Below are 56989 nucleotides of genomic sequence, written 5' to 3'. Positions count from 1 at the left end.
GTCGGCCATGCCCACCTTCTCGAGCATCTCCAGGGCCAGGTCGCGCGCCTCGGCCTTCTGCTGCCCGAGCACGGTCACCGGCCCTTCCATCACGTTGCCCAGCACCGTCATGTGCGCGAAAAGGTTGAACTGCTGGAAGACCATGCCGATCTGGGTCCGCAGGGCGCAGAGGTTCTTCTGGTTGTCCAGCACGAGCTTGCCGTTCACGGTGCGGTAGCCCGCGGGCTTGCCCTCGAAGAGGATCTCGCCGGAGTCGATGGTCTCTAGGAAGTTCATGGAGCGCAGCAGCGTGGACTTGCCCGAGCCCGAAGGCCCGATGATGACCACCTTGTCGCCCCGGTCCACGGTGATGCTCACGTCGTCCAGGGCGGCGTGCTCGCCGAAGTGCTTGCGGATGTTGCGGCACTCGATCAGCGGGGTTGCGTCAGCGTTTTTCATAGACTCCCACCCGCTCCTCGATGCGCTCGAAAATGAACGTGAACACCGTGGTGAAGAAGAGGTAGATCACGCCCGCCAGGATGATGGCCGTGACGTTGAAATAGGTGTTGAACATCTGGTCGGCCGCGCGCATCAGCTCCACCATGGCGATGGTGGAGACCAGGGCCGTGTCCTTGATGAGCGCGGTGAACTCGTTGGCCACCGGCGGTATCAGGCGCTTGTAGGTCTGCGGGATGATGACCCGGCGCATGGCCTGGCCGTAGGTCATGCCCAGGGCCTTGGCCGCCTCCATCTGCCCTGCGGGGATGGACTCGATGCCCGCGCGGATGATCTCCGCCAGGTAGGCCGAGTAGTTCACGCCCAGGCCGATGAGCGCCGCCGTGAGGGGCTTCAGCGTTATGCCCAGCGACGGCAGGCCGTAGTAGATGAAAAAGAGCTGCAGCAGAAGCGGCGTGCCCCGGAAGAGCCAGATGATGAACCAGCAGGGCATGCGCAGCACCCTGAAGGAGCTCAGGCGGCCCAGGGCGATGATGAGCCCGCCCACGGGCGAAATGATGATGGTGCAGAACACCAGCAGCAGCGTCATGGCCGCGCCGGAGAGCAGCGAGGGCAGGAAGCGCTGGCAGTCCTTGAGGAAGCGCTCCCAGGTCGGCATGCGGTCGCGCTCGATGGAGGCGATGAGGTTCTTGGCCTCGGCATGGCCGGAGAAGTGGGCCAGCACGTCGCGGGCGGCCTGCACCGCGCCGTCGTAGTCCTCCCGGGCCAGGCGCAGCCGCGCCACCTGCATGCGCGCGGAGGCGTACTCGCCCTCGTCCTCCTGGTCGCCGGCGCCGGGTGCGGGCACGGCCAGGTAGGCGGCCTCGGCGTCCTCCAGGCGGCCTTCGGCCATGGCGTCGCGGCCCTGGCGCATGAGTTCGTCCACGTCGGCCGCGTGGGCCTGGAATGGTCCGTGGAGGAGGCCCGCGCACAGCACGCAGAGCAAGGCCAGGATCATGGCCGGGCGTGACGGGTTGGAAGAGCTCAGGGCGGGGTTTCTCACTGCACGGTGCCTGCGGGGATTCATTTTGGGCCGCCCGGATGCGCGGGAGGCCTGTTGCGCGTCAAAGGGGGCCCGGCGCGCCGGGCCCCCGCAATCGTCAAGGAAGCCGAAGCGTTACCACTTCTTGGGGTTGGCGATGTCCTCGCCGAACCACTTCTTGCTGATCTTGGCCATGGTGCCGTCGGCGACCATCTGGTCCAGGGTCTTCTGCACCTGGGCCTCCAGGTCCTTGTCGGCCTTGCGGAAGGCGATGCCGAAGGGCTCCTTGGTGATGAAGCCGGGCACGACCTTGTACTTGCCGGGGTTGGTGGAGACGAAGTAGCGGCCGGAAACGTTGTCGATCACCACGGCGGCCAGGCGGCCGGCGTCCAGATCGAGGAAGGCCTTGGGGTTGGCGTCGTATTCCTTCACCTCGGAGGGGGCCTTGGGCAGCTTCTTCACTGCCTCGACCGCGGAGGAGCCCTTCTGCACGCCGATGACCTTGCCGCCCAGCTCGGCGAAGCCCTTCACCTTGCTGTCGGCCTTCACCACGGCGATCTGGCCGTCCATGATGTAGGGCTTGGTGAACAGCACCTTCTCGGCGCGCTCAGGGGTGATGGTCATGCCGTTCCAGATGCAGTCGAACTTCTTGGAGTCGAGCGAGAGGATCACGCCGTCCCAGGCGGTGGGCTGCCACTCGATCTTGATGCCCAGGCGCTTGCCCAGCTCTTCGGCGGCGTCGATGTCGAAGCCCACCAGCTTGCCGTCATCCTGCTTGAAGCCCATGGGGGGGAAGGAGTCGTCCAGGCCGATGACGAGCTTGCCGGCCTTTTTCACGGCGTCCCAGGAGCCGTCGGCCGCCTGCGCCATTCCGGTGAAACCGATCAGAAGAAGCGCCAGAGCCAGAATCCAGATGCGTTTCATGTCAGCCTCCAGTTGAGATTGCGTGCCTTGCCAGAGACACCGCCCGGCTTCGCGGGCAAACCCGCACCACCTATAGGATGCGGGGCTTTGTGGCAAGGGGGTGACGGACCCGCCCCGCCCCTTGCGTCCTGGGTGTCGCAAACAAAAAGACCCCGGCCGGGGCCGGGGTCTCGTGCGTTCGCTCGCCGCGATCAGGACTGGGCCTGGGGGCCCAGGAAGCGGATGGAGACGATTTCGTACTGGATCTTGCCGCGCGGGGCGTCCACGATGAACTCGTCGCCCTCCTCCTTGCCGATCATGGCCTGGGCCACGGGGGAAAGGATGGAGATGCTGCCCTTGGAGGGCTCGGACTCGTCCGGGCCAAGCAGGGTGTAGGTCTTGCTCTCGCCGGTGTTGACGTCCTCGATTTCAACGGTGGCCCCGAAGATGGCCTTTTCGCCGTCCAGGGTGGCCAGGTCGATGACGCGGCAGGTGCCCAGGCGGCCCTCCAGGTAGCGGATGCGGGCTTCCAGCATGCCCTGGCGCTCGCGCGCGGCGTCGTAGCCGGCGTTCTCCTTCAGGTCGCCTTCCTCGCGGGCCTCCTTGATGGCCTCGATGACGGCGGGACGTTCCTTCTTCAGGTTGTCCAGTTCCTTTTCCAAACGCCTGTAGCCTTCGACGGAAATGGGGATGTTCTGCATGTTCGGCACCTCGAATCGTCCTGGGGACGCGGAATAAAAAAATGACTGGCCCGGAACCTTGCGGTCCCGGGCTCAATCCGGTTGGTCATTCTTAAGGCAGCTCCCGGCCGCGGTCAAGGGGGCAGGGCCTGCGCGCCGCGATGGCCGGCCGGGGTCCGTTCCCGGTCGCCGTGGCCCGCTCGGCGCGGGGGTGATCTTGCGCTGGCGCCTGCGCCAGAGGGGCGTCCGCCCCGGCAGCTTGATCAGCCCCGGGCCCGAGCGGGCCACGGCGACCGGGAACGGGCCCGGAGAATCGGACCACCGTCCTAATGCACTGTGCGGCCCTTGTTGGCGGCGTAGAGCCTGGCCTTCTCCTCGCGCTCCTTGAGCACCTCGGCCTCCAGGCCGTCCAGCCGGGCGCAGAGGGTTGCGGCCACCTCGGCCACGCCCGCCCCGCCCAGGCTCTCCACGTGCTCCAGGTCGGCGGCCATCTGCTTCTCCATGCGCTCCGACTCCAGGAACATCACGTAGGCCAGGGCCAGGGCGGCGTTGTTGTCCTCCGAGCCGTCGCAGAGCACCACGATCTGCTCCATGCCGGCAGTGGCGAAGAGCGTCTCCACGAACATGCCGATCCACTTGCGGTGCAGCTCGGGCAGGAGCGCGGGCACGGTCTCGGCCACGCAGGCCGCCGCCTCGGGCGAGAGGTCCGGCCGGGTGGCCCCGAGCAGGTCCTTGATGTCGTCCTGGCGGGTCTTGCGGGCCTCCAGGGCGCGCAGGTAGAGCACCTTGTTGATGTGCAGCCTGCAGGCCGCCTCGCGCGGGTCCGGGCCGGAATGCTCCGCGCTCATGCTTCCGCCCTGTCTTGAGGCAAGAGGAGGTTCAGCACCACGCCCGCCACGCCGGCCAGGCCGATGCCCTCCAGGTGGATGCCCCAGAAGTTGAAGCTCATCTTGCCCATGCCGAGCACCACGATGAGCGCCACGATGACCATGTTGCGGGGCTTCATGAGGTCCTGCCCGTCCTGCACCAGGGAGTTCAGGCCCACCACCATGATCGCGCCGAAGAGCAGCAGCATGATGCCGCCCATGACCGGCGCGGGGATGGTCTGCAGAAGCGCCCCAAGCTTGCCCACGAAGGCCAGGGCGATGCCGGTGATGGCGGCCCAGGTCATCAGGGCGGGGTTGTAGATCTTGATGAGCGACACCGCGCCCGTGACCTCGGCGTAGGTGGTCAGCGGGGGGCCGCCCAGGAAGCCCGCCAGGGTGGTGGCCACGCCGTCGCCCATGAGGGAGCGGTGCACGCCGGGCTTGTCGATGTAGTTCTTGCCGGTCACCGAGCCGATGGCCAGGATGGAGCCGATGTGCTCGATGATGGGCGCGATGGCCACGGGCAGGATGATGACGATGGCGTCGAAGTTGAACTCCGGGGCCACGAAGTTGGGCATCTTGAACCAGGGCGCGGCGGCCACGGGGGCGAAGTCCACGATGCCCATGACGAGGCTCACCACGTAGCCCGCCACGATGCCGCAGACGATGGGGATCAGCTTGAGCATGCCGCGGCCCTTGATGGCCACGAGCACCGTGACGGCCAGCGAGATCATGGAGATGATCATGGCCTGGTTCTCGGGGTAGAGCACCTTGGCCCCGTCGCCGGTCTTGCCCATGGCCATGTACACGCCCACCGGGGCCAGGATCAGGCCGATGACCATGATGACCGGGCCGGTGACCACGTGCGGCAGGATGCGCAGCAGGAAGCTGGTGCCCTTGGCCTTGATGAGCAGCGCGAACAGCACGTACATGATGCCCACCGAGGCCAGGCCGCCCAGGGTGGCGGCCGTGCCGTGGCGCTGCACCGAGAGCATCACCGGGGCGATGAAGGCGAAGGAGGAGCCCAGGAAGATGGGAATCTGGAACTTGGTCAGCACCTGGTAGATGAGCGTGCCCAGGCCCGCGGTGAACAGGGCCACGTTGGGGTCCAGCCCGGTGAGCAGCGGCACCAGCACGAGGGCGCCGAAGGCCACGAACAGCATCTGGGCCCCCACGGGCACGTCCCGCAGGCGCAGCTGGTAATCGCCGTTGTTAACCAAAGCCATGGCTCCCCCCTTATTTCGTGCCGAAGATTTTGTCGCCAGCGTCGCCCAGGCCGGGCAGGATGTAGCCCACTTCGTTCAGGCGCTCGTCGATGGCCGCCACGTAGACGTGCACGTCCGGGTGGGCGGCCTCAAGGCGCGCCAGGCCCTCGGGGGCGGCCACCAGGAACAGGCCCTTTATCTTCTTGCAGCCCGCCTCCTTGAGGAGGTCGATGGTGGCGATGAGCGTGCCGCCCGTGGCCAGCATGGGGTCCAGGATGAGGGCGGTGCGCTTGTGGATCTCCTTGGCGAGCTTCACGTAGTAGCGCACGGGGGAGAGGGTCTCCTCGTTGCGGTACATGCCCACCACGCTGACCTTGGCCCCGGGGATCATGTCCAGCACGCCGTCCATCATGCCCAGGCCCGCGCGCAGGATGGGCACCACGGTGATCTTCTTGCCCTTGATCTGCTCCACCTCGACGGGGCCGGCCCAGCCCTTGACGGTTTTCTTTTCGGTCTTGAGGTCCTTGGTGGCTTCGTAGGTGAGCAGCCTGGCCACCTCTCCGGCGAGATCGCGGAAGACGTTGGTGCTGATGCCGTCCTGGCGCAGAATGCCCAGCTTGTGCCTCACCAGGGGGTGGTCGACCACTGTGACAGGCATGGACCTCTCCTTGTTTTTGTACGTTTTCACATGTGCAGCAAACCTCCAGGTTCTTGCAGAAATGGCGCAGGCCGGTCAAGACCGTTGTTGACACCGCCGCCAAAAGGCTTATTGGTGTTCCCGGCGCGCACAGCGCCACGGCATGCCTGCCTGCGTGGCGGGGGCCCGCTGCAGCCCCGCCCATCCCGCCAGACTGTTCCTGCCGAAACCACCGACATTACCCCCGATGACGCTTCCCTGACGGGTCGGCAGCACGCCAAGTCACGCTCGCTCATCGCCTCACAACCAGAACACGAGGTTCTTTTTTTGCAATTCGATTCTTTCGGCTTTCATCCCACCATTTCCGCCAACATCAAATCCCTGGGCTACGAAGCCCCGACCCCCATACAGGCCGAAGCCATGCCCCACGTGCTCGAGGGGCGCGACGTCATGGGCCTGGCCCAGACCGGCACCGGCAAGACCGCGGCCTTCCTGCTGCCCATCATCGACAAGTTCATGAAGGATCCCAAGCCCCTGCGCGGCACCGTGCGGGCCCTGGTGATCGCCCCCACCCGCGAGCTGGCCGAGCAGATCAGCGAGAGCGCCCGCGACTACACCAAGGGCGCGCGCATCCGCACCGTCACCGTGTACGGCGGCGTGGGCCTCGGCCCCCAGGCCAACCGCCTGCGCCAGGGCGCGGACATCCTGGTGGCCTGCCCCGGCCGCCTGCTGGACCACCTGAACCAGGGCAACGCGAATCTTTCCGGCGTTGAGACGCTGGTTCTGGACGAAGCCGACCACATGTTCGACATGGGCTTTCTGCCGGACATCCGCCGCATCCTCTCCACCCTGCCCAAGGAGCGCCAGACCCTGCTGTTCTCCGCCACCATGCCCGACTCCATCCGCGGCCTGGCAAACGAGACGCTGAAGAACCCGGCCCTGGTGCGCATCGGCCGCACGGCTCCGGCCTCCACCGTGGAGCAGTGCCTCTTCCCCGTGCCCCAGCACCTGAAGACCAAGCTGCTGCTCAACCTGCTGGAGCAGAACCCCGAGGGCTCCGTGCTGGTGTTCACCCGCACCAAGCACCGCGCCAAGCGCCTGGCCGAACAGCTGGAGCGCTCCAGCCACACCTCGGCCTGCCTGCAGGGCAACCTCTCCCAGACGCAGCGCCAGAAGGCCATGGACGGGTTCCGCACCGGACGCTACCGCGTGCTGGTGGCCACCGACATCGCCGCGCGCGGCATCGACGTCTCCCGCGTGGCCCACGTGGTCAACTTCGACCTGCCCGACACCCCGGAGACCTACACGCACCGCGTGGGCCGCACCGGCCGCGCCGAGCGCGAGGGTCAGGCCTACTCCCTGGTGACCCACGAGGACAACTCCATGGTCCGGGCCATCGAGCGCCTGCTGGGCAAGACCATCGAGCGCAAGAAGATGGACGGCTTCGACTACGCCGTGCCCGCCCCCGAGCGCCACAGCGACTTCGACCGGCCCATCATGCGCCCCGGCGGACGCGGCGGCTTCGGCGGCGGCAACAACAACCGCCGCTCCGAGGGCGGCCAGGGCCAGGGTCAGCGCCGTCCCGCCCGTGAAGGCTACTCCGCGGACACCCGCCGTCAGCCCTTCTCCGGCGACGGGGTGAGCCAGCCCGCCAGCCAGCCCGCCGCCGGGCACCACCCGAACCACCACTCCGGCCAGAAGCGCCAGGGCCAGGAGCGTCAGGGCCAGGAGCGCCAGGGCCAGGGCCAGTACGGCGACCGCCGCCGCGCCCAGGGCCAGGGCGGCCAGGGCGCCTTCGGCAACAACCGCCGCCAGGAGTCCGGCCAGGGCGACAACCGCCGCCAGGGCGGAGAGCGCAAGCCCTCCTTCTACGGCAGCAGCATGGGCCAGGAATACGGCCAGGGCTACGCCCGCCGCGAGGAAGCCGAAGCCAACCGCGCCCCCAGGCAGAACGGCAACCGCCGCCGCGATGACGCCGACGGCAACCGCGCCGCCTAAACAGCGCCCGCATCATTGAATCGAAAAGCCCCCGTCCAACGACGGGGGCTTTTTCATTCGCGGGCACTCCGCTCCAGGCGGGCGCGCGGCTTGAAACATCCGGGGCTTTGCACGGGCGGTCGAGGCGGAGGCCGGGGGCCGCCCGCATCGTGACCTGCCCGTGCCAGGCGTCAGCGCATGTCCTCCGTCATCGCATCCTTGTTGATGGCGCTCTCCCCGCCGTAATACTTGGCCATGACCCTGAGGTATGTCCCGTTTTTCTTGATGATGGCCAGCCCAGCCCTGAACATGGCGTCGTATTCTTCATCCTTGTCGCGCGATTTCGAGAACACCACGGAGACATCCCCGAGATTGAAGGACTTCGTGAGTTTGTAGTTCTTGTAGTCAGCCGGGAACAGCTTCTTCATGTACATGAGGCCCGTGAGGTCGACTATGCCCCATACGTCCACCCGTCCGGCATGCAGTTGCCGGGCGGACCCCTCATGCGTGACGTTTGGCACCAGGCTCAACAGCTTGTTGTGCTCCAGCACCTTCATGATGCCGCTGCCGCTCAGCACACCGATCATGTAATCGCTCATGTCGTCCAGGTCGATGAAATCGATGCCCTCTGGATAGACTTTCGAGCTGTACATGAACACCTGGGAGACGAACTGCACCGGCTCGGATATGCTGACCTTGTCCGCCACCTCCGGCGCGGCGAACAGGATGTTGCCGCCGATGCCGCAGACGACCTCCCCGGAGCTCACGCTCTCCACCATCCGCTTCACAGGGTAGAAGCGAAGCTCCACGTCAATGCCCACGGCCTTGAAGGCCTCGATCACCAGCTCGCAGGCCAGGCCTTTGTCAGCCGCGTTCTGGTAGATCGGGGGATACTCGAAGGCGGCGACGGCGATGGTCTTCTCCACCGCCGAGGCCGGGCCCGCCAACAAGGCGGCCAGGCACGCCGCGAGCAGGATGCGCCTCATCCGGCCCCTCCGCGCGGGACCGGGCTCCCTGGAGGACGCACGCAGGGAACCGCAGCCCCGCGACGGATGCCCCGCCCCGAGGGCAGGTAGCGCCCCCGCGCACGGCGGTGACAGGTCACGGCGTGCACGTGGCCGTCCCCTGCCCGTCGTAGGTGCAGTAATGGATGATCCCGCCATCCGGATCGTACTCGGTCATGGTCAGGATCAGGCCGTGGGCGTAGGTGCGGACGAAGTGGATGTTCCCGGCCTCGTAGAACTCCTTCCATATCCCGTGCTCCTTGCCCTCCGTATCGTAGTGCTGGATGTCGTAGACCGTGGTGCCGTCCAGGCGGAATCTCACACCGGTCTTGAACGCCGCCACGTTCGGCCAGCTGCAGTAGAACGACCACAGTTTCGTCCACTGCGTGTCCTGATAGTGCTCCTGGGCCAGCGTAATCATGTACGACTCGTCCACCCACCAGCGGGAGAGCCCGTCCTCCGAGATCAGCATGGGCGCGTCGGCCGGCACCTCCGGGCAGAAGCGGCACTTGGCCTTGTCGCCAAGCAGGAGGTCCGCCCCGGAAACAGTGGTGTAGGGGCTCTTGGATTCCCCGTTGACGGCCGCGATCACGTACATGTCGCCGGGAGCGGTCGCGAGCATCTGTGGGTTGAACATCTTGAGCGTGGCCACGTAGCTGAACGGGCCGTTGGGGTTCGTTCCCTTGTAGATCACGTAGGTCAGGTCCGGCGTTTCGGAGATGGGGCTGAACATGTACTGCGCGCCGGTGGGAACCGAGTCGATGATGACCGTCCACTTCTGGGCAGAGAACGGGGCCAGACTGGCGCTCAGGCGGCCCAGCGGCGCGCCGGAGCTGAGCCAGAACGCGTCGCTTGCGGGCACCGGCCAGCCAGCGTAGCCCGTGTTGCCGCTGAAGAGCCTGCCCATGTAGTCCGCCCAGTTCAGCGCCGCGACGCCGCCCGGCCCGGCGGCCTCGACGAGCGCGCGCAGGTCGGAGTAGCCCGGGGTCGGGCTGGTCTGGTTGCGCACGTTCTGCCAGACCCCGAGGACGAGCTGGCCTTGCAGCTGATCCACCAGGCTGCGAACGAAACCCGAGGCCCAGTAACCCAGGTTGCGGGCCTGGGCCTGAGCCTGGGGCATGCCCTGCCAGGTCTCCAGGCCCATGCCCTTCAGGCCCATGTTGGCGAGGAAATACGGGGAGACGTAGCTTCCGCCGAGTATCGCGCGCTCGAACCAGGTGGAGCTTGCCTCCCTGAGCATGGCGAAGTGCGGGTCGCTGGCGGCGTGGCGCTGGGCCAGGGTGGAGCGCGGGTCGTAGGCGGCCTGCACTGCGTGGAACAGCCCGTGCCCCACGGCGGCGCGCATGGCGTCGGAGGAGGCGGCGGCGCAGAGGCCCGCGTTCAGCACCAGGTAGCCCTTGCCCTTGCCCGCAAGGGGCAGGCCCGCCGGGCAGGGTTCGTCGAGCGTGGCGTAGCCCACGGAGATGGGCACGGGCCAGGCGAGCGAGCCCGCCAGATCGAAATTCAGGTTGGCAAGCTTCTGGTAGGCGTCCTCGGCGGCGGCCAGGATGCGGTCCGGGGAGTCGGCGCTTACCGAGAGCACGGCCGTAGGGTATTCCACCGTGAAGTGCTGGCTGCTCTTGCGGGCGTACCCGGCCAGGGTCCACCACCTGGAGGCGTGGCCCTCGCCGCTGGCCGTGGGCAGGACTCCCTGGGTGAGGTCGTGCGCCGACAGCTTGAAGCGCAGCACGCCGGACGTCACGCTGCCCCAGACCACCCTGGCGGGCGCGGTGTCAGCCTGCCCGCCCATGGTGGAGGAGTCCCCCAGGGCCACGGCGGCCTGCCGGTCGGGCGCGCCCAGGCCGAACAGCGCCACGTCGATGTCCTGCCCGGATTGCAGCAGCGGGATCTCCAGCGCATAGGACCAGAGGGCGGACTGGTTGCCGAAGTCCGCCCCCGGCGCGGCGCGCCTGAGCGTCACCGGCACCGGTGAAGCCAGGGCTCCGGGCGGGATGGTCACGACCACCCTGCCCGCCCGCAGCACGCCGCCGGAGGGGCCGACGGTCCTGGTCACCACGGCGGGGCCGCCCGCGGCGCGCGCCCCGCTGGTCAACAGCAGCAGGTCGTCGTCCACCGCCTCGGCGACCGGGTCGGGGATGCAGGCAAACACCAGCATAGCCAGCACGTACCGCAGCATGCGTGCGGACAGCGGGACGGCGCGGCGGAAAGCGCGCAGCCTGAGGGGGAATGACGGCGGGCGGCCGTCTGGTATGGATAACCACGTCACCATGCGATCCTCCTGGGTAGAGTTCCTGAGGATTCGCCCTGGCACGACGGGCGATGGCCCGGCCCGGGAAGGCCTGCCCGGATGCTGTTCCGGCGCTCGAGGCCGGGACGGGTTTGGTCGTAAAATACCCCTCCTGCCGGAATGGAGCAACACCATTGTGGAGGGGCAACCGAATCTGAAATGGAAGGCCCCTCCCCTACATCGCCTCCCCCAGCAACTGCTTCCCGGCCTTCTCCTTCACGGCCCAGCCGGCCTTTTCCAGATTCCCGCGCACCGTGCGGCTCACCGTCCCGGTGACCCACAGCTCCACCGGACAGCCGCCCCTCTCCTGGGAGGCCTTGGCCGCCCGGGCCGACAGGCGGGCCACATCCTCCGTCCAGCAGAGGTGGTCCAGCGGGTAGCACAGCACCAGCGCGCCTTTGGCGTTCCTGGCGGCCACCAGGTCCCCCAGGGGGAGGAAGCCCTCCACCTGACCCACGGCGCGGTTGTAGCCCGCGTACATCTGGGCCATGCGCTGGCGGAAGAGGGCCTGGTCCTGGTTATGGGTGCGCGCGGCCAGCCGCACGTAGGCCGTGAGCCCGTTCTTGCGGCCCAGGTCCCCCAGGGCCTTGACCAGCAGGCTCTGCTGCGTGGGCGTGAACTCGGCGTTGTCCATGAAGGCCCCGATGGCGGATTCCTCCACGCCCATCTCGGCCAGCTTGCGGCGGTTGCGCACGCGCAGCTCCAGCGGGGGTTGGGTCAGGTCCACGGCGCCCAGCCAGTGCACGCCGCTAACGGAGGAGACCGCGATGCCGATGCCGCCGGGGATGAGCGCCTTGAGCCCCATGGAGGTCAGCCCCCCGGCGTAGCCCGCCTTGGTCACGGAATCGAGCTTCTCCTGCATGCGCTTGTTGGTGGAATAGGGGTCAACCCCGAACTCCTTGGCGTATTCGCGCCGGGTGGAAGCGTAGCCCGTGAGCTTGGCCCCGGTGGAGTCCTCGTATTTGCTGGCCGCGTCGGAGGAGGACATGCTGTCCCCGGCGCGGTTGAAGAGCGTGCCCACGCCCGAGGCCGCGTTCTCCACGCTGTCCACGGGGTGCAGCACCAGGTTCTTCACGCCCTCCACCAGGCTGACCCCGCCGTCCCAGACGCCGCGCCCGAACTCCGAGGCCCCCTGCACCTTGTCCATGGCGGCCATGGCAGCGAACTCGTCCACCCGCACGGCAAGCAACGCCGTGGAGCTGACGCGGTAGTCCCCGTAGCGGGAGCGCACGGTGTAGATGTTCATGTAGCCGTCGTTCTCCACGGCCTCCTCCACCCGGTGGTGGGGGCCGGAGAGCAGCTTTTTGGGCAGCACGTCGGCGGCCCGCAGCCCCAGGGGGCGCTCATAGGGCGGGCCGGGCAGTTTGGGCGCGGCCCCGCCCTGGGCCTGCTGGGCTGGGGGCGGCGAGGCGGGCTGGTCCGGCGCTTCCGGCTTGGCCGTGCGCGCCACTTTCCGGTTTTGGCCGCCACCAGGGGCGCAGCCTTCTCCGTCGGGTTCCTGGAGCGGCTGCTCCAGCGGGATGGGCTTGGGGTTGAAGGCGGGTTTGGATGGAGCCTGGCCCTGCTTGGTCTGCGCAGGGTTTCCGTGGGTCTGTGCGGGCTTTCCGGCGGCCTGCGCCGCCTGCGGAGGCTTTGCGGCGGTTTGGGGCGTCTGTCCGGGCTTTCCGGCGGCCTGCGCCGCCTGTGTGGGCGTTCCGGCGGCAGGCGCGGGCTGCTGGCTCTCGGTCTTGGGGGCGGCATGAACCGGATGAACGGGCGACATCGCGCACAGCAGCGCGAGGCAGCAGGCAGCGAGCAGCCTGGCCGCCGTGAGCCCCCGGGGCCACATCACAGCCCGGCGTCCTCCGCTCCCGGCGGATAGGCCTGCACGGGCAGCTCGCCCTTGAGGGCCAGCAGCGCGCCCCGGCACATGGAGGACATCTCCTCCACGCCGGTGACCACCTCCACCCGGGCCAGGCCGCCCAGCAGTTCCCTGAGCGACTCCATGAGCCGCTTGCTGCGGGCCATGCCCCCGGTGAACACGATGGCGTCCGCCGGGCCGCGCAGGGCCGGAAGCATGGAGGCCGCGTGCTTGGCGATGTTGTAGCCCAGGGCCTCGAACACGCTCGCGGCCTTGGCGTCGCCTGCCTCGATCATGTCCTCAACCTTGCGCAGGTCGCTCACGCCAAGGTGGGCCGTGAGGCCCGCGCGGGTGGTCAGGGCCCGGCGCAGGGAGCAGATGGAATGCGCGCCGCTGTCCAGCAGGTCCAGCAGCGGCAGCAGGGGCAGCGTGCCGGAACGCTCCGGGCTGAAGGGGCCCTCCCCGTCCATGGCGTTGGTCACATCCACCACGCGCCCCAGGCGGTGCGCGCCCACGGAGATGCCCCCGCCCAGGTGGGCCACCACGAAACGGCCCGCCTCGTACTTGAGGCCCAGGCGGGCGGCGGCCTCGCGCGCGGCCCCGCGCTGGCCCAGGGCGTGGAAGATGGTGCAGCGGGAGATTTCCGGCAGGCCGGTCAGGCGGGAGACGTCGTCGAGTTCGTCGGTGGCCACCGGGTCCACCACGAAGGCCGGGCAGCCCGCGCGCCGGGCGAACTCCACGGCCAGGAAGGCGCCCAGGTTGCTGGCGTGCTCGCCGCGCCGGGCCTGGGCCAGCTCGTCCAGCATGGCCTGGGACACGGCGTAGACCCCGCCGGGGATGGGCCGCAGGAACCCGCCCCGCCCGGCCACGGCGTCCAGCCGGCCCACGTCGCCCAGGCCCGCCGCGAGGGCCGCCAGCCGGTAGCCGAGCTGCTCCATGACGCCGGGGAAAGCGGCCAGCTCCGCCTGGGGGTGGGCGATCTCCACGTCGCGCAGGCAGGCCTCGCCCTCGAAGAGCGTGGCCCGCGTGCTGGTGGAGCCGGGGTTGATGGTCAGGATGCGCGGAATCATAGGGAATGTGTTGTGTGCCGCACAAACGCCGGGCAGGTCAACCGCCGTCTGGCGGAATGCTCAGCTCCCTTTGGCCCCCGACGGGCCGCTCCCCGGGCGGATGTGGGCCAGCACCAGGGCCTCGGCGGCCCGGGCCTCGGGGGTGTCCAGCGCGGCCAGCTCGGAAGCGTCCGCGTGGGAGATGGCCCCGCAGGGGCACATGTCCACGCAGGCCGGGCCCATGCCGCGCCCGCGCCGCTCGGCGCAGAGGTCGCACTTGGTGAGCATCACGCCCTTGTCCGTCTCCAGCATGGCCGCGAAGGGGCAGGCCAGCATGCAGGCGCGGCTGACGCAGCCCCGGCACTTGAGCGGTTCGAGCACCATGGCCCCGTGGGCGTCGCGCGTGATGGCCCCCTGCTTGCACACGCGGGCGCAGTTGGGGTCCTCGCAGTGGCGGCAGTACAGGGGCATCATCAGCCCGTCGGTGGTGCGCGTCATCATGATGCGCGGCGTGGAGTGCACGAAGCGGCAGACGAACTCGCAGGTTTCGCAGCCGATGCACTTTGAGTAATCGATATGTAAAGTCTTCATGGCGGTCATTTCCTGAAGCGTTCGTCCTTGGCCACCAGGTCGTCGTAGGCGTACTCGGCCAGGCGGTTCTGGGCCTTGAGGTCAAGCCAGTTGGCCAGGGAGCGCGCGGCCTTGAGCCCGGAGTAGATGGCTTTGCCGATCTTGCTGGGGCCGGTGAGGGCGTCGCCCGCAACGAACACGTTCTCGATGGCGGTCATGTGCAGCCAGTGCACCTCGCCCTTGCGGACCTCCTCCAGCCCCAGCTCCTTGGCGAAGGGCGGCGTGGCGATCTCGCCGATGGCCGCGATCACGGCCTGCGCGGGCAATGTCTCCACCTCGCCGCCGATGCGCGCCTCCAGGCTCTCGGCCGACTCGGAGCCCAGCACCTTGAGCGGGGTGGCCAGCTCGCGCCAGACCACGCCCATCTCCTTGAGGCGCTCGATTTCGTAGCTGCCGCAGGGGGCCTCGCGCGCGGTACGCCGGTAGAGCATGGTCACGCTGGCCGCGCCCAGGCCCACGGCCCCGTGGGCCGCGTCCACGGCGGAGTGGCCCGCGCCCACCACGATCACGTCCTTGCCCTTGACCTCGGGCGTCTTGACCTTGGCGGAGGCGTAGCGCGCAGCCCGGATGGGGAAGAGGAACTCCAGCCCCGAATAGACCCCGGCCAGGCCCTCGCCCTCGATGCCCATGCGCCGGGACTTCCAGGAGCCCGTGCAGATGATGCTGGCGTCGTGGCGCATGACCAGGTCCTTGAGGCCCAGCACCTCGCGGCAGAAGTGGTCGCCCTCCTCCTCGAACATGGGGGCCGAGCAGCAGATCTTGGTTTGCGGATGGAACACCACCCCGTGCTCGCGCTCCATGCGCCTGGTGGCGTCGGCGATGCGCTGGCGGGGGATGCGGTGGCCTGGGATGCCGAAGAGCATCAGCCCGCCGGGCTTGGGCAGCTTGTCGTAGACCTCCACCTGGTAGCCCAGGCAGGAGAGGTGTCCGGCGGCGGCAAGGCCCGAAGGCCCCGCGCCGATGATGCCCACGCTGCGGCCGGCGGGCGCGGCGGGGCCGGGGCAGAGGAAATTGAAGTTCATGGCAGGCACGGGAGGCTCCTGGGAGGAGAAATGCGTTGCCCGTGGCATACGGGCATGAGGCCCCGGACGCAAGGGGGGTGAAACAAATCACGTGGATGCACCGGCGACATTCGCGGGGTTTTCTGCTAGAATCAACCATCTCGCCTCAACTTCTACAGGAGCACTCATGATGGACCCACGTGTGACTGTATCCTCGCTCAACATTTCCAAACCTCTCCACGACGTCGTGCAGGAAGCCGCCGCCGGGGCCGGGTTCGATCCCGCGCGCTTCTGGGAGGCTCTGGCCGGGGTGCTGGCTCGCTTCACGCCCCGCAACCGCGAGCTGCTGGCCATCCGCGACGCAATGCAGGCCAAAATCGACGCCTGGCACCGCGAGCGCAAGGGACAGCCCCACGATGCCGCCGCCTACCGCGCCTTCCTGGAGGAGATCGGCTACCTCGTGCCCGAAGGCCCGGACTTCTCCATCGAGACCGCCAACGTGGACCCCGAGATCGCCTCCGTGGCAGGCCCGCAGCTGGTGGTGCCCGTGACCATCCCCCGCTACGCGCTCAACGCGGCCAACGCCCGCTGGGGCAGCCTCTACGACGCCCTCTACGGCACGGACGTCATCCCCGACAGCGGGGCCACGGCCAAGGGCGCGGCCTACAACCCCGCGCGCGGCGCGCACGTGGTGGCCTACGCCGCCTCCTTCCTGGACAAGGCATTCCCCCTGGCCCAAGGCACCCACGCCGAGGTTGCGGCCTACGCCGTGGACAAGGGCGCGCTGGCCGTCATGCTGGCCTCCGGGGCCAGGACCGGTTTGAAGGACCCCGCCCAGTTCACCGGCTACGTGGGCGCGCCCGAGCCCTCGGCCGTGCTGCTGGCCAACCGGGGCCTGCACTGCGAGATACAGATCGACCGTTCCCACCCCATCGGCAAGGCCAGCCAGGCCGGCGTGAAGGACGTGGTGCTCGAAGCCGCCCTGACCACTATCCTCGACTGCGAGGACTCCGTGGCCACCGTGGACGGCCCGGACAAGGCCAAGGCCTACGGCACCATGCTGGGCCTGTTCCGGGGCGACCTGGTGGAGACCTTCCTGAAAGGCGGCAAAACGGTTAAGCGCCGCCTCAACCCCGACAAGGCCTGGTTCGGCCCCGACGGCAAGACCTTCAGCCTGCCCGGGCGCAGCCTGCTGCTGGTGCGCAACGTGGGCCACCTGATGACCACCAACGCCGTGCTCACCGCTGACGGCCAGGAGATCCCCGAGGGCATCCTGGACGCCATGGTCACCGGCCTGCTGGCCCTCTCAGACCTCAAGGCCACGGGCGGCAACCGCAACAGCCGCGCTGGCTCCGTCTACATCGTCAAGCCGAAGATGCACGGCCCGGACGAGGTGGCCTTCACCAATGAGCTCTTCGCCGCCGTGGAGGACGCCCTGGGCATGCCGCGCTTCACCATGAAGATGGGCATCATGGACGAGGAGCGCCGCACCACCGCCAACCTCAAGGAGTGCATCCGCCAGGCCAAAGACCGCCTGATCTTCATCAACACCGGCTTCCTGGACCGCACCGGCGACGAGATCCACACCAGCATGGAGGCCGGGCCGGTGATGGGCCGCGCGGACATGCGCTCCGCCCGCTGGATCACCGCCTACGAGGACTGGAACGTGGACGTGGGCCTGGCCTGCGGCCTGGCCGGAAAGGCGCAGATCGGCAAGGGCATGTGGGCCAAGCCCGACATGATGGCCGAGATGGTCGAGACCAAGATCGCCCACCCCAGGAGCGGCGCCAACACCGCCTGGGTGCCCTCCCCCACCGCCGCCACCCTGCACGCCATGCACTACCACATGGCGGACGTGCAGGCGCGCCAGCGGGAGCTCACGGGCAAGCGCCGCGCCACCCTGGACGACATCCTGACCATCCCGCTCATGCCCGCCCCGGGCCTGACGCCCGAACAGGTGCAGCAGGAGCTGGACAACAGCGCCCAGGGCATCCTGGGCTACGTGGTGCGCTGGGTGGACCAGGGCGTGGGCTGCTCCAAGGTGCCCGACATCCACGACGTGGGCCTGATGGAAGACCGCGCCACCCTGCGCATCTCCAGCCAGTACTTCGCCAACTGGCTGCTGCAGGGCGTGTGCACGCAGGATCAGGCGCTGGAGACCATGAAGCGCATGGCCGCCGTGGTGGATAGACAGAACGAGGGCGACCCCGCCTACCGCCCCATGAGCAAGGACTTCGACGCCAGCGTGGCCTTCCAGGCGGCGCTGGACCTGGTGTTCAAGGGCCGCGTGCAGCCCAATGGCTATACGGAGCCCATCCTGCACGCCAGACGGCGGGAGGCGAAGGAGAAGTTCGGGCTGCTGTAGACGGGAATTGGACCGAGAATGAAAAAGGCCGCCGGGCGTGAGTCCGGCGGCCTTTTTTCGCCGAGCGCCTCTTGTCAGGACAATATCCGTACATTATAGGTTCTTCATCCAAGGAGACTCCTCATGCCAGCCGCCGCCAAGAACGAACGAATCGACATACGCACCTCGCCGCTCGCCAAACGCACCCTGCAGGACGCTGCCACCGCCCGGAGCAAGACCGTGTCCGAGTTCGTGCTGGACGCCGCCTTGAAGGAAGCCGACGCCGTCCTGGCCGAGCAGGGCCGCTTCATCCTCACCGGCGAGCAGTGGTCTGGCTTCGTGCAGGCCCTGGACGAGCCCGCCAGGCCGAAGCCCCGGTTGGAGAAGCTGCTGCAGGAAAAGAGCGTCTTCGAATGACGGGCCGATCCGGCTTGAGGATCGAGAAGCTCCACCCCGGCCTGGACTGCCGCGCCTTCGACTGCGGGAAGCCCGAGCTGAACCGCTATCTCCAGCCCTTCGCGCTGATGAACCAGAAGGCCAACAGCGCCCAGACCTACGCCGCGCACCGCGACGGGGTAGTGGTCGGCTACTACAGCCTGGCCGTCGGCTCCGTGGAGCACCAGGAGGCCCCGGCGCGCGTGGGCAAGGGGCTCGCCCGGCATCCTATCCCGGTCATGATCCTGGCCCGCCTGGCCGTCCACCTCGGGGAGCAGCGCGCGGGCATCGGCTCCGGCCTGCTCAAAGACGCCCTGCTTCGCACGGCGGCAGCGGCGAAAATTGCGGGCATCCGGGCCGTGCTGGTCCACGCCAAGGACGCCTCGGCCGCTGGTTTCTACAGGCACTACGACTTTGAACCCTGCCCCTTCGCTCCCAACAAGCTGATGCTGCTCATGAAGGACCTCGAACGGCTCGTAGAGTAGCTGCCCAGCGCCATCCTGAGAAATCACGAAGGCCGCCGGATCGCTCCGGCGGCCTTCTTCGATTCGCCTCAATCGCCCGCTACTCGGGCACCACCTCCAGCACCGCCTCGCCGTAGGGGTCCTGCACGGACTTGTGGATCTTCATCAGGTGCATGCAGCGCCGCACCGCGCCCACGATCACGAAGGCCATGAGCACCATGACGATGATCGCCAGGGTGGCCAGCAGATAGAGGTTCTTGGGCAGGAAGTTGCTGACCACGTTCAGGTAGCCCGCCCACATGGTCATGCAGACCAGGGCGAAGCCCGGCACCACGGTCATCCACACGTACTTGGCCTTGCCCATGCGGATGATCATCACCGAGCCGATGATGAGCCCCACCGCCGCCAGCAACTGGTTGGACATGCCGAACAGCGGCCAGATGGTGGAGATGTCGCCCGTGTAGACCAGATACCCCCAGGAGAAGGTGAACAGGGCGCTGGTGATGACGATGCCGGGAATCCAGCGCTTTTCCTGGAACTTGGGCACGAAGGTGCCGATCATCTCCTGCAGGAAGAAGCGGCCCACGCGGGTGCCGGTGTCCACGGCCGTCAGGATGAACACGGCCTCGAACATGATTGCGAAGTGGTACCAGTAGCCCATGAGCCCCTTCATGAAGGGGATGGAGGAGAAGATGTAGGCCATGCCCACCGCCAGGGAGACCGCGCCGCCGGGACGCCCGGCCAGGGTCTCGCCCACGGCGGTGGAGAGCTCGGGCAGGTGGGTGGTGGTCATGCCCAGCTTGGCGAAGGCGGCCGGGGCCGTGTTGATGGCGAAGTAGTCGCCCGGGATCATCACGCAGGCCGCTATGAGCGCCATGATGGCCACGAAGCCCTCGGTGAGCATGGCGCCGTAGCCCACGAAGAGGATGTTGCGCTCGTTGTCGAGCATCTTGGGCGTGGTGCCCGAGCCGATGATGGCGTGGAAGCCGGAGATGGCCCCGCAGGCGATGGTGATGAACAGGAAGGGGAACACCGCGCCGGGGATGATCGGCCCGCCCCCGCCGGTGAACTTGGTGAAGGCCTCCATCTGCAGGTCCGGGCGCACCCAGAATATGCCGATGGCCAGCATGGCGATGGTGCCGATCTTCAAATAGGTGGAAAGGTAGTCGCGCGGGCACAGCAGCAGCCACACCGGCAGCACCGAGGCCACGAACCCGTAGATGGGGATGCTCACGGCGATGCTGTTCTTGCTCATGGTGAACCAGCCCGAGAGCGTGGGGCTCGCCACCACGTAGGGCCCGGCCAGGATGGCCAGCACCAAGAGCACCAGGCCCATGAGCGAGGCCCCGGCCACGTCGCCGTGACGCCAGACGTGCAGGTACACGCCCATGAGCAGCGCGATGGGGATGGTGGCGAACACCGTGAAGGTGCCCCAGGGGCTGTGGAACATGGCGTTGACCACGGCGATGGAGAGCCCCGCCAGGGTAAGCACCAGGATGAAGAGCACCGCCACGGAGGCCACGCCGCCGGTGAGCTTGTCCACCTCCTGGGTGGCGATGTAGGCCAGGCTCTGGCCCTTGTGCCGCACCGAGGCGAAGAGCACCACCGTGTCGTGCACGGCCCCGGCCACCACGCAGCCGATGAGGATCCACAGCGCGCCCGGCGCGTAGCCGAACTGGGCCGCCAGCACCGGCCCGAGCAGCGGCCCGGCCGCCGCGATGGCCGCGAAATGGTGCCCGAACAACACGAATTTGTTGGTTTCCACGTAATCCACCCCGTCGGCCTGCTTGATGGCCGGGGTGAGCCTCGTCTCATTCACGCCCAAAACCGTCTTGGTGAGAAAAAGGCCATAAAAACGATAGGCAATGGCGAAAAGGCAAAGTGCCGCGAACACCAGCGTCAACGCATTCATGTGGTCCCCTCCTCCTAGGTTGGCGATGCTTCCTCCTGCCATAACCGCTCGGAAGAACACAACACCTTTCGTCGGTGGACGGCCCTGAAAACAGGAAGGCCGCCGGAGCGGTCCGGCGGCCTTCGATCGAGGAGGAGCCCCTGCTTCGCAGGGACGATGGAGCTTCGCCTACTCGGGCACGACTTCCAGCACGGCCTCGCCGTAGGGGTCGCTGACGGTCTTGTTGATCTTGGAGAGCGCGATCCAGCGGCGCACCGCGCCGATGATGACCACGGTCATCATCACCAGGACGACCAGGGCCAGGGTGGTCAGCAGGTACAGGCCCTTGGGCAGGTAGGTGTTCACGATCTGCAGGTAGCCCGCCCAGACCGTCACGCCAACCAGGCCCAGGCCGGGCACTGCGGTGATGAGCGCCAGCTTGCCCTTGTTCATGCGGATGATCATGGTGGTGCCGATGATGAGGCCCACGGCCGCCAGCAACTGGTTGGACATGCCGAACAGCGGCCAGATGGTGGCGATGTCGCCGGTGTAGAGCAGGTAGCCCCAGGTGCTGGTGAACAGCACGGAGGTGATGCACACGCCGGGCCACCAGCGCTTGTCGTTGAACTTGGGGGCGAAGTTGCCGATCATCTCCTGCAGGAAGAAGCGGCCAACGCGGGTGCCCGCGTCGATGGCGGTGAGGATGAACACGGCCTCGAACATGATGGCGAAGTGGTACCAGTAGCCCATCATGGTATCCATGAAGGGGATGCGGCGGAAGATCTCGGCCATGCCCACGGCCAGGGACACCGCGCCGCCGGTGCGGCCCACCAGCTCCTCGCTCACGGCGTGGGAGAGGAAGGGCAGGTCCACCACCTGCATGTTCAGCTTGGCGAAGGCCGCCGGGGCGGAGTTGATGGCGAAGTAGTCGGCCGGGAACATGACGCAGGCGGCCACCAGGGCCATCATGGCCACGAAGCCCTCGGTCAGCATGGCCCCGTAGCCCACGAAGAGCAGGTTGCGCTCGGAGTCCAGCATCTTGGGGGTGGTGCCGGTGGCGATGATGGCGTGGAAGCCGGAGATTGCGCCGCAGGCGATGGTGATGAACAGGAAGGGGAAGGCCGCGCCGGGGATGATGGGGCCGCCGCCGCCCATGAACTGGGTCATGGCGGGCATCTTGAGGTCGGGCATGACCCAGAAGATGCCGATGGCCAGCATGGCGATGGTGCCGATCTTCAAATAGGTGGAGAGGTAGTCGCGCGGGCACAGCAGCAGCCACACCGGCAGGATGGAGGCCGCGATGCCGTAGATGGGCACCGCCAGGGAGAGCGCGGGCTTGGAGAGGTTGAAGATGTGCTTCAGGCTCTCGTGCTCGGCGACCCAGTGGCCGCCCACGACCGCCGCCACCAGCAGGGCCACGCCCATGATGGAGGCGCCGGTGACGTCGCCGGGGCGCCAGAACTGCAGGTACAGGCCCATCAGGATGGCGATGGGGATGGTGGCGAACACGGTGAAGGTGGCCCAGGGGCTGTGGAACATCGCGTTGACGCAGGCGATGGACAGGCCGGCCAGGGTCAGGATCAGGATGAAGAGCACCGCGAAGGAGGCCACGCCGCCGGTGAACTTGTCCACTTCCTGGGTGGCGATGTAGGCCAGGCTCTGGCCCTTGTGGCGCACGGAGGCGAAGAGCACCACCAGGTCGTGCACGGCGCCGGCCAGCACGCAGCCGATGAGGATCCAGAGCGCGCCCGGCGCGAAGCCGAACTGGGCGGCCAGCACGGGCCCGAGCAGCGGCCCGGCAGCGGCGATGGCCGCGAAGTGGTGGCCGAACAGGATGTATTTGTTGGTTTCCACATAGTCCACGCCGTCGGCCATCTTGATGGCGGGCGTCAGCCTGGCCTCGTTCACGCCCAGCACCTTCCTGGCTATGAACAAGCCATAGAAGCGGTAGGCGATGGCGAAGACGCACAGCGCTGCGAATACGAGAGTCAACGCGTTCATTACTTTCCTCCTCCGGGATGTTGGCCCCGGCTTACGCCCCTTCCATGAAAGAAAACAACGCACCCGGCGCGAAAGGCAGGTTTTGGGGGCTGAAATGGAGGATGGAGGGTCTGAAAGGGGCCTCTCCGGGTGGCCCGGAAAAGCCCCCGATGGCTACTGCTGCGGGATGCGCAGCGAGATGGAGGTGCCCCTGTCCGGGGCGCTGTCCACGAGCAGGCCGTAGTCCGGCCCGTAGAGCTGCATGAGGCGCTGGTTGGAGTTGCGCGCCCCGATGCCCTCGGTGAGCGACTCGGAGGAACCGCTGCGCACGATGGCCTGCACGGCCACGCGGTCCATGCCCGCGCCGTCGTCGTGCACCTCCACCAGCAGGTGCCCGTTCTCGCGCCAGGCGGTCAGGCGCACCAGCCCGCCCTCGGGCTTGGCCAGCACGCCGTGGCGCACGGCGTTCTCCACCAGCGGCTGTATGAGCAGCGGCGGCACCAGGCACTCGGCGGCCCCGGGGCCCAGGTCGATCTCGGTCTTCACGCGGGTGCCGAAGCGGGCCTGCTCGATGGCCAGGTAGGCGCGGGTCTGCTCGATCTCGTCAGAGAGGGGGATCAGCCCGCGGCTGGAGTCCAGGTTGCGGCGCATGTAGCGGGAGAGGTCAAGCAGCAGCTCGCGGGCCTGGGAGGGCGCGGTGCGGCAGAAGCTGGCGATGGTGTTCAGCGAGTTGAACAGGAAGTGCGGGTTGATCTGCGCCTGGAGCCGCCTGATCTCGGCGTGGGCCAGGAGCTGGTTCTTGATGCCGATGTCCTCCAGCTCAAGCTGGGTGGAGAACAGGTCCGCCAGGCCCTTGGCCAGCTCGAAGAGGGTCTCGTCCAGGGGGGAGCGGCGCGTGCCGTAGAGCTTGAGGCAGCCCATGATGCGGCTGCCCTTGCGCAGGGGGACGATGATGGCCTCGGTGAGCGGGCAGCCGTCGCTCGAGCAGGCGATGCTCTGGCGGTCGTGCACGAAGAGGGGCTCGCCGGTATCCACCACGCGCTGGGTGGCCCGCGTGAGCACTTCGCCCCCGCTGACGTGGTGGTCCTCGCCTTCCCCCACATGGGCCAGGATGGTGTTGTTGGAGGTCAGCGCCACCGCCGCCACCTGGGCCTCGTTCATGATGATGGCCGCCGTGGCCTGGGCCGAGGCCGGGTTGAGGCCGCCGCGCAGGTGGCCCACGGTCTGGTTGGCGATGGAGAGGATCTGCCGGGCCAGGTCGCGGTCGCGGGCCTGCTTGAAGCGCATCTGCAGGTCCAGGGCCTTCACGAACAGACCCGCCCCCAGGGAGTTGAACACGATCATCGGCAGCGCGATCACCTGCACCAAGGCCACGGCCTCCACGAAGGGCTGGGAGAACAGCAGCACCAGGCCCATGTGCAGGGTCTCGCCCGCCAGGCAGATGCCCATAGCCATCTGCCAGTCCAGGCTGTTGCCGGGGTTGCGCCGGGCGATGAACCCGGCCGCCGTGCCCTCCAGCAGGGTGGCCAGGCCGCAGGGCAGCGCGGAGAAGCCCCCGATGTCGATGAGGTAGCGGTGCGCACCGGCGATCAGGCCCACGCCGAAGCCAACGCCGGGCCCGCCGAACAGCCCCGCCGTGACCACAACCATGGCCCGCAGGTTCGCGAAGGACTTGAAAACCGAGTTGCCCGTGTAGGTGCCAAGCACCCCGAACAGGCCGAAGAGCACCACCAGGAGCACGGTGGCCCACAGGGGCCTGTCTCGCCGGGGGCCGAGCTTGTCCAGGGAGGTGACGGTCATGATGGCGAACCCGCCCGCCAGCAGCAGGCCGAAGCGCTGGGACAGGTTCAGGAACAGTTCGGGCACCTGGGGGTTGAGCAGATCGGTCATATCCCGAGCCTCGTCTTGAATTCGCGGACCCTGTTGCGGCTGACCACGATCTCCGTGCGCTCGCCGTCGGCCATGACCACATGATACTTGCCCCCGAACCAGGGGGAGAACTCGGCCACGTGCTCCAGGTTGATGAGCTGGGCGCGGTTGGCCTGGAAGAAGCTCAGGCCAGCCAAGCGCTCGCAGGCCTTGGCCAGGGTGGACATGCCGTGGCAGGGCAGCTTGCCGTGGGCCGTGGCGGCCACCAGATGCTTCTCCTCCGCCTCGATGAAGGCCACCTGCGTCAGCGCGATGAGCCTGATGCGTCCGCCCTGCTCCACGGCCAGCTTGGGCAGCGGCTTGCCCGGCCCCACGCAGGAGAGCAGGCGCTCCACGGCCTGGTGCAGGGGCTTTGCGTCCTTGGCCTGCAGGGCGGCTCGAACGCGGTCCAGGCTTTTGGCCAGCCGATCGGGCGAGACGGGCTTGAGCAGGTAGTCGGTGGCGTTCTCCTCGAAGGCCCGGATGGCGTGCTGGTCGTAGGCGGTGACGAACACGAACAGCGGCGGGGAGTCGAACTCCTTGGCGTTGGAGAGCACGTGGAAGCCGTCCTGCCCGGGCATGTGGATGTCCTGGAAGACGACGTCCGCCAGGCCCCGCGCGATGACGGAGAGGGCCTCCTCGGCGGAGGCGGCCTGGAGGGCGGCCACGTCGGGGTGCGCCTCCAGCAGGTAGGCCAGTTCGTCGCGGGCCGGGGCCTCGTCGTCCACTATCAGGGCTCGGATGGTCATCATGCGCTCCAGTTGCCCCCCGGTTAATGCCGGGCCCCGCGCTTGTAAAGCCCGCAACAGGGATGCCAGGAACAGGAACCTTGCCGGGAGGTAATAATTTCCTATTGCCAATCTGTAGGTTTCTATTGTCTAAATGCACAACGTTTCCAATCAGTCACGGGGTTTTCAATGCCGACGAGCTTCCCTGGACGCATATCCTGGCCGCGACTTTGCCTGCTGCTCTGCATCCTTGCGCTGTCGACGGCGGGATGCATGAAGGTTGGGCCGGACTTCAAAAAACCCCAGACTGCATCGCCCAAATCCTGGATGGAGTCGGACTACGCCAGGACGAGGCCCGACATCCCCCCCGCCGAAGACTGGTGGAAGACGCTCAACGACCCCGTGCTGGACAAGCTGGTGGCCACCGCCCGCGCCCAGAACCTCACCCTGCACATCGCGGGCGTGCGCATCCTGGAGGCCAGAGCCCAGCTCGGCATCGCGGTGGGCAACATCTACCCGCAGACCCAGCAGGGCACGGGAGCCCTCACCTGGAACCAGCCCAGCCGCCGCGCCCCCGGCTCCACCCAGCCCCCCAACGACGGCAAGGGCCAGTTCAGCTACTGGCAGGATTCCGCCGGGTTCAACGCCGCCTGGGAGCTTGACTTCTGGGGCAAGTTCCGCCGGGCCATCGAATCCGCCGACGCCAGCCTGGCCGCCTCCGTGGCCGACTACGACAACGTGCTGGTCAGCCTCTGCTCCGACGTGGCCAGCACCTACGTGCTGCTGCGCGTCAGCGAGGAGCGCCTGCGCATAGCCCGCGACAACGTCGTCCTGCAGAAGGAAGGCTGGAACATCGCGGACATCCGCTTCCGCCTGGGCGCCACCTCCGAGCGCGACGTGATGCAGGCCCAGACCCTGCTCTCATCCACCGAGGCCACCATCCCGGCGCTGACCTCCTCGGTGCACAAGGCCCGCCACGCCCTGGCCCTGCTCCTGGGCATGACCCCGGAGGAGATCACGCCCCTGCTGGACGGCCCTTCGCGCATCCCCGAGTGCCCGGAGCAGATCGGCGTGGGCATCCCGGCGGACCTCCTGCGCCGCCGCCCGGACGTGCGCCAGGCCGAGTACCTGGCCGCGGCCCAGTGCGCCAGCATCGGCGTGGCCAAGGCGGACCTGTTCCCCTCCTTCTCGCTCACGGGCAACATCGGCTGGCTCTCCTCAAACATGGGGGCCTTCAACCTGGCGGACATCTTCTCCGCCCGCAGCCTCACGGCCGGGTTCGGCCCCTCGGTCACGTGGAACCTTTTCAACTACGGGCGCATCGTGAACAACGTGCGCGTGCAGGACGCCAGGTTCGAGGCGGCGCTGCTGAACTACCGCAACACCGTGCTCACGGCCCTCAAGCAGGTGGAGGACTCCCTGGCGGACTACCAGTTCACCCGCCTCCAGACCGCGGACCTGGCCCGCGCCGCCGACTCCGCCAAGCGCGGGGCGGACCTGGCCTTCATCCAGTACAAGGAAGGCAAGACCGACTACACCACCGTCATCGTGGCCCAACAGAACCAGCTCACCCAGCAGGACGCCCTGGCCAGCGCCCAGGGCAACATCGTGCTGGGCATGGTGGGGGTCTACCGGGGCCTCGGCGGCGGCTGGGAAGAGCGGCCCGAGCCCGTCCCGGCGGAGGTCGCCGGCGAGATGAAGGCCCGCACCTACTGGGGCTCCATGCTTGGAACCTCCCCCGAAAAATACGAAGACCCGGCCAAGGCCCCCGCAAGCCGCCTGGCTCCCGGTTTCTGACACTGAACTCCAGACGAGGACGCACCGCATGCACGCATCAGCCACGCGCCTTCCCCTCCGCCTGACGGGCCTGGCAGCCGCCCTGATCCTCCTGGCCGTCCTGGCGGCCTGCGACAAACGCAACGCCTACGTGCCGCCGCCGCCGCCCAAGGTCACGGTGGCCAAGCCGGTGCGCCAGTCCGTGGTGGACTACCTGGAGTTCACGGGCAACACACAGGCCGTGCAGACGGTGAACCTCAACGCGCGCGTGGAGGGCTTCCTCCAGGGCATCTTCTACGAGGACGGCGCGCGCGTGAAGCAGGGCCAGAAGCTCTTCCTGATCGAGCCCGCGCCCTACAAGGCCAAGGTGGACCGGGCCAAGGCGGACCTCGATTCCCAGAAGGCCCAGCTGGTGCAGGCCGAGACCGAGCTGACCCGCTCCAAGAAGCTCTTCGCCGAGCGCGCCGGGCCGGACACCGAGGTGGTGCGCTGGCAGCGCGAGCGGGACACCGCCGTGGCCAACGTGGAGGCCGCCAAGGCCAACCTCCAGATCGCCGAGATCAACCTGGGCTACACCAGCGTCACCGCGCCCTTCGACGGCCGCGTCAGCCGCCGCCAGGTGGACCTGGGCAACCTGGTGGGCAGCGGGGGCCAGGCCACGCAGCTGGCCACCATCGTCAAGGACGACCCCATCTACGCCTACTTCACCCTCAACGAGCGCGACATGCTGCGCGTGGAGCGCGTCAACCAGGCCAGGCAGCGCCAATCCGCGCCCAAGCGCGTCACGGTGGAGATGGGCCTCTCCGACCAGAGCGGCTACCCGCTCAAGGGCGAATTCGACTACTACGACATCGGCGTGGACCCCCAGACTGGCACCATACTCCTGCGCGGCGTGTTCCCCAACCCCAAGGGCGACATCGTGGCGGGACTGTTCGTCAGGCTGCGCGCCGCGCTTGAAACCCGCGAGGCCCTCACCGTGCCCGAAGCCTGCGTGGGGGTGGACCAGGTGGGCAGCTACGTGCTGGTGGTGGACGACAAGAACCTGGCCCAGCAGCGGCCCGTCACCACGGGCCAGGCCGTCAACGGCCTGCGCGTGATCGACAAGGGGCTGGACGGCACCGAGCGGGTGATCGTCAACGGCATGCAGCGGGCCAGGCCCGGCGCACCCGTGGCCCCCGAAGAAGCCAAACAGTAGGCGGGCCCATGTTCTCAAAGTTCTTCATCGAGCGCCCGGTGCTGGCCAACGTGCTGGCCATCGTGATGATGCTGCTTGGCGGCGTGGCCCTGCTGGAGCTGCCCGTGGCCCAGTACCCGGAGATCACGCCGCCCACGGTGCAGGTCTCCACCTCCTATCCCGGGGCCAGCCCCGAGGTCATCATCGAGACCGTGGCCGCGCCCATCGAGCAGCAGGTCAACGGCGTGGAGCGCATGCTCTACATGTCCTCCAAGTCGGCCTCGGACGGCTCCTACACGTTGACCATCACCTTCGAGGTGGGCACCAACCTGGACACCGCCACCATGCTGGTCCAGAACCGGGTGAACACCGCGCTCTCCAGCCTGCCGCAGGAGGTCCAGCGGCAGGGCATCAACGTCAAGAAGAAGTCCACGGCCATCCTGCTGGTCATCGACCTCGTCTCGCCCGATGGCACCTACGACGACCTATTCCTCTCCAACTACGCCACCCTGCGCATCAAGGACGAGCTCGCCCGCCTGGACGGCGTGGGCGACCTCTCCATCGTGGGCGCGGACGATTACGGCATGCGCGTCTGGCTGGACCCGGACAAGCTCAAGTCCATGAACCTGTCGGCGCAGGACGTGGTCAACGCCCTGTCCCAGCAGAACGTGCAGGTGGCCTCGGGCATGCTGGGCCAGCCCCCCACCCCCAAGGACCAGCAGTTCCAGCTCACCATCCAGACCCAGGGCCGCCTGGTGACCACCGAGCAGTTCGGCGACATCATCGTCAAAAGCTCCTTCAACCAGACCGGCAAGGTGGTGCGCGTGCGCGACGTGGCCCGGGTGGAGCTGGGCGCCAAGACCTACACCCTCTTCGGCCAGCAGAACGGCCAGCCCGCGGCCTGCATACCCATCTACCTGCTGCCCGGGGCCAACGCCCTCAACGTGGCCCAGAAGGTGCGCGCCGAGATCGGCCGTCTCTCCAAGGACTTCCCGCCCGGCCTGCAGTACGCCATCCCCTTCGACACCACCCTCTTCGTCACCCGCGCCATCGACGACGTGTACAGGACCCTCATCGAGGCGGCCGTGCTGGTGCTGGTGGTCATCATGGTCTTCCTGCAGAACTGGCGGGCCATGCTGGTGCCCGCCACAACAGTGCCCGTGACCATATTGGGCGCGTTCGTGGCCATGTCCGCCCTGGGGTTCTCGGTGAACCTCATCACGCTCTTCGGCATCATCCTGGCCATCGGCATCGTGGTGGACGACGCCATCATCGTGGTGGAAGGCGCCATGCACCACATGGAGCAGGGCCAGAAACCCAAGCAGGCGGCCATCACGGCCATGTCCGAGCTGTTCGGGCCGATCATCGGCATCACGCTGGTGCTCTCGGCGGTGTTCCTGCCCGTGGCCTTCCTGCCGGGCATCACCGGGCAGATCTACCGGCAGTTCGCGCTGGTCATCGCCTCCACGGCGCTCATCTCGGCCATCAACGCGGCCACGCTCAAGCCCACGCAGTGCGCGCTGTGGCTCAGGCCCCGCACCACCGAGCCGAACGCCTTCTTCCGGGGCTTCAACGCGGTCTACCAGCGCTTCGAGAACGGCTACACCCGCGCCGTGACCTTCATGGTGGGGCACAGCAAGCTGGCCATGCTCATCTACGCGGGGCTCATCGCGGCCACGCTGTTCTTCTTCTCCAGCCTGCCCACCGGCTTCCTCCCCGACGAGGACCAGGGCTACTGCATCATGAGCGTGCAGCTGCCCCCGGCGGCCTCCCAGGAGCGCACCCGGGAGGTGGCCGCGCAGGTCAACGCCATGCTGCCCAAGGTGCCCGGGGTGGCCAACTGGATCACCTTCGGCGGCATGTCCATCCTGGACAACGCCAACCAGTCCAACATGCTGACCTATTTCGTCATCTACAAGGACTGGAGCGCACGCGGCAAAGACGAAACCCAGGACGCCATCCTGATGAACATCCGCCGCGGCCTGGCCCAGATCCAGGACGCCGCGGCCTTCGCCTTCATCCCGCCCGCCATCCAGGGCCTGGGCCAGGCGGGCGGTTTCGAGATGGTCGTGCAGGACATGGGCAACCTCGGCCCCTCGGCCCTTGAGAACGCCCTGCGCGAGCTCATCATCGCCGGGCACACCCAGAGCGGGCTGGCCGGGCTCAACACCACCTTCTCGGCCAACACCCCGCAGATCTGGGCGGACATAAACCGCACCCAGGCCATCACCTACGGCGTGGCCATCCAGGACCTGTTCTCCACCCTGCAGACCTACCTGGGCTCCACCTACGTCAACGACTTCAACCTCTTCGGCCGCACCTACCAGGTGCGCGCCCAGGCCGACACCAACTACCGCCAGCAGACCCGCGACATCATGAACCTGCAGGTGCGCAACAACCAGGGCAACATGGTGCCGCTGGGCGCGGTGATCTCCGTGCGGGAGATCGTGGGGCCGAGCATCCTGACGCGCTACAACCTCTACACCGGGGCCTCGGTGTTCGGCTCGGCCGCCCCCGGGTTCAGCTCCGGCGAGGCCCTGACCCTGATGGAGCAGCTCGCCCGCGACAAGCTGCCCGCCTCCATGGGCATCTCCTGGACCAACATGGCCTACCAGGAGAAGAAGGTCGGCAACGAGGCCTACTTCATATTCGCCCTTGCCGTGCTGCTGGTCTACCTGGTGCTGGCCGCGCAGTACGAGAGCTGGTTCCTGCCCACCTCGGTCATCATGGTGGTGCCCCTGGCCCTCTTGGGCACGGCCGTAGCCGTGTACGTGCGCAACATGGACAACAACGTCTACACCCAGGTGGGCGTGGTGCTGCTCATCGCGCTGGCCTCGAAAAACGCCATCCTGATCGTGGAGTTCGCCCGCGAACTGCGGGAAAAGGGCATGTCCATCAAGGAGGCCGCCGTGCACTCGGCCCGGCTGCGCTTCCGGCCCATCCTCATGACGTCCTTCGCCTTCATCCTGGGCGTGGTGCCGCTGCTCTCGGCCTCGGGCGCGGGCGGCGCCAGCCAGCGCGCCGTGGGCACGGCGGTGTTCGGCGGCATGCTGGCCTCCACCTTGCTGGCGGTGATGGTGGTGCCGGTGTTCTACGTGGTGGTCCAGGGGATCATCGAGCGCTTCTATCCGCCCGAGGAGCAGGAGTCCGAGCCTGAGCCCGAGGCCGAAGCCAAGGAACTGCCCCCGGGCCACTGAAACTGAGCCCGGGCGGGCGCGCCTGCATCAGCGCCTGCATCAGCGCCTACATCAGCACGGAGACGCGCACCCGCACCAGCGGTGCGCCCTGCTGGTCCGCCTCCGCCAGGACCACCCGGCAGCCCAGGCGCGCGCCCCGCTCCAGCAGTTCCGCCAAACGCGCGGCCCGCTCCGGGGGCACCGTTCCGGCCGTGAGCGCGCCCTTCCTGCCGGGGGCGCGCGCCTCCAGGCGGCCGCCCTCGCCGACGGCCAGCTCCAGCTCCTGGCCCTGGAACAGCTTGCGGGCCAGGCGAGGGTCCACGCCCTCCAGGGCGAAGGTGTCCAGCGCCACCTCGGAGGAAAACCGCTGTTCACGCGACGCGGACTCGCCCCCGCCCGCGCCGAGCAGCCCTCCCACCAACGAACGGATCGACCAGGCCATGCGCCCCGCCCAGACTCCTCCGGCCGCGCGGGCCGGGCTGAAAGTTTGACTTCCCCCGCCGTCTTCCCCTAAGACATCCTACCGTTGGACACCATCCACATAAGGAGATCGACAATGAAACGCCTTCTGGTCCTGTCCCTTTCCTTGCTGGCCCTGTGCGCCGCCGCGGCGCTGGCCTCCGCGCCCGCATCCCTGCTCACCCCGGATCTGGCCCTGGAGCGCCTCCAGCGCGGCAACGAACGCTTCGTCTCTGGCAAGATGATCCATCCCAACCAGGACGCGTTCCGCCGGACCACCACCGCCAAGGAAGGCCAGAAGCCTTTCGCCACCATCCTGGGCTGCGCCGACAGCCGCGTGCCCCTGGAAGTGGTGTTCGACACCGGCGTGGGCGACCTCTTCGTGGTGCGCGTCGCGGGCAACGTCACCTACTTCGACCAGGCCGGCACCATCGAGTACGGCGCGGAGCACCTGGGCGCGAACCTGCTGGTCGTGCTCGGCCACACCCGCTGCGGCGCGGTGACCGCCGTGGTCAAGGGCGACCACGTGGAGGGCAACATCCCGGCGCTGGTGGCCAACATCGTTCCCCCCGTGGAGAAGGTCAAGTCCGAGAACCCGGGCATGGACGCCGCCGCGCTGACCAACAAGGCCATCGAGGCCAACACCTGGCAGTCCATCGAGGATCTGTACAAGCAGAGCCCCATCATGCGCGAGATGGTCAAGGCCGGTAAGGTCAAGGTCGTGGGCGCCATCTACGACGTGGACTCCGGCAAGGTGAACTGGCTGGGCGAGCACCCCAAGCAGCAGGAGCTGCTGGCCCTCACCGGCGGGGCCAAATAGCGCGATACGCAGGGACACTTATCGATAGGGTTCCAAGCATTGCACAAGCATTAATATTCGGCATCGACACATTACACAACGGCAACACAAGGGGCGCTCGGCGCCCCTTTTTCATTCAATCCGCGAAGCACTTTCAACTCGGTAATGCGACGTGAAGGCCGCATGGAGACTGAGTTTCTTCGTTCAGGCCTGCACTTTCCAACTTTCTTGCAAAATTTCATGTAACCGTTCTTTCATTACAGCCCACATACCGTCTGCATGGCAGTGCGGATTGGGTGTGCCTGGTAAGTCGCCTCTCCGCACTATGGTTCGGAAGTATCGCGAAACAAAAGGAGAGAAAGAATGAAGCGCTTTGCATCTATTGCGCTGCTATTCGCCATGGTGTTCGGCTTTGCGGCTATCGCCGCTGCCGCCACCGAAGTCAAAATGACTGGCGACGCACGCATCCACGCCAACTTCTGGAGCGACATCAACTACACCGGCTGGAACGCCAAGGGCACCAACACGGGCGATCCGCTGACCATCTGGGAGCGCTTCCGCCTGCGCTCCGACTTCATCGCCAACGAGGGCCTGAAGTTCCGCTTCGGCATCCGCGTCAACAACAAGGCCTGGGGCAACGACACCTTCACGGTGGACAACCCGGCCACTTCCATCGACGTGTACCAGGCCTACCTGCAGTTCAAGTGGCCCAGCACCAACGTCGAATTCACCGTAGGCCTGCAGGACATCGACCTGCCCATCTCCTCCAGCGCCCTGCTGAACTCCAACCCCGTGTTCGGCGGCACCCGCGCCGCGGCGGCCGTGGTCTCCGTCCCCGTGACCGACCAGTTCAAGGCCGTGGCCGGGTTCACCCGCCTGCTGGACACCAACAAGGACTTCGACACCACCACCCGTCAGGTGGCCGACGAGTTCGACGGCTACTTCCTGGTGCTGCCCATCACCCTGGACGGCTTCAGCGCCACCCCCTGGGGCATGGTCGCAGTGGCCGGCCGCGACGCCGGGTACTCCACCACCGTGGGTTCCTCGCCGCGCTACACCGACCAGTCCCTGGCCACCAACCTGGCCTCCGCCGCCTACATGCTGAGCCCCAGCGGCTTCAAGCAGGCCCAGACCGTGTTCTGGTGGGCCGGCTCCTCCTTCGCCGTGACCGCTCTTGACCCCTTCAAGTTCTACGCCGACGTGATGTACGGCGAGGGCGCTGGCAACCAGGGCAGCAGGCAGCGCAAGGGCATGTTCTTCGACGTGGCCGCCGAATACACCGGCCTGGACCTCCTGACCCCCCAGCTGACCTTCTGGTACTCCACTGGTGAGAACGGCTCCATGCGCGACGGCTCCGAGCGCATGCCCACCGTCGTCGGCTCCTGGGGCCCCTCGACCTCGTTCCTGTTCGACTCCAGCCAGGCCTTCGCCGGCGGCCACATGGGCCTGAACCCCATGGGCTCCATGGGCTTTGCGTTCTCCCTGAACAAGATTTCCTTCATTCAGGATCTGACGCACCGCCTTACCTTCTCCTACGCTCGCGGCACCAACCAGGCCCGCGCCCTGCGTGACGCCAACGCCCTGTGGGGCCTGGGCAACTACGTGCAGATGGGCCGCGACCTGACCGTCAACGAGTACGTGATGGCCGTCAACTTCGACAACCAGTACAACATCTACGAAAACCTGGCCGCCATCGTGGAGGCCGGTTGGGCCCACGGCGACTTCCAGAGCTCCGTCTGGGGCCGCCGCCTGGTGAACCAGTCCAAGGACGGCGACGCCTGGAAGGTCGCCTTCGGCCTGCAGTACAAGTTCTAACACGCATCCGACCGAGCCGAGCCATGCGGGCCGGGACGAAAGTCCCGGCCCTTTTTGTTTTTGGCTGACGGTTTCCCCGCATCCCGAAGGCGCGGCCCAGTCTGGCCGGGCTGGCCGCAAACAGGCGGCGCCGGCGCGGGGCCGGTCAAATGCCCGAGCCCGAACGCAGGGACTAAGGCGCCTGCGCCGGCGCTCCGCCCCCCGGGGGCCTGCTCCCCTCGTTGACTCCGCCCGCCCGGTGCAAGGAGGAATTCAAAAAACTGGACCGTAAAAAAAATTTTACGAAAGTCAAAAAATCATCATTTTTGTCTTGCACCCCCCGCTTGACGGGGATAGAAAGGGCTCATGGCATAGCGGAAGGGTCGTCCCTGGTAAGTCGCCCCTGCCGCAAAATGTTCCGGCAATCCTGAAAGACAAAAGGAGAGAAGAAAATGAAGCGCTTTGCATCCATCGCTCTGCTCTTCGCCATGGTGTTCGGCTTCGCGGCTATCGCCGCCGCCGCCACTGAGGTGAAGATGACTGGTGACGCCCGCATCCACGCCAACTTCTGGACGAAGGAAAACTACACCGGTTGGAACGCCAAGGGCACCAACACCGGCGACCCCCTGACCATCTGGGAACGCTTCCGCCTGCGCTCCGACTTCATCGCCAATGAAGGCCTGAAGTTCCGCTTCGGCATCCGCGTGAACAACAAGGCTTGGGGTAACGACACCTTCACCGTGGACAACCCGGCCGTCTCCATCGACGTGTACCAGGCCTACCTGCAGTTCAAGTGGCCCAACACCAACGTCGAGTTCACCATCGGCCTCCAGGACATGGATCTGCCCATCTCCTCCAGCGCCATGCTGAACGCCAACCCCGTGCTCGGCGGCACCCGTTCCGCCGCCGCCGTCGTGTCCATCCCCGTGGTTGACCAGTTCTCCATCGTGGCTGGCTTCACCCGCTTCCTGGACACCAACAAGGACTTCGACACCACCACCCGTCAGGTGGCTGACGAGTTCGACGGCTACTTCCTGGTGCTGCCCATCACCCTCGACGGCTTCAAGGCGACCCCCTGGGCCACCATCGCCGTTGCTGGTCAGAACGCCGGTTACACCACCGCCGTCGGCTCCTCCCCCCGTTACACCAACCAGTCCCTGGCTACCAACCTGACCTCCGCGGCCTACATGCTGAACCCCGCTGGCTTCAAGCAGGCTCAGACCGTGTTCTGGTGGGTTGGTTCCTCCTTCGCCGTGACCGCGCTTGATCCCTTCAAGTTCTACGCGGACGTGATCTACGGCGAGGGCGCCGGCGGCCAGGGCAGCCGTCAGCGTCACGGCCTGTTCTTCGACGTCGCCGCCGAGTACACCGGCTTCGACATCCTGACCCCGCAGCTGACCTTCTGGTACTCCACCGGTGAAGACAGCTCCATGCGCAACGGCTCCGAGCGTATGCCCGTGGTCGTCGGTTCCTGGGGCCCCTCCACCTCGTTCCTGTTCGACTGCTCCCAGGCTTTCGCGGGCGGCCACATGGGCCTGAACCCCGAAGGCTCCTGGGGCTTTGCCTTCTCCCTGAACAAGATCTCCTTCATTCAGGACCTGACTCACCGCCTGACCTTCACCTACGCTCGCGGCACCAACCAGGCCCGTGCCCTGCGTGACGCCAACGCCCTGTGGGGCCTCGGCAACTACGTGCAGATGGGTCGCGACCTGACCGTCAACGAGTACGTGATGGGCATCAACTTCGACAACCAGTACAACATCTACGAGAACCTGGCTGCCATCGTCGAGGCCGGTTGGGCTCACGGCGACTTCCAGCGCTCCGTTTGGGGCCGTCGCCTCGTGAACGAAGCCAAGGGTGGCGACACCTGGAAGGTCGCCTTCGGCCTGCAGTACAAGTTCTAGAAAGGATTCCGCCGGACATGCGCCATACGGCCGGGACGAAAGTCCCGGCCGTTTTTATTTGCCCGCGGCCCGTCCTCCGTCCGTCCCTCCTGCCCTGCCGCCAAGGCAAGCCGCGCCAGTCCCCCTTCCTTTGAGCCGCAATCCCCGCTCGTATCGCAACCTTGTACCGTCTGTGCGCCGCAAGAATCAAAAATATCTATTATTATAATCGGATTTCTCACTGTATGTTGCCCAGCGTTCCATCAGAGCAGCACAGCCCCGGAGGCGCGCACCGCGTCCCCTGGCCAATGGAGAACGCATGGATTCAACGAAAGACCCCATCGGACGCCGGAACTTCCTCAAGTCGGCCGCGACCGCCACGGCGGGCGCCCTCGGCGGAGCCCTGATTCCCGCGATGCAGGCGCGCGCGGCCTCGAACAAGCTCTTGCAGGTATGGTCCTGCGGGGGGCTGGCCGAGGCCATGATCCCGGCCAACGAAAGCTATGAGGCCCGCACCGGGGTCCGGGTGGCCTACACGGGGGCCTTCGCCGCGGCCTTGGGCAAGTCCCTGCTGGGCAGCGCCGAAACGGACGTGTTCGCCGGGCGGGTGCTGGACCTGGCCAAGAAGCTGCGCCAGACGGGCAAGATGGTGGCCTTCTCGCCGCTGTGCTACACCAGCTACGTGCTGGTGACCCCGAAGGGCAACCCGGCCAAGATCGGCTCCATCGAGGACATGGCCCGCCCCGGCGTGCGCGTGGTGCTGGCCCCCGAAGCCTCGCCCCCGGGCGGCGCGGCGGCCATAGCCATCATCAAGAAGGCCGGCGTGCACGACCAGGCCATGGCCAATGCCGTGAGCCTGGGCAGTTGCGTGCAGCGGACCATGGATGACGTCATCTCCGGCAAGGGGGACGTCTCCATCGTGGAGCTGCGCGTCACCCGCCTGCCCGCCTTCGCCGGGAAGCTCGACGTGCTGCCCATCGACGCGAAGTTCTTCCCGCCCCCGCCGCTGACCTTCACCATCGGGGTGATGAAGAGCGCCAGGGATCGCTCCCTGGCCCAGGACTACGTGGAGCACATGCTCTCCCCCGAGTCCCAGACCACCCTGGAGCGCGCGGGCTTCATCCCCGCCATGTCGGACAAGGGGCGCGAACTCACGGAGAAGCTGGGGGTGAAGGATGCCTGAGGCAGTCGCCCGCACCCTGTCCCCGGCCCGCACCACCCGCTTGCGCGCGATCCGGCGCACCGTGCAGTTCGGAATGCTCGCACTGCTGGGCCAGTGGTCCTTCTACGGCATTTTTCGTTGCCCGTTCATCGTGCCCTACGTCAGCTGCCAGAACTGCCCGGTCATCACCTGCCACGGCAGGCTGCTGACCATGTTCTGGGGCTTCTGGCTGCTTCTGCCGCTCTCGGCCCTGGCCGTTGGCCGCGCCTTCTGCGGCTGGGCCTGCCCCGGCGGGCTGGTCAACCAGCTGCTCGGGCTCGTTGCGCCCCTCAAGGCCCGGGTTCGCAACGCCTGGACCGCGGCTGCCTCCTTCGGCGGGGTGGCGGCGCTGCTGCTGTGCGCCTGGGTCTGGTTCGCCATGGGGCAACCGCGCAGCAACGTGCCCATCCGCGCTGGCGAGTTCCTCGGTTCCGTGGCCCTTACCTTCGAGCACGCTGGCCCGGCCTGGATCGTGCGCACGGCCGTGGTGCTTGGGCTGCTGGCCGCTGGCTTGATCCTTTCCAACTTCTGGTGCCGCTTCGCCTGCCCCACCGGCGCGGGCCTGGGGCTGCTGAACCGCCTGAGCCTGCTGCGCTTCTACAAGACCGAGGCCTGCAACGGCTGCGACAAGTGCCGCAAGGCCTGCGAGATGGCCGCGCGCCCGGACGAACGCGGCTGCACCAACTGCGGCGACTGCCTGGGCAGCTGCCCGGTGGACGCCATCGGCTTCGGCAGGCCCCCGAAGAGCGCCAAGCCCTGAACGCGGACTGACAAAGCGCGAAGCGGAAAGGGATCGCCAAGGCAGGAACTCCCTTGGCCCGCCGGATGCGTCTTTCTTCCCGGTGCGCCCTTGGCGGTGGAAGCCTCCGGCGGCCAAAGGGCTTCGCCCTTTGGAAACCCGCTCCTTGCCGCCTGTGAACGCCAGGCCCAGTACCGTTACAGCAAGGTGAGTCGTGCCGGGTCCGGACCCTAGATGATCGGAGACCTTCGGCCCACTGCGTTCCCCCCGCTTCGCGGGCGACACGAAAAAAACAAGGCCGCCGGAAGCGTCGCTTCCGGCGGCCATTTTCGATGCCGATTCAGGGTGAAGGCTACTTGGCGATGTCGGCCTGCAGGCCCTTCACCAGTTCCTCGATCTTGGCCAGCTTCTCCTGCTGGGCCGCTTCGAGCTGGCCCTTGAGCTGGTTGACCTTCAAAGCCATCTCGTCCAGGTTGTTGGCGGCGATGGCCTTGCGGGCCATCTCCTTGGGGGCGTTCACCGCTTCGGCCACCTTGGCTTCCATGGCGGCCAGACGGGTTTCCGAGGCGCTCAGCTTGCCGGCGTACTTGCCGTCCACCGCGAAATAGACGCCCACCGCGACCACGATGGCCACCAGCGCCAGCATGATGCCCATGGTTGCGGTGCTCTTGGCGGGGCTCTGCGACTCCGTGCCGGAGATACCCTGCATGTCCCTCATGGCGTCAACACGTTTTTCCAATCCGAGCATACTGTCCTCCCACTGGGTGTGATGTTACCCCCCCGCTTGTGCTATGGCACTTTGCCGGGCGCAGATCAACCCATGAATCTGACCAGCTCGAAAAGCTTGCGGGACTGGGTGGATACGATGTGGAAGTAGCGGTCCTGCGGGATGTGGATGTAGGGCACGTCCCCGGTGCGCCGGTACAGGAAGTGGGAGAGGATCATGCGGTTCACGGCCTGATGCCCGACGATGAGGATGTTCTCCGCGTTGCCCGAGAGGTACAGCGCCTTCTTCACGCCCCGCTCCACCCTCTCCTGCAGGGTCACGTAGCCTTCGCCCCCGGGGTAGACGTAGTGGAACTTGTCGCGGGTGCGGGCTTCGTGCACGGAGGGCATGTCCCGCGCGATCTGGTCGTAGGTCATGGATTCGCAGACGCCCGCGTCTATCTCGTCGAACTCGTGCAGAGGGATGGTCCGGCAGTCCTCCCGGCCGTCGCAGAGCACCATGGCCATCTGGCGGGTGCGCTTGCGCGTGCTGGTGAACACGTAGGGCAGGGGCGTGTCCTTGAAGGCCCAGGCCAGGGCCTGCGCCTGGACCATGCCCCGCGCTGTGAGGTCGGAGTCGCCGCCGATGCGCATCTCCAGGTTGTAGGCCGTCTCACCGTGGCGGACCAGGTAGAGGTTGCGCACCCAGTCGGAGACGAGCAGGTCGCGCATGATGCGGTAGTGTGGCAGCACGGCCTGGACGCGCTCGCGGATGATGCGGTTGTCCAGGGTGTCGAGCACAACGAAGTTCTCCTCGTCGGCCAGGGGAGTGTAGATGGTCTCGTAGTAGCCGATGCGCTCGCGGAAGTGCAGCTCGGCCTGCCCCGGCGGAAGGTGCGCGAACTCTGGCAGCTTGGCCTTGCGGGAGATGCTGGCCGAGAGCAGCTCCGGGTCCGGGTTGACGCACTCGATGAAGAACTGTGTGTGCCCGGCCATCATCTGCTTGATGACCCTGCGGCGCTGGGCCGAGACGTTGGTGGCGTCCAGCACGGCCACCTCGCCCCCGCCGCGCAGGTAGTCTGCCGCGCGCTCCAGGTTGATGCGCGCGATCTTCTCCCGCAGGGCCACGCCCTCGCGGTTGGCCGGGGAGTAGAACTCCGGGCTGGAGGAGTCCTGCCCGGCCAGCATCTCGCGGCGCACGTCCCCATTGTTGAACACGCGGACGGCCACGCCCTCCGCCGTCAGGCACTGCGCGATCTTGGAAGCGACCGTGGACTTGCCCGAGGCGGGCAGCCCCACCATGGCGATCACCAGCTTGGCCGCGGACATGCGCTACTCCTTGAGGCTTCTGGCCTGAAGCACCCTGGCCCCCGGCTCCACGTCGGAGGTTACCCACACGTTGGCGCCGATCACCGCGCCCTTGCCCACAGTGATGCGCCCGAGCACCGTGGCCCCGGAATAGATGACCACGTCGTCCTCCACGATGGGGTGACGGGGCAGGCCCTTCACGGGGTTGCCGTGCTCGTCCTTGGGGAAGCTTTTCGCGCCGAGCGTCACGCCCTGGTACAGGCGCACGTTGTTGCCGATGATGGTGGTCTCCCCGATGACCACGCCGGTGCCGTGGTCGATGAACAGGCCGTTGCCGATGGTGGCCCCGGGGTGGATGTCGATGCCGGTGACGGCGTGGGCCATCTCCGTGATGATGCGGGGGATGATGTCCACCCCGAGCACGTGCAGGCTGTGGGCCACGCGCTGGTGGATGAGCGCCGCAACGCTTGGGTAGCTGAAGATGGTTTCGCCGGGGCTCTTGGCCGCCGGGTCGCCTTCGTAGGCGGCCTGCACGTCCAGGATGAGGGCGTCGCGGATAGCGGGCAGGCTCTGCAGGAAGGCCGTGGCCTTCTCCATGGCCTGCTCCTCGCAGCCGGTGCAGGCCTTATTCTCGCCCATGCAGGTGAAGCAGAAGCCGCGCTTGATCTGGTCCGCCAGGCGGCGGAACACGATGTCCAGGTGCGCGCCGGTGTGGTAGGCCAGGGTGTCGGGCGTCACCTCGGAGTCGCCGTAGTATCCCGGAAAGAGCACGGCCTTCAGGCGCTTCATCACTTCGCTCAAGGCCTCGATGGAGGGCATGGGCGCGTCTGTGAGCTTGCGGCTGGCGAAGGCCTGGTAGGAGGTGGGCGCGGTGAGCCTGCCCACCACGTCCTCTATGACGGACTTGTCCGGGGTCATGTTGGCCAGCATGTGGTGTTCGCGCATCATTTCGAGGCCTCCGTGCCCGTGAACAGGGCGGTGCTCAGGTAGCGCTCGCCGGTGTCGCAGACGATGAACACGATCATCTTCCCCTTGTATTCAGGCCGCTTGGCCAGCTCCAGCGCGGCGTGGCAGTTGGCCCCGGAGGAGATGCCGCAGAGGATGCCCTCCTCACGCAGCAGACGCCGGGCCATGGCCAGGGCGTCCTCGTTGGCCACGCGGACCACCTCGTCCAGCAGGGCGGTGTCCAGCACGTCGGGCACGAAGCCCGCGCCGATGCCCTGGATGGCGTGGGGGCCGGGCTGCCCGCCGGAGAGCACCGGGGAGGCGTCCGGCTCCACGGCCACCACCTTGAGGCCGGGCTTGCGCGGCTTGAGCACGCGCCCAACGCCGGTGATGGTGCCGCCCGTGCCAACGCCTGCCACGAAGGCGTCCAGCGCGCCGTCGGTGTCGCTCCAGATCTCCTCGGCGGTGGTCAGGGCGTGGGCCTCGGGGTTGGCCGGGTTGGAGAACTGCATGGGCATGAAGGCCTTGGGCAGCTCCGCCACGAGCTCCCGGGCCTTCTCGATGGCCCCCTTCATGCCCTTGGCCGCCTCCGTGAGCACCAGCTCCGCCCCGAACCCCTTGAGCAGGGTGCGGCGCTCCAGGCTCATGGACTCGGGCATGGTCAGGATCAGCCTGTAGCCGCGCACCGCGCACATGAAGGCCAGCGCGATGCCGGTGTTGCCGCTGGTTGGCTCCACGATCACGGTGTCCTTGTCCAGAACGCCGCGCTTTTCGGCGTCGAGGATCATGTTGCGGCCGATGCGGTCCTTCACGGAAAAGCACGGGTTGGCCGTCTCCAGCTTGGCCACCAGCGTGACGCCAAGGCCCTGGCCTATCCTGTTCAGGCGGACCAGGGGCGTCTTGCCCACCAGCTCCACCATGTTCTCTGCGATTTTCATGGATTATCCTCGCTTCGCGCCGGGCGCGGTTCTGTTGCAAGTGCCGACTATAAACCCATTCGGGGAAGACCGCCAGATACCCGCGAAAGCGCGCGCGGGTTTTCAGGGCCGCCTGAGAACGACATTCTCCGGATTGAAAAGAGTTATTTGACAAATGTGGTAACCCCGTGGATGAATGGGCCCTCCGGTAAACATGGCAGGCAGCATAAGTTGTTCGTGTTGCAGAGTTATTCTCTGCGGATATTCTCTTCAGTATCGGGAGTCGTGATGAAGAATCTCAAACTGTCCCTCAAGATCGGGATCGGTTTCGGCGTGGTCCTGGCGCTGGTCGTCGTGCTCGGGGCCGTGGCCTTCATGGGCATGTCCTCCGTGAGCGAGACCTCGCAGCGCATCAAGAACGAATACGCCCCTGAAGTCGAGCTGGCCAACGAAATCCAGAACCACGCCCAGCGCGCCATGTTCGCCATGCGCGGCTTCGCCCATACGGGCAACAAGGCCGAATACGAGACCATGCGCGCCCAACTGGCCGAGGCCAAGAAGGCCCTGGCCGAGGCGCAGGCCCTGGCGGACCGCTACCCCAGGCTGGTGGCCCTGCGCGAGTCCATCGGCTCCTTGACCGCACAGCTCGCCGACTACGAGAAGCTTTCCTCCCAGGCGTTGGTCATCCAGGAGGCCTTGAACGCCGCCAGGGATGAGCGGGTGGCCTCGGCCGAGCGCTTCTTCAAGGCCGCGCAGGACGTGGCCCGCCTCTATGAAGGCGTGCTGCACAAATCCATCGCCAAGGATTCAGGAAAGAACACCCTGGAGGACGACCTCCAGAACCTGGAGTTGGCCAACGGCATCCTGGAGACGGCCTCCTCCATCCAGTTCCACGTGCTGCGCGCCGACGTCACTGGGGACGTGGCCGAATACAAGCAGGCCAAGGCCCTGTTCCAGCAGGTGCACAGCAACATCGCCACGCTCAAGGCCTTCGCCACGGACGCCGACCAGAAGAAGACCTTCAACACGCTCGTGGAAACCATCACCACCTACTCCGACCGGCTGGACAAGCAGATCGCCGCATCAGCCGACATGCGCGAGCAGAACGCCGCCGGGGGCAAGGCCGCCCAGTCCATCCTGGCCAACGCCACCTCCATCTCCGAGGCGGGCATCAAGCAGTTGACCAAGCTCTCCGAGCAGGCCAACGCGGAGCTGGGCGCGGCCCGCCTGGAGCTGGCCATCGGCCTGGCCGTGGCCCTGGGCCTGGGCGCTGTGATCTCCCTGTTCATCACCAGGGCCATCACCGGCCCGGTGCGCAAGGGCGTGGACTTCGCCCGCAAGGTGGCCGCCGGGGACTACGGCAGCACCCTGGAGCTGGACCAGAAGGACGAGATCGGCGAGCTGGCCGCCAACCTGAACAGCATGGTGGGCAGCCTCAAGGAGAAGATCGAGGAGGCCGACCGGCAGTCCCGCCTGGCGGCGGAGCAGGCCGAGGCCTCGCTGGCCGCAAGGGCCGAGTCCGACGCCGCCCGCGAACAGGCCGACCAGACGCTCACCAGCATGTTGCGCGTGGCCGGGGAGTTGCAGCACGTGACCGAGATCCTGGCCTCCGCCTCTGACCAGCTCTCCGTCCAGGTGGACCACTCCAGCGCCGGAGCCCAGACTCAGGCCCAGCGCGTGGCCGAGACCGCCACCGCCATGGAGCAGATGAACGCCACCGTGCTGGAGGTAGCCCGCAACGCCTCCCAGGCGGCCCAGACCGCCGAGGGGGCCAAGCACAAGGCCGAGGACGGGTCCGCCGTGGTGGCCAAGGTGGTGGAGAGCATCCGCGAGGTGCAGCGCCAGGCCATGAACCTCAAGACGGACATGTCCTCCCTGGGGCATCAGGCCGAGGGCATCGGGCAGATCATGGACGTGATCTCCGACATTGCGGACCAGACCAACCTGCTGGCCCTCAACGCCGCCATCGAGGCCGCGCGCGCCGGGGAGGCCGGACGCGGCTTCGCGGTTGTGGCCGACGAGGTGCGCAAGCTGGCCGAAAAGACCATGACCGCCACCAAGGAGGTGGGGGACTCCATCTCCGGCATCCAGCAGGGCACGCGCACCAACATCGTCACCGTGGAGAAGGCCGTGGGCGCCATCGAGGACGCCACCCGCATGGCCCAGACCTCGGGCGAATCCCTGCGGGAGATCGTCAGCCTCGTGGATTCCGCCGCCGACCAGGTGCGCTCCATCGCGGCGGCCTCGGAGGAGCAGTCCGCGGCCAGCGAGCAGATCAACCGCTCCATCGAGGAGGTCAACGCCATCTCCGGGGAGACCTCCCAGGCCATGATCCAGGCTTCGGATGCCGTGAGCCAGCTCTCGCGCCAGGCCGTGGTGCTCAAACAGCTCATCGAGGACATGCACAACGGCTCCGGGGCCAAAGCCCTGTCCGCCTAGCCCTCCCCGCCTTTCCCCCAATAAAAACGCCGGGTGATCCCTCAGGATCACCCGGCTTTTTACTTTCCAACTCGGCATCCCCGCCGTGAACGCGAAGCGATACGGGATTCCAAAGGGAGGAACTCCCTTTGGCCGCCGGAGGCCTCTTCCGTCTTCTCCGCGCCCTACTCCAGCGGCTGTTTCAGATAGCGGCAATAGCCGTCGTACTGCTGCACGGCCGCCAGGGGGTTGTGGCCAAGCAGCCGGTCCTTCACGGCGAGCACGGTGCAGGGGGCCTTGGCGTACTTGAGGAAGAGCGAATCGTGCCCCACGCAAAGCCCCAGGAGCACGTTGAAATCAGTCCCCGCCGCGTTGAGGGCCTCGGCCTGGAACACGGGGTTGCACATGCTCTCGTGGGCCGCGTTCGGGTCCACCTGGTCGGCGGGGCCGATGCCGAGCTCCGCCTTGGAGACCGCCCCGGCCTTGCAGGAGACGGACGCCACCTCGAAGCCGTTGGTCTGGAAAATCTCGTGAACTATCGCCCCTTCCTTGCGCAGCCCGATGCAGAAGGCCAGGCCCAGGCGGCGGTAGCCCATGCGCCGGGCGAACTCCACGGTCTCCACGATGCGCGGCTTGAGCGGCTTCACTGTTGCATAGCCGTTCTCCCGCCCGCCGTAGCAGAGGGACTCCTGCACGGAGGCCAGGCGGGCGAACTCCCGGTTCTCGGGCGAAACGGTTTCAGCCAGCGCCCCGGCGGCCTGCTCCCGCAGGCGCAGCGAGGGGCAGTTGGCCGGGGCCTTGCCCTTGGCGTTGCGGCAGTAGCGTTCGGACCAGTCGTAGGGGCACAGGGCGCAGGTGGGGTGGGCGTGATGCGGGTCCATGCTCGCTCCGTCAGGCGGGAGTTCCGGGGTGTCGACGCGGCCCCGCGCGGGGCGCGAAGCGAAAAGGGATTCCAAAGGGAGGAACTCCCTTTGGAATCCCTTGTAGTTATTCAGCTACTCTCGGCCGCTCCGGCTAGCAGGTGCAGGCCGGGGCCTCCCCCTCCGCGTGCTTGAAGGGCGATATCTCGCGCAGGCGGGTGATGATGGGGGGCAGCTCCTTGACCACCAGATCCACGTCGGCCTCGGTGTTGAAGCGCGAGAGGCTGAAGCGGATGGAGCCGTGGGCGTAGGTGAAGGGCACGCCCATGGCCCGCAGCACGTGCGAAGGCTCCAGCGACCCGGAGGTGCAGGCCGACCCCGAGCTGGCGCACACGCCGAAGGCGTCGAGCATCAGCAGGATGGACTCGCCCTCGACGTACTGGAAGGCCAGGCTGGTGGTGTTGGGCAGGCGGGCGTCCACCGTGCCGTTGATGCGCGTATCCGGGATGGCGGCGATCAGGGCTTTTTCCAGCTTGTCGCGCAGGGCCTTCACCGCGCTGTTCTCGTGCGCGATGTTCTTCATGGCGATTTCGCAGGCCTTGCCCAGGCCGATGATGCCGGTGGTGTTTTCGGTGCCCGCGCGGCGGCCGCGCTCCTGGTGGCCGCCCAGCATGAAGGGCCTGAACTGCACGCCCTTGCGCACGAAGAGCGCGCCCACGCCCTTGGGGGCGTGCACCTTGTGGCCGGACACGGCCAGGAAGTCCACGGGCAGGGTTTTCAAGTCGAAGGGCACCTTGCCCAGCACCTGCACGGCGTCGGTGTGCACGAGCACGCCGCGCTCCTTGGCGATCTCCGCGATCTCCTGGATGGGGAAGATCACGCCGGTCTCGTTGTTGGCGTACATCACGGAGATGAGGGCCGTGTCGTGACGGATGGAGTCGCGCAGTTCGTCCAGGTCGAGCCTGCCCTGCTCGTCCACGCCCAGGTAGGTGGCCTCGTAGCCCCGGCGCTCCAGGTGCTTGGCCACGTTGAGCACGGCGGGATGCTCCACGCGCGTGGTGATGATGTGGCGCTTCTCCGGCTGGGAGGCCAGGGCCGAACGGATGGCCGTGTTGTCGCCCTCGGTGCCGCAGGCGTTGAACATCACCTCGTCGGGGTTGCAGTTGAAGGCCTCGGCAACGCGCTCGCGCGCCTGGCTGATCTTGCGGCCCACCTGCCCGCCGAAGGTGTGCATGCTGGAGGGGTTGCCGTACAGGTCGGAGAAATACGGCAGCATCTCCTCCAGAACGGCGGGGTCAACGCGGGTGGTGGCGTTGTTGTCCATGTATATGGGGGAAGCGGGGGCCATCAGCGCACCTCCTCGACCACGATGTCGGGTTCGACCGTCTCGCGCAGGCGCTTCTCCACGAACTGCTTGAGCGTCAACTGGCTGGACTTGCAGGAGGAGCAGGCCCCGCGCAGCTGCACCAGCACGCGCTTGCCGTCCACGTCCACCAGTTCGATGTTGCCGCCGTCCTGCTGGAGGCTGGGGCTGATCTCCTCGTCGATGACCTTGTTGACCAGCTTCATGCGCTGCAGGTTGGTCAGCCCTGCGGGCTTGACCGTAAGCGGCGTGAGCACCTTCTTCTGGCCCTTGGCCTCGGCCAGCAGGTCGGCCAGCTTGTCCAGGCACTTGCCGCAGCCGCCGCCCGCCTTGGTGAAGTCGGTGATCTCCTCCACGGTGTTCAGGTTGTTCTCGGCGATGGCCCGGCGGATCTGCTCGTCCGTGACGCCGAAGCACTCGCAGACGATCTCGCCCTCGGCGTGGGGCACGGCCTCTTCGCCGCGCAGGTTCTTCACCGCCGCCTCCAGGGCTTCGCGGCCCATGACGGAGCAGTGCATCTTCTCCTTGGGCAGGCCGCCCAGGAACTCGGCGATGTCCTTGTTGGAGACGTCCAGGGCCTCGTCCACGGTCTTGCCCTTTATCATCTCGGTAAGCGCCGAGGAGGAGGCGATGGCGCTGGCGCAGCCGAAGGTCTGGAACTTGGCGTCCACGATGCGGTCGTTCTCGTCCACCTTGAGGAAGAGCTTGAGCGCGTCGCCGCAGGCGATGGAGCCGACTTCCCCCACGCAGGAGGCGTCCTTGATCTCGCCTACGTTGCGGGGGTTGATGAAGTGCTCGCGCACTTTGTCAGTATATTCCCACATAAGAATTCTCCTGTGTTGGATGCGGACTACTCGTAGCTATGGAGAATAAGACATCCGCCCCGTTTACGGAAGCACCTCGGGCCGGTTTTGTGCGCCCAAACCGCAAATCAGCCTCAAATCGAGGCCTGCACCACTATGCCGATGCCCCCGCGCGGGCGGAAGTTGCCCGTTACGGTCATTTTGCGGGGTTTGCAGGCCCCGGCCAGGTCGTCCAGGATGCGGTTGGTGAGGGTTTCCATGAAGCTGGGCTCGCTGCGGTAGCTGAACAGGTACAGCTTGAGCGACTTGGACTCGATGCACAGCTCGCCGGGCACGTAGCTCACGGTGATGGTGCCGAAGTCGGGCTGGCCGGTCATGGGGCAGAGGCTGGTAAACTCCTCGGACTCGAAGGTCACGGTGTATTCGCGCTCCGGAAAGCGGTTGGGGAAGGTCTCGATGAGCTCGGGGGATACGCGTTCGGGGTAGGTGGTTCCGGCCTGGCCCAGGTGGGTCAGTTTGGAGACGTCGTCTTTCAGGGTCATACTGCTCCCTGCGGCTTTTGACGCCGCGCGGTTCTTGGATTACGATTTCGGCTATCGCAAAGAGGTGCGTGCGCCGATGACGCTGTTGGTAACGGAAATCTTCCACTCCATCCAGGGGGAGTCCACCCATGCGGGCAGGCCGTGCACCTTCGTGCGCCTGTCGGGCTGCAACCTGCGCTGCGCCTGGTGCGACACGCCCTACTCCTGGGAGGGCGGGCGGCCCATGAGCGTGAAGTCCGTGCTGGAGGCCGTGGGGGAGCATGGCTGCAACCTGGTGGAGCTCACCGGGGGCGAGCCCCTGCTCCAGCCCGAGGCGGTCCCGCTGGCGCACGCCCTGGCCCTGGAGGGCTACGAGCTGCTGGTGGAGACCAACGGCACCCTGCCGCCCGACATGCTGCCCCAGGTGGCCACGGCCATCGTGGACGTGAAGTGCCCCTCCAGCGGGATGCACGAGCGCATGCACCCGGCGCTGCTGCAATGCCTGCGCCCCCAGGACGAGCTGAAATTCGTGCTTGCGGGCCGGGAAGACTACGACTATGCCGCCCGGACCGTGCACGCGCTGCCGCGCTCCGGGCGGGCCATCCACTTCTCGCCGATAACGGCCAGCCTGCCCCTGGCCGAGCTGGCGGCCTGGATCCTGGCGGACAGGCTCCCCGTACGCCTGAGCCTGCAACAGCACAAGATCATCTGGGACCCCGACAAACGCGGGGTATAATCATCGGAGACTCATCGTGAAGAACGCCGTGGTTCTTTTTTCCGGAGGGCTCGACTCCTCCACGTGCTTAGCCATCGCCAAATCCCAGGGCTACAACGCCTACGCCCTGAGCTTCCGCTACGGCCAGCGCCACACCGTGGAGCTGGACGCCGCCCGCCGCGTGGCCAAACACCTGGGCGCGGCAGGCCACCTGGTGCTGGACCTGCCGCTGGGCGCCATCGGCGGCTCGGCCCTCACCGCCGACATCGACGTTCCCAAGGACCGCGACACCGCCGCGATGGAGCAGGACATCCCCGTGACCTACGTGCCCGCGCGCAACACGGTGTTCCTCTCCATGGCCCTGGCCTGGGCCGAGGTGCTCCCCGCGGCGGACATCTTCATCGGCGTCAACGCCCTGGACTACTCCGGCTACCCCGACTGCCGCCCCGAATTCGTGGAGGCCTTCGAGAAGATGGCCAACCTGGCCATCAAGGAGGCCGTGGAAGGCAGGCTGAAGATGAAGGTGCACGCGCCGCTGATGCGCCTGAACAAGGCCCAGATCATCGAACTGGGCATGGGGCTGGGGGTGGATTACGGGCTGACGCACAGCTGCTACGACCCGAATGAAGAGGGGCTGGCGTGCGGGAGGTGCGATTCGTGCTTGTTGAGGAAAAAGGGGTTCGAGGAGGCGGGGGTGAGTGATCCGACGAGGTATGCCGCCCTATAGGCCCAGCCACAGGGCGAGCGTTCTGTTCACTCGCACCATGACTTCCTCGGGCATGCTCCCGGCAATCTGCCGTATCCGCTCACGCTTCACGGCGGAGACCTTGTCCACCATGATTTGCGATTCCGTCTGCAACCCGTTCGTAGGGGATGGCTCCACCTCGACCCGAAACAACGGGGCGTCAATGCGGTGCGAAGTGATCGGGCAGACCACCACGCTGGCGTGGTCAAGATTCGCCTGGTCGTGTTGAACCACCAAGGCCGGGCGGGCCTTCCCGTAATCACCGGCCATGGCCACGATCACCACGTCCCCGCGCTTCATTCAGTCTCGTCCCAGGCGCTGACGCCCTCCAGGAAATCCAGTACGGCACCCTCTTCCGGGCTCTGGCTGGCCAGCCTGCACTGACGGCGCAACTCAGCGGCGATCACGGGCGAGCGAGTGTCCGGGACCCAAATCTGCACGGCCCGCAGGCCTGCCTGCTTCATCCTGGCGCGATAAAGCTTCATTTTCTGGCTCGGGCTGACCCGGGATTGCGTCTGCATGGCGTATTTCCTTTCTCGGGTAACATAGTTACCGGCGCCGTCGCTGTCAATCGTCAGCGTAGAAGCTTCCGCACGGCCGGCCCCAAAAGCAAAAGCCCGGCGGAAGGACCACTCCTCCCGCCGGGCTTTCTCGCTTCAATCCGATCAATCGGCTCTAGTTGCCCATCAGCAGCAACTCCATCCCGGCCAGCCCCGAGGCCCCGGGCCCCGACATGTTGGTGACGATCCTCGGCGTGGCGCGCTGCGCGGTGCCGCCGTCGCCCAACTGGCCGGAGCTGTCGCAGCCCCACACATAAAGGTCGCCGCTGTTGGCGACGGCCATGGAGTGCCCCAGCTCCCCGGCTCCGGGCGCGCCGCCGCCCGCCTGCAAACCCTTCATCCCGCTCAGGCTCGGCACCTTCACCGGCGAATTGCGCTGTACGGTGTCGCCCAGGCCGAGCTGCCCGTAGGTGTTGTCGCCCCAGGCCTTGACCGTGCCGTCGAGCATCAGGGCCAGGCTGTGTTGCGCGTTGGCGGACACGTTGGCCACATTGGACAGATTGGGGATCAAGGAAGGCGCGGACTGGTCCGTGGTGTTGCCCAGGCCGAGCTGGCCGAACTGGTTGCCGCCCCAGGACCAGACCATGCCGTCCACCTTCAGTGCCAGGGAGTACCCCTTGCCGCTTGACACACTGCGTATACCGGAGATGCTTGGCACCTTCACGGCGGTGTTGCTGGAGGCGAGTGAAGCCGATGGAACACCCAACTGCCCGTCGCTGTTGGAACCCCAGGCCCAGAGGCCCTTGCCGCCGCAATGCGCCAGGCAGTGGTCCTGCCCGGCGGAGATGGTGGTCGCTCCGGTAACGTAGCCCCCCTGGGAACTGACGACCTGTCCGGGCACGGCGCTGTTGGTGTTGGAGCCGTTGCCGAGCTGGCCCAGGTCGTTCTGGCCCCAGGCCCAGACGTTCTGGTTGGAGTCGATGGCCAGCGAGGTGTTGGAGCCGCTGGCGTCGATGGCGGTGATGGTCGCCCCGTTCAGGCCGGTGAACGCCACCTGGGTGGGGGTCGGACGGTCGCTCAAGTCCCCTGTGCCGAGCTGCCCCGCGTTGTTGCGGCCCCAGGCCCACACCGTGCCGTCGCTCTTGAGCGCCAGGGAGTGCATGCTGCCCGCGGCCAGGGCCACGACGCCCGTAAGCCCGGGGATGCGCGCCGGGGTGCGGCGGTCCGTGGTGTCGCCGGTGCCCAACTGCCCGTAGGCGTTGTTGCCCCAGGCCCACACCGTGCCGTCGCTCTTGAGGGCCAAGGTGTGGGCGTTGCCCGCGCTGAAATCCAGGTCGTTGCGGGTGGTGGCCACCGTGGTCCCGGTGAAGTCAACGCCCGCCACGTTGCCGGCGGTGATGGAATGGTCCGTGGACGTGCCCACGGCCACCTGCGTGGTGGGGAAGGAGTATCCGGTCTTCTTCACCGTGATGGTGTAGGTGGTGCCCGAGGGCAGGTTGGGCAAGGCGTAAATGCCGCTGGAACGTGTCTTGTACTGGTAGCGCGTGACGCCGTCGGGCAGGGTGGTGCTCACCAGCGCGCCCTTGATGGGTTTGCCGCCCGCGTCCGTCACCCGGCCGCTGACGATTTCGCCCGTGCCGAAGGGAAAGGCGTTGTAGACGCACTTTCGGATCGTGACGAAGTTGTCGCTGCCCGCCTGGATCGAGGGCAGATTGTACCACAGGTTGTAGTTGCCGTTCCATCCCAGGTTCAGGTGATGGTAGGGGGTTGTCGTGTTGAAGCCGTACCCGTCGCAAACGATGGCGTGGCCCCCGCCGGTGTCGGAGAGGATGCCGAACAGCACGGGATATCCCGCGTCCAGGTTGGCGTTGACCATGTTGGTGCGGTTGGCGTCGGGCAGGTTGTTGCCGGAGTTCTCGCCTTTGCGCGCGTTCGCGAAACCGAACAGGCTGCCCAGTGAATTCGCCGCATCCAGGGTGTCCGAGCTGGAGCCCCCCACCGCGGCGGTGTTGTAGGACATGTTCACGCTGGCCCCCGCGTCCGCAATGAGGCGCGAGATGGCCTGGCGGTGGCTCATGAGGGTCCCGGTGGCGGGGCTGGTGTCCATGTCGCCCCACACATAGGGGCCGCCGTTGTCGTCGCCGCCCCTGGTGTTCATGGTGGACGGCTGATCCAGAACATGGATGTCGTAGGTGTGCACACCGATGCCGGCCAGCGGCTGATACTGGTGGAAGCGCAGCAACTGGGCCGTGGCCGTGGCCACGCACCCCGTCACGAGATTATACTGAGGCTCGGCCAAGGTATCCAACGGGGTGTAGAGATTGTAGGTCTGGTTGCCGTTTATGTCGTTGCTTTGCCCCCATGTGGTGCAGAGAAGCGGGCTGACCCGCACATCGGATACGCTGGAGAGCCCGTTGGTGCTCGCCGCCTTGTTGGCGCCGGAAAGAAGCAGGCTCCATTTCACCTGGGCCGCCGAGGAGGCCGCCGCCCTGCCCTGCAGCGGGGCCGCAGCGGGAGAGCGCACACCCTGCACGCGCCCGGTCACATCGCGGCTGACCAAGGCCCCCAGGGGGGTGGCCTGGGACGGATCGTACGTGCCGGAAGCGCTGAACCCGACGATGGGCTCCACCTCGTCGTCGGCGGGCACGATCACGAAACCGCCAGTGGCCAGGTTGACCACATAATACGCGGGCGATCCGTCGGGGCCGTTGTAGGAGTCCACCTGTGCGGTGGGCGCGCCCATGGCCGCCGCCATGGGTGCGGCGTCGAGGGCGAGCCAGCCAAGCGCGGCCTTCCGGGCCTGGTCCGCGGTGGTGGGCGCCGCCGTTGCGACGGCGCACGAGACAAACAACAACGCCACCGAAACACAGCATCTGAAGGCCCGGAGCATGACGTCTCCCTCCGATTGAGTGGCGCGGGGAATGCGGGTACCGGCCAGGCCCCGAACAGAGGATTCGTTCGCCGCGCGAAAGGAACAGGACCAGCGCTATCGTCTCACCGAAGTTGAGGCAAGAAACAACTGCCGGACACGTTCAATTGTCATATTGATGAAAGTTTTCGCGCTCAACATATTGAAATAATGCACCGCGACTCGCGAACCCGCATCCATGCCCTCACTCGCAGAGGTAATGCGAATTGAACCCGTCCCCCGGGATGTCGCACACTTTCACCATCCCGAACCCGGCCTCGGCCAGCAGTTCCAGCGCCTTTTGCCTGCCCCACATCATGCCCAGGCCCGGGCCGCCGTCCATCAGCCCCACGGGCATGCAGTGCAGCAGGCTCACGGTATACAGGAACGCCGCCATGGGCCGGCCCAAATTCCCGGCGATGTCCGATTCGGCCTTGATGTCCACCATGGAGAAGTATCCGCCTTCGGCCAGCACGGCGCGCACGCCCCTGAGCGCGGCCAGGGGGCGGGCCTGGTCGTGGATGGCGTCGAAGGCGGTCACGTAGCCGAACTTGCCCGCCAACGCCGCGTCCTCCCCCAGCGCCGCCGCGTCGCGCAGTTCGAAGCGGACGTTGCTCAAACCCAGGCGCGCGGCCTCGCTCCTCGCCTTCTCCAGCGCGTCGCCCGAGATATCCACGCCCAGGAACCTGCTCCTCGGGAAGGCCCGGGCCATGAGCAGCGCCACCAGCCCCTCTGAGCAGCCCACGTCCAGCACGGCGATGCCCTCACGCAACCGCCGCAGCACCTCTCCGCCCGCCACGGACGGCAGGAACACGTCCACCAGCACCTCCCGGTGCTTGGCCTCGGCCACCTGGCCCATCCATTCGTGGAAGCGCGGATAGCGGCCGTAGGGCACGCCCAGCCCGGTCCCGAACCCGGCCAGAACGTCCTCCAGTGCGCACTGCGTCAGGAGCGGGATCTCCTGGGTGTAGACGCCCAGGTTGTCCTGCCCGGCGCGGCGCGTCAGCAGGTCGGCGTGGGCGGGCGGCAGCAGGAAAAGCTCCTCCCCGGCTTCGGATGTGGAGAGCTCCACCACCCCGCCGCAGGCCACTGCGCCGAGCCATTCGCGCACGTAGCGCTCGGAGAGCCCGGCTTCACGGGCGATGGCGGCGCAGGTTGCCGGACCACCCTGGGGGGCCAGGCGGGCCAGGCGGTCCATGGCCTCCAGCAGCCCGGCGCGGTAGCCAAGGCACAGCGCGGCGTTGAGGGCGGACGCGTCGAGGATCTCTGCCATGCGCCCGGCGAAGGCGGCGCGCTTGGCCTCGTCGGACGAGGGGGCGGGATCGGACGGGGTGGATGCGGGGCTCATGGCCGTGCTCCCTGCGCCGCGCGGCGCGTGCGGGCTTGGCCCGCGCCCTGGCGGCGGGGCCGGTGTGACGGAGGCGGCGCGCCCGCGAAGCGGGCGCTACTTCACGATGAAGCCCAGGGCGCGCAGATCCTTGCCCCAGACGCTCCAGTGGCCGGTCTTCATGGCCAGGTTGCGCGTGTGGACGTTGTATTCGCCGGTCACGTTGGTCTCGATGTGGCACTGGCGGTCGTAGTTGGTGTGGGAGAGGGTCAGCTCCCAGTGGTCGCCGCCCTTGTGCTTGACGCTCTCCACGTAGAACACGTGGCCCGTGGTCATGCGGTGCCGGGAGTTGTCGCCCAGGATGAGCACCGCGCCCCCGGCCGGAGTCTGGGAGACGTGCCCCAGGCGCTCCTCGCCGTGGTACCAGCCGATGGGCGAAAGTTCGTTGTTGCCCCGGCAGCACATGTTGCCCGTGCGGCAGCGCGCGTAGGGCAGGCTCTGGGGTTCGCAGCGCCCGTGGCCCCCGCCGGGGCGCAGCTTGTAGCAGTGCGTGCTGGTGGAGTTGACGTCGATGGGCTGGCAGTTCTCCTGCTTCTTGCCGTGCTTCTTGACGCTCTTCTGCGTGGCCGCCTGGCCCGGCACGGCGACCAGAAGGAACATCAGCGCGATCAGGGCCTTGGTCATGCTCCCTCCTCCATCCAGTTCTCCCGCACCACCACCGGCCCGGCGGGCATGGGCGCGAAGCTGAAGCCGTCCGCCAGTTCCCTGGCCTCCACGGGCCTGGGCTCCGGCAGAAGCCCGGCCTTCCAGGCCAGATAGCCCACAATGCGCCCGGGCGTCACCCCCGAAGCGCGCAGCGCGCCCAGGTCCACGTCCTGGCGGCGCTTGGAGAGCCGCCTGCCGTCCGGGTCCACCAGCAGGGGAACGTGGGCGTAGGACGGCTCCACGCGCCCAAACAGGCGGATGAGGTGGATCTGGCGCGCGGTGGAGTCCAGCAGGTCCGCCCCGCGCACCACCTCGGTGACGCCCTGGGCGGCGTCGTCCACGGAGACGGCCAATTGGTAGGCGTGCACGCCGTCGCTGCGGCGCAGCAGGAAATCGCCGCACTGGCGGGAAAGCTCCTGGGTCTGTGGGCCGAGCACGCCGTCCGTGAAGGTCACGGCGCCCTCCTCCACGCGCATCCGCGTGGCCGGGCGGCGGCCCAGGGCCTCCTTGGCGGCGCGCATGGCCCCGGTCAGGGCGAGGCAGGTTCCGGCGTAGACCGGCTCCAGCTCGCCCACGTGGGGGGCCGAGGCCGGGTCGGCCTGCACCCCGCGCAGCTCGGCCCGGGTGCAGTAGCAGGGATAGAGCAGGCCGCGCGCATCAAGCCCGCGCAGGGCCTCGTCGTAGAGGCCGCGCCGCTCGTCCTGGCTGTAGGGGCCGCAGGGGCCGCCCTTGTCCGGGCCTTCGTCCCAGTCCAGGCCGAGCCAGGCCAGGTCGCCCAGGATGGCTGCCGCGAATTCCGGCTTGGAGCGAGCCGGGTCCAGGTCCTCCATGCGCAGGACCATCGCCCCGCCCTTGGAGCGCGCCGAGAGCCAGGCCAGCAGGGCCGTCCAGGCGTTGCCCAGGTGCATCCGGCCCGAGGGGCTGGGGGCGAAGCGGCCCCGCACGCTCACCGCGGGGCCCCGGCCTTGGCTATCATTTCCGGACGGTACTCGAAGTGCATGATGTCGAACTCGGCCCACTTGCCGCCCCAGACGAAGCCGTGGCGCTCGAACACCTCGACGACCTCCGCCGGGAAGGCCTTGCGCAGGCCCAGCGGGTCGTTGCCCTTGTACCATTGCCAGTAGGTGTTGACCTTGGCGTTCAGGTCGATGGCGGCCCCGAAGGAGTGCATGGAGAGGCGCTGCGTGCCCGCGATCTGCCGCCAGGCGAAGGTGCCGGAAACGGGCAGCACGAAGCGGCGAAGCTCCGGGTTGGCGGCCAGCAGGCGCTCCAGGTCCGCGTTCACGGCCTCCAGGGCCTTGGCCGCGCCGTTGCGGGAGTTGAACTGCACCGTGGCGCCCAGGAAGCGCACGGAGACGAGGGAGGCCTTCACCTCCTCGGGGGTGTGGCCGTAGGCGGCCTTGAAGAAGGCCGTGACGCGCACTCGCCCCGGGTGCACGCCGGGGCCGGGTTCGGCCGTCACCGGGGCCAGGGGATAGGGCTGGGCCAGCATGTCCTGCAGGTCGGCGTCGTCCAGGGCCTGCTCGGGGGTTTTCGATCTGCCGTCGTCGTAGGGCAGGCGCGTGCCGTCGCGCAGGGTCAGGCCGTCGGGAGAGACGGAGGCCACCACGTCGGGGTAGGTGCGTTTGAGGAGTTCCAGGTCGGCCTGGGCCTGATTCCGGGGAACGGCGTTCCCGCTGGAAGCCGCAGGCTGGGAGGAGGGATTTGGGGTCGCGGACGGCGCGGCGCAGGCGGCCGGGATTGCACAGACGCAGGCCAGCAGCGCGGCGCAGAGGAGGCGGCGTACGGTCATCGGAAATCCTCGGGTTCTCGTATCTGACGGGCCTGCGGCGTCGCGTGGCCCGGAAGCACGCTCCTCTTATGCGATTACGGGGAAGACTTGAAGTGGGGTTGTGGTCTCCCGGTGGGGCCTGCCTGAGCGGCGCGCGCCGATATATCGGAAGAATATCAACGCGCGCCGCTC

At 67.3% G+C, this 56989-nt stretch carries 48 protein-coding genes (1 of these 48 cut by a window edge); 15 read left to right on the top strand and 33 right to left on the bottom strand.

The genetic code is table 11. The features are described from left to right. The 7 genes from MLE27_RS02990 to upp all read right to left on the bottom strand — a co-directional run. Positions 1-438, bottom strand: partial view of an amino acid ABC transporter ATP-binding protein gene (locus tag MLE27_RS02990; protein ID WP_279355661.1) — the 5' portion only. Its footprint begins 342 nt before the window's first position; the window shows 438 of its 780 coding nt (coding positions 1-438); it begins with the start codon at positions 436-438; its stop codon lies beyond the left edge, outside the window. Then, positions 425-1477, bottom strand: a complete 1053-nt coding sequence (locus MLE27_RS02985) for an amino acid ABC transporter permease (RefSeq protein WP_243310402.1) — start codon at positions 1475-1477, stop codon at positions 425-427. The genes MLE27_RS02990 and MLE27_RS02985 overlap by 14 nt, the downstream gene beginning before the upstream one ends. 114 nt (positions 1478-1591) lie before the next feature. Continuing rightward, positions 1592-2380: an amino acid ABC transporter substrate-binding protein gene (locus MLE27_RS02980; protein WP_243310401.1), complete on the bottom strand. Its 789-nt coding sequence runs from the start codon at positions 2378-2380 to the stop codon at positions 1592-1594. Positions 2381-2571: 191 nt separating this feature from the next. After that, positions 2572-3060 (bottom strand): transcription elongation factor GreA, encoded by a 489-nt coding sequence (gene greA, locus MLE27_RS02975; protein WP_243310400.1) that lies wholly within the window; start codon positions 3058-3060, stop codon positions 2572-2574. A 305-nt stretch (positions 3061-3365) separates the two neighbouring features. Continuing rightward, a complete protein-coding gene (locus tag MLE27_RS02970) occupies positions 3366-3887 on the bottom strand; it encodes a hypothetical protein (RefSeq protein WP_243310399.1) in 522 nt (173 codons plus the stop codon). After that, positions 3884-5131: a uracil-xanthine permease family protein gene (locus tag MLE27_RS02965; protein ID WP_243310398.1), complete on the bottom strand. Its 1248-nt coding sequence runs from the start codon at positions 5129-5131 to the stop codon at positions 3884-3886. Before MLE27_RS02965 ends, MLE27_RS02970 begins: the two co-directional genes overlap by 4 nt. Positions 5132-5141: 10 nt before the next feature. Continuing rightward, the gene (gene upp / locus MLE27_RS02960; protein WP_243310397.1) at positions 5142-5768 is read right to left on the bottom strand and encodes a uracil phosphoribosyltransferase; all 627 of its coding nucleotides are present in this window, start codon (positions 5766-5768) and stop codon (positions 5142-5144) included. A gap of 306 nt (positions 5769-6074) precedes the next feature. On the opposite strand from upp, the gene MLE27_RS02955 reads away from it, so the two are divergent. Continuing rightward, the gene (locus MLE27_RS02955; RefSeq protein WP_243310396.1) at positions 6075-7745 is read left to right on the top strand and encodes a DEAD/DEAH box helicase; all 1671 of its coding nucleotides are present in this window, start codon (positions 6075-6077) and stop codon (positions 7743-7745) included. Between the two features lie 170 nt (positions 7746-7915). On the opposite strand, the gene MLE27_RS02950 is transcribed toward MLE27_RS02955, so the two are convergent. The 6 genes from MLE27_RS02950 to MLE27_RS02925 form a co-directional block, all read right to left on the bottom strand. Then, complete coding sequence (locus MLE27_RS02950; RefSeq protein WP_243310395.1) at positions 7916-8710, bottom strand: substrate-binding periplasmic protein; 795 nt, start codon at positions 8708-8710, stop codon at positions 7916-7918. 115 nt (positions 8711-8825) lie between these two features. Then, positions 8826-10904 carry a toxin-antitoxin system YwqK family antitoxin gene (locus tag MLE27_RS02945; RefSeq protein WP_243310394.1) on the bottom strand — a complete coding sequence of 693 codons (2079 nt, stop codon included), beginning with the start codon at positions 10902-10904 and terminating at the stop codon, positions 8826-8828. A gap of 286 nt (positions 10905-11190) precedes the next feature. Next, positions 11191-12846 carry a hypothetical protein gene (locus tag MLE27_RS02940; protein ID WP_243310393.1) on the bottom strand — a complete coding sequence of 552 codons (1656 nt, stop codon included), beginning with the start codon at positions 12844-12846 and terminating at the stop codon, positions 11191-11193. Further along, positions 12843-13925, bottom strand: coding sequence for a butyrate kinase (gene buk / locus MLE27_RS02935; RefSeq protein ID WP_243310392.1), 1083 nt, complete (start codon positions 13923-13925; stop codon positions 12843-12845). The genes MLE27_RS02940 and buk overlap by 4 nt, the downstream gene beginning before the upstream one ends. A gap of 60 nt (positions 13926-13985) precedes the next feature. After that, a complete protein-coding gene (locus tag MLE27_RS02930; protein ID WP_243310391.1) occupies positions 13986-14504 on the bottom strand; it encodes a 4Fe-4S dicluster domain-containing protein in 519 nt (172 codons plus the stop codon). Beyond that, a complete protein-coding gene (locus tag MLE27_RS02925; protein ID WP_243310390.1) occupies positions 14501-15565 on the bottom strand; it encodes an FAD-dependent oxidoreductase in 1065 nt (354 codons plus the stop codon). Before MLE27_RS02925 ends, MLE27_RS02930 begins: the two co-directional genes overlap by 4 nt. Before the next feature lie 160 nt (positions 15566-15725). On the opposite strand from MLE27_RS02925, the gene MLE27_RS02920 reads away from it, so the two are divergent. The 3 genes from MLE27_RS02920 (at position 15726) to MLE27_RS02910 (ending at position 18799) form a co-directional block, all read left to right on the top strand. Beyond that, positions 15726-17900, top strand: a complete 2175-nt coding sequence (locus MLE27_RS02920; RefSeq protein ID WP_243310586.1) for a malate synthase G — start codon at positions 15726-15728, stop codon at positions 17898-17900. Positions 17901-18023: 123 nt separating this feature from the next. Next, positions 18024-18296 (top strand): type II toxin-antitoxin system TacA family antitoxin, encoded by a 273-nt coding sequence (locus MLE27_RS02915; RefSeq protein WP_243310389.1) that lies wholly within the window; start codon positions 18024-18026, stop codon positions 18294-18296. Next, positions 18293-18799, top strand: a complete 507-nt coding sequence (locus MLE27_RS02910) for a GNAT family N-acetyltransferase (RefSeq protein ID WP_243310388.1) — start codon at positions 18293-18295, stop codon at positions 18797-18799. Before MLE27_RS02915 ends, MLE27_RS02910 begins: the two co-directional genes overlap by 4 nt. A 79-nt stretch (positions 18800-18878) precedes the next feature. Here MLE27_RS02910 and MLE27_RS02905 read toward each other — a convergent pair whose 3' ends face one another. The 4 genes from MLE27_RS02905 to MLE27_RS02890 all read right to left on the bottom strand — a co-directional run bounded on the left by MLE27_RS02905 (position 18879) and on the right by MLE27_RS02890 (position 25306). Beyond that, positions 18879-20690 carry a carbon starvation CstA family protein gene (locus MLE27_RS02905; protein ID WP_243310387.1) on the bottom strand — a complete coding sequence of 604 codons (1812 nt, stop codon included), beginning with the start codon at positions 20688-20690 and terminating at the stop codon, positions 18879-18881. Positions 20691-20858: 168 nt separating this feature from the next. After that, positions 20859-22670 (bottom strand): carbon starvation CstA family protein, encoded by a 1812-nt coding sequence (locus MLE27_RS02900; protein ID WP_243310386.1) that lies wholly within the window; start codon positions 22668-22670, stop codon positions 20859-20861. A 153-nt stretch (positions 22671-22823) separates the two neighbouring features. After that, positions 22824-24539 carry a LytS/YhcK type 5TM receptor domain-containing protein gene (locus MLE27_RS02895; protein WP_243310385.1) on the bottom strand — a complete coding sequence of 572 codons (1716 nt, stop codon included), beginning with the start codon at positions 24537-24539 and terminating at the stop codon, positions 22824-22826. After that, the gene (locus MLE27_RS02890; protein ID WP_243310384.1) at positions 24536-25306 is read right to left on the bottom strand and encodes a LytR/AlgR family response regulator transcription factor; all 771 of its coding nucleotides are present in this window, start codon (positions 25304-25306) and stop codon (positions 24536-24538) included. Before MLE27_RS02890 ends, MLE27_RS02895 begins: the two co-directional genes overlap by 4 nt. A gap of 168 nt (positions 25307-25474) precedes the next feature. Here MLE27_RS02890 and MLE27_RS02885 point away from each other — a divergent pair, with 168 nt between their 5' ends. Genes MLE27_RS02885 through MLE27_RS02875 form a run of 3 tightly spaced genes read left to right on the top strand, consistent with a single transcriptional unit; the run spans position 25475 to position 31432 of the window. Continuing rightward, complete coding sequence (locus tag MLE27_RS02885) at positions 25475-27082, top strand: efflux transporter outer membrane subunit (RefSeq protein WP_279355659.1); 1608 nt, start codon at positions 25475-25477, stop codon at positions 27080-27082. A gap of 28 nt (positions 27083-27110) precedes the next feature. Continuing rightward, on the top strand, positions 27111-28256 hold the full coding sequence (locus MLE27_RS02880) for an efflux RND transporter periplasmic adaptor subunit (protein ID WP_243310382.1): 1146 nt from the start codon (positions 27111-27113) through the stop codon (positions 28254-28256). Positions 28257-28264: 8 nt separating this feature from the next. Next, entirely contained in the window at positions 28265-31432 is a 3168-nt protein-coding gene (locus MLE27_RS02875) for an efflux RND transporter permease subunit (protein WP_243310381.1), read from the top strand. Positions 31433-31478: 46 nt separating this feature from the next. Here MLE27_RS02875 and MLE27_RS02870 read toward each other — a convergent pair whose 3' ends face one another. Then, positions 31479-31853 carry a hypothetical protein gene (locus MLE27_RS02870; RefSeq protein WP_243310380.1) on the bottom strand — a complete coding sequence of 125 codons (375 nt, stop codon included), beginning with the start codon at positions 31851-31853 and terminating at the stop codon, positions 31479-31481. Positions 31854-31967: 114 nt separating this feature from the next. Here MLE27_RS02870 and MLE27_RS02865 point away from each other — a divergent pair, with 114 nt between their 5' ends. From MLE27_RS02865 to MLE27_RS02845, 5 genes are all read left to right on the top strand, one after another. Next, the gene (locus tag MLE27_RS02865; RefSeq protein WP_243310379.1) at positions 31968-32690 is read left to right on the top strand and encodes a carbonic anhydrase; all 723 of its coding nucleotides are present in this window, start codon (positions 31968-31970) and stop codon (positions 32688-32690) included. Between the two features lie 342 nt (positions 32691-33032). After that, on the top strand, positions 33033-34484 hold the full coding sequence (locus MLE27_RS02860) for an outer membrane homotrimeric porin (RefSeq protein WP_243310378.1): 1452 nt from the start codon (positions 33033-33035) through the stop codon (positions 34482-34484). Between the two features lie 431 nt (positions 34485-34915). Beyond that, positions 34916-36367 (top strand): outer membrane homotrimeric porin, encoded by a 1452-nt coding sequence (locus tag MLE27_RS02855; RefSeq protein ID WP_243310377.1) that lies wholly within the window; start codon positions 34916-34918, stop codon positions 36365-36367. Positions 36368-36665: 298 nt separating this feature from the next. Next, the gene (locus tag MLE27_RS02850) at positions 36666-37529 is read left to right on the top strand and encodes a substrate-binding domain-containing protein (protein WP_243310376.1); all 864 of its coding nucleotides are present in this window, start codon (positions 36666-36668) and stop codon (positions 37527-37529) included. Beyond that, a complete protein-coding gene (locus MLE27_RS02845; protein WP_243310375.1) occupies positions 37522-38307 on the top strand; it encodes a 4Fe-4S binding protein in 786 nt (261 codons plus the stop codon). The genes MLE27_RS02850 and MLE27_RS02845 overlap by 8 nt, the downstream gene beginning before the upstream one ends. A gap of 331 nt (positions 38308-38638) precedes the next feature. Here the strand turns inward: MLE27_RS02845 and MLE27_RS02840 are convergent, their stop codons facing one another. The 4 genes from MLE27_RS02840 to cysK form a co-directional block, all read right to left on the bottom strand. After that, on the bottom strand, positions 38639-39034 hold the full coding sequence (locus MLE27_RS02840) for a hypothetical protein (protein ID WP_243310374.1): 396 nt from the start codon (positions 39032-39034) through the stop codon (positions 38639-38641). Positions 39035-39099: 65 nt separating this feature from the next. After that, positions 39100-40320 carry a bifunctional nucleoside/nucleotide kinase/histidine phosphatase family protein gene (locus MLE27_RS02835; RefSeq protein WP_243310373.1) on the bottom strand — a complete coding sequence of 407 codons (1221 nt, stop codon included), beginning with the start codon at positions 40318-40320 and terminating at the stop codon, positions 39100-39102. Positions 40321-40323: 3 nt separating this feature from the next. Further along, complete coding sequence (gene epsC / locus MLE27_RS02830) at positions 40324-41247, bottom strand: serine O-acetyltransferase EpsC (protein WP_243310372.1); 924 nt, start codon at positions 41245-41247, stop codon at positions 40324-40326. Then, on the bottom strand, positions 41244-42182 hold the full coding sequence (gene cysK / locus MLE27_RS02825; RefSeq protein ID WP_243310371.1) for a cysteine synthase A: 939 nt from the start codon (positions 42180-42182) through the stop codon (positions 41244-41246). The genes epsC and cysK overlap by 4 nt, the downstream gene beginning before the upstream one ends. 267 nt (positions 42183-42449) lie before the next feature. Between cysK and MLE27_RS02820 the strand changes: the two genes are divergently transcribed. Then, the gene (locus tag MLE27_RS02820) at positions 42450-44600 is read left to right on the top strand and encodes a methyl-accepting chemotaxis protein (RefSeq protein WP_243310370.1); all 2151 of its coding nucleotides are present in this window, start codon (positions 42450-42452) and stop codon (positions 44598-44600) included. Between the two features lie 164 nt (positions 44601-44764). Here MLE27_RS02820 and MLE27_RS02815 read toward each other — a convergent pair whose 3' ends face one another. From MLE27_RS02815 to queF, 4 genes are all read right to left on the bottom strand, one after another. Next, a complete protein-coding gene (locus MLE27_RS02815) occupies positions 44765-45460 on the bottom strand; it encodes a DUF1847 domain-containing protein (RefSeq protein WP_243310369.1) in 696 nt (231 codons plus the stop codon). 133 nt (positions 45461-45593) lie between these two features. Then, positions 45594-46787 carry a cysteine desulfurase NifS gene (nifS, locus tag MLE27_RS02810; RefSeq protein WP_243310368.1) on the bottom strand — a complete coding sequence of 398 codons (1194 nt, stop codon included), beginning with the start codon at positions 46785-46787 and terminating at the stop codon, positions 45594-45596. Beyond that, positions 46787-47626, bottom strand: coding sequence for a Fe-S cluster assembly protein NifU (gene nifU, locus MLE27_RS02805; RefSeq protein WP_243310367.1), 840 nt, complete (start codon positions 47624-47626; stop codon positions 46787-46789). The genes nifS and nifU overlap by 1 nt, the downstream gene beginning before the upstream one ends. A gap of 113 nt (positions 47627-47739) precedes the next feature. After that, a complete protein-coding gene (gene queF / locus MLE27_RS02800) occupies positions 47740-48147 on the bottom strand; it encodes a preQ(1) synthase (protein WP_243310366.1) in 408 nt (135 codons plus the stop codon). Positions 48148-48223: 76 nt separating this feature from the next. Between queF and MLE27_RS02795 the strand changes: the two genes are divergently transcribed. Both MLE27_RS02795 and queC read left to right on the top strand, forming a co-directional pair. Beyond that, a complete protein-coding gene (locus MLE27_RS02795) occupies positions 48224-48862 on the top strand; it encodes a 7-carboxy-7-deazaguanine synthase QueE (protein ID WP_243310365.1) in 639 nt (212 codons plus the stop codon). A 16-nt stretch (positions 48863-48878) separates the two neighbouring features. After that, positions 48879-49568 (top strand): 7-cyano-7-deazaguanine synthase QueC, encoded by a 690-nt coding sequence (gene queC / locus MLE27_RS02790; protein ID WP_243310364.1) that lies wholly within the window; start codon positions 48879-48881, stop codon positions 49566-49568. On the opposite strand, the gene MLE27_RS02785 is transcribed toward queC, so the two are convergent. From MLE27_RS02785 to MLE27_RS02755, 7 genes are all read right to left on the bottom strand, one after another. After that, positions 49563-49886, bottom strand: a complete 324-nt coding sequence (locus MLE27_RS02785) for a type II toxin-antitoxin system PemK/MazF family toxin (RefSeq protein ID WP_243310363.1) — start codon at positions 49884-49886, stop codon at positions 49563-49565. The two genes, queC and MLE27_RS02785, sit on opposite strands and share 6 nt — an antisense overlap. Then, positions 49883-50107 (bottom strand): antitoxin MazE family protein, encoded by a 225-nt coding sequence (locus MLE27_RS02780; protein WP_243310362.1) that lies wholly within the window; start codon positions 50105-50107, stop codon positions 49883-49885. Before MLE27_RS02780 ends, MLE27_RS02785 begins: the two co-directional genes overlap by 4 nt. Positions 50108-50261: 154 nt before the next feature. Next, the gene (locus tag MLE27_RS02775) at positions 50262-52937 is read right to left on the bottom strand and encodes an RCC1 domain-containing protein (RefSeq protein WP_243310361.1); all 2676 of its coding nucleotides are present in this window, start codon (positions 52935-52937) and stop codon (positions 50262-50264) included. A 262-nt stretch (positions 52938-53199) separates the two neighbouring features. After that, positions 53200-54342, bottom strand: coding sequence for a class I SAM-dependent methyltransferase (locus MLE27_RS02770; protein WP_243310360.1), 1143 nt, complete (start codon positions 54340-54342; stop codon positions 53200-53202). A 96-nt stretch (positions 54343-54438) separates the two neighbouring features. Continuing rightward, the gene (locus MLE27_RS02765) at positions 54439-55005 is read right to left on the bottom strand and encodes a hypothetical protein (protein ID WP_243310359.1); all 567 of its coding nucleotides are present in this window, start codon (positions 55003-55005) and stop codon (positions 54439-54441) included. After that, the gene (gene gluQRS, locus MLE27_RS02760; protein WP_243310358.1) at positions 55002-55976 is read right to left on the bottom strand and encodes a tRNA glutamyl-Q(34) synthetase GluQRS; all 975 of its coding nucleotides are present in this window, start codon (positions 55974-55976) and stop codon (positions 55002-55004) included. Before gluQRS ends, MLE27_RS02765 begins: the two co-directional genes overlap by 4 nt. After that, positions 55973-56818: a M15 family metallopeptidase gene (locus MLE27_RS02755; RefSeq protein WP_243310357.1), complete on the bottom strand. Its 846-nt coding sequence runs from the start codon at positions 56816-56818 to the stop codon at positions 55973-55975. The genes gluQRS and MLE27_RS02755 overlap by 4 nt, the downstream gene beginning before the upstream one ends. Between the last annotated feature and the right edge of the window lie 171 nt (positions 56819-56989).

This window comes from Fundidesulfovibrio agrisoli (assembly GCF_022808715.1).
GTDB lineage: Bacteria > Desulfobacterota > Desulfovibrionia > Desulfovibrionales > Desulfovibrionaceae > Fundidesulfovibrio > Fundidesulfovibrio agrisoli.
Note: the sequence above shows the minus strand (reverse complement) of the source record. Positions and strands in the feature narration are given on the sequence as shown.

Excerpts from the sequence above, each read along its gene's own strand:
- MLE27_RS02905 (WP_243310387.1), bottom strand. The coding sequence starts at position 20,690 with ATGAATGCGTTGACGCTGGTGTTCGCGGCACTTTGCCTTTTCGCCATT.
- MLE27_RS02880 (WP_243310382.1), top strand. The coding sequence starts at position 27,111 with ATGCACGCATCAGCCACGCGCCTTCCCCTCCGCCTGACGGGCCTGGCA.
- MLE27_RS02950 (WP_243310395.1), bottom strand. The coding sequence starts at position 8,710 with ATGAGGCGCATCCTGCTCGCGGCGTGCCTGGCCGCCTTGTTGGCGGGC.
- nifS (WP_243310368.1), bottom strand. The coding sequence starts at position 46,787 with ATGGCCCCCGCTTCCCCCATATACATGGACAACAACGCCACCACCCGC.
- MLE27_RS02845 (WP_243310375.1), top strand. The coding sequence starts at position 37,522 with ATGCCTGAGGCAGTCGCCCGCACCCTGTCCCCGGCCCGCACCACCCGC.
- greA (WP_243310400.1), bottom strand. The coding sequence starts at position 3,060 with ATGCAGAACATCCCCATTTCCGTCGAAGGCTACAGGCGTTTGGAAAAG.
- MLE27_RS02860 (WP_243310378.1), top strand. The coding sequence starts at position 33,033 with ATGAAGCGCTTTGCATCTATTGCGCTGCTATTCGCCATGGTGTTCGGC.
- MLE27_RS02945 (WP_243310394.1), bottom strand. The coding sequence starts at position 10,904 with ATGCTGCGGTACGTGCTGGCTATGCTGGTGTTTGCCTGCATCCCCGAC.
- MLE27_RS02755 (WP_243310357.1), bottom strand. The coding sequence starts at position 56,818 with ATGACCGTACGCCGCCTCCTCTGCGCCGCGCTGCTGGCCTGCGTCTGT.
- nifU (WP_243310367.1), bottom strand. The coding sequence starts at position 47,626 with ATGTGGGAATATACTGACAAAGTGCGCGAGCACTTCATCAACCCCCGC.
- MLE27_RS02815 (WP_243310369.1), bottom strand. The coding sequence starts at position 45,460 with ATGGACCCGCATCACGCCCACCCCACCTGCGCCCTGTGCCCCTACGAC.
- epsC (WP_243310372.1), bottom strand. The coding sequence starts at position 41,247 with ATGATGCGCGAACACCACATGCTGGCCAACATGACCCCGGACAAGTCC.
- cysK (WP_243310371.1), bottom strand. The coding sequence starts at position 42,182 with ATGAAAATCGCAGAGAACATGGTGGAGCTGGTGGGCAAGACGCCCCTG.
- MLE27_RS02835 (WP_243310373.1), bottom strand. The coding sequence starts at position 40,320 with ATGTCCGCGGCCAAGCTGGTGATCGCCATGGTGGGGCTGCCCGCCTCG.
- MLE27_RS02910 (WP_243310388.1), top strand. The coding sequence starts at position 18,293 with ATGACGGGCCGATCCGGCTTGAGGATCGAGAAGCTCCACCCCGGCCTG.
- MLE27_RS02915 (WP_243310389.1), top strand. The coding sequence starts at position 18,024 with ATGCCAGCCGCCGCCAAGAACGAACGAATCGACATACGCACCTCGCCG.
- MLE27_RS02920 (WP_243310586.1), top strand. The coding sequence starts at position 15,726 with ATGGACCCACGTGTGACTGTATCCTCGCTCAACATTTCCAAACCTCTC.
- MLE27_RS02865 (WP_243310379.1), top strand. The coding sequence starts at position 31,968 with ATGAAACGCCTTCTGGTCCTGTCCCTTTCCTTGCTGGCCCTGTGCGCC.
- MLE27_RS02875 (WP_243310381.1), top strand. The coding sequence starts at position 28,265 with ATGTTCTCAAAGTTCTTCATCGAGCGCCCGGTGCTGGCCAACGTGCTG.
- buk (WP_243310392.1), bottom strand. The coding sequence starts at position 13,925 with ATGATTCCGCGCATCCTGACCATCAACCCCGGCTCCACCAGCACGCGG.
- MLE27_RS02970 (WP_243310399.1), bottom strand. The coding sequence starts at position 3,887 with ATGAGCGCGGAGCATTCCGGCCCGGACCCGCGCGAGGCGGCCTGCAGG.
- MLE27_RS02895 (WP_243310385.1), bottom strand. The coding sequence starts at position 24,539 with ATGACCGATCTGCTCAACCCCCAGGTGCCCGAACTGTTCCTGAACCTG.
- MLE27_RS02765 (WP_243310359.1), bottom strand. The coding sequence starts at position 55,005 with ATGACCAAGGCCCTGATCGCGCTGATGTTCCTTCTGGTCGCCGTGCCG.
- MLE27_RS02965 (WP_243310398.1), bottom strand. The coding sequence starts at position 5,131 with ATGGCTTTGGTTAACAACGGCGATTACCAGCTGCGCCTGCGGGACGTG.
- MLE27_RS02820 (WP_243310370.1), top strand. The coding sequence starts at position 42,450 with ATGAAGAATCTCAAACTGTCCCTCAAGATCGGGATCGGTTTCGGCGTG.
- MLE27_RS02840 (WP_243310374.1), bottom strand. The coding sequence starts at position 39,034 with ATGCTCGGATTGGAAAAACGTGTTGACGCCATGAGGGACATGCAGGGT.
- MLE27_RS02850 (WP_243310376.1), top strand. The coding sequence starts at position 36,666 with ATGGATTCAACGAAAGACCCCATCGGACGCCGGAACTTCCTCAAGTCG.
- MLE27_RS02795 (WP_243310365.1), top strand. The coding sequence starts at position 48,224 with ATGACGCTGTTGGTAACGGAAATCTTCCACTCCATCCAGGGGGAGTCC.
- MLE27_RS02780 (WP_243310362.1), bottom strand. The coding sequence starts at position 50,107 with ATGCAGACGCAATCCCGGGTCAGCCCGAGCCAGAAAATGAAGCTTTAT.
- queF (WP_243310366.1), bottom strand. The coding sequence starts at position 48,147 with ATGACCCTGAAAGACGACGTCTCCAAACTGACCCACCTGGGCCAGGCC.
- MLE27_RS02870 (WP_243310380.1), bottom strand. The coding sequence starts at position 31,853 with ATGGCCTGGTCGATCCGTTCGTTGGTGGGAGGGCTGCTCGGCGCGGGC.
- MLE27_RS02770 (WP_243310360.1), bottom strand. The coding sequence starts at position 54,342 with ATGAGCCCCGCATCCACCCCGTCCGATCCCGCCCCCTCGTCCGACGAG.
- MLE27_RS02900 (WP_243310386.1), bottom strand. The coding sequence starts at position 22,670 with ATGAACGCGTTGACTCTCGTATTCGCAGCGCTGTGCGTCTTCGCCATC.
- MLE27_RS02885 (WP_279355659.1), top strand. The coding sequence starts at position 25,475 with ATGCCGACGAGCTTCCCTGGACGCATATCCTGGCCGCGACTTTGCCTG.
- MLE27_RS02890 (WP_243310384.1), bottom strand. The coding sequence starts at position 25,306 with ATGACCATCCGAGCCCTGATAGTGGACGACGAGGCCCCGGCCCGCGAC.
- upp (WP_243310397.1), bottom strand. The coding sequence starts at position 5,768 with ATGCCTGTCACAGTGGTCGACCACCCCCTGGTGAGGCACAAGCTGGGC.
- MLE27_RS02930 (WP_243310391.1), bottom strand. The coding sequence starts at position 14,504 with ATGACCGCCATGAAGACTTTACATATCGATTACTCAAAGTGCATCGGC.
- MLE27_RS02785 (WP_243310363.1), bottom strand. The coding sequence starts at position 49,886 with ATGAAGCGCGGGGACGTGGTGATCGTGGCCATGGCCGGTGATTACGGG.
- MLE27_RS02980 (WP_243310401.1), bottom strand. The coding sequence starts at position 2,380 with ATGAAACGCATCTGGATTCTGGCTCTGGCGCTTCTTCTGATCGGTTTC.
- MLE27_RS02855 (WP_243310377.1), top strand. The coding sequence starts at position 34,916 with ATGAAGCGCTTTGCATCCATCGCTCTGCTCTTCGCCATGGTGTTCGGC.